We start from the raw sequence: 57,671 nt of genomic DNA, 5'->3' as shown, positions 1-57,671 counted from the left end.
ACACAAAGAACTACAACGCACCATCGAACGCTTTGTGGAGAATGAAATTAATCCACACGTGGCCACCTGGGAGAAGGAACAAATGTTTCCCGCCCACGAACTGTTCAAAAAGATGGGTAATCTTGGCTTGCTGGGACTGACCAAACCAGAAGAGTTTGGCGGCATGGGTTTGGACTACAGCTATTCCGTGGTGGCGGCGCAAGCTTTGGGAAAAATCCATTGTGGCGGTGTGCCCATGGCAATCGGCGTTCAGACCGACATGGCCACGCCTGCTTTGGCGCGGTTCGGCAGCGACGAGCTGCGCCGTGAATTTCTGGCCCCCGCCGTTGCTGGCGACATGGTGGCCTGTATTGGTGTTTCAGAGCCCGGTGCTGGCTCGGACGTGGCTGGTGTGAAAACTACCGCGCGCAAGGATGGCAGCGACTACATCATCAACGGCAGCAAAATGTGGATTACCAACAGTTTGCAAGCCGACTGGATCTGCCTCTTGGCCAACACCAGCGAAGGCAAGCCCCATCAGAACAAATCACTGATCATCGTGCCGATGAAAACACCGGGCATTACGATTGAGAAGAAGATTCACAAAATTGGCATGTGGGCATCCGACACGGGTCTTATTCACTTTGACAATGTGCGTGTGCCACAGCGCAACTTGATTGGTATGGAAGGCGCAGGCTTCATGTACCAAATGATTCAGTTTCAGGAGGAGCGCCTGTGGGGTGCCGCCAACAGCATCGAAGGCATGATGCATGTGCTGAACGAAACCATCAACTACACCCGCCAGCGCAACTTGTTCGGCAGCACCGTGCTCGATCAACAAGTGGTGCATTTCACATTGGCTGAATTGAAAACTGAAATTGAGGCCTTGCGTGCCTTGGTGTGGCAGGCCACTGAAGAATATGTGGCTGGTGGCGAAGTCACTGAGCTGGCCAGCATGTGCAAACTGAAAAGTGGTCGCCTGGTGCGCGAAGTCGCCGACAAGTGTTTGCAATTCTGGGGCGGCATGGGTTTTACCTGGGAAAACCCGGCTTCGCAACTGTATCGTGATGGCCGACTGATCTCGATTGGTGGCGGTGCAGACGAAGTCATGCTGGGCATCATCTGCAAATTCATGGGTATTTTGCCGGGCAAGAAAAAGAATGCCTAGGATCAAAAAACTGCTCATTGCCAATCGCAATGAAATTGCGCGCAGAATATTGCGCGCAGCCAAGCCCATGGGTATCGCAACAGTCGCCGTCTATTCCGAGGCCGATGAAAAAGCCATGCATGTTCAAGAGGCCGACGAAGCCTACTGCATTGGCCCAGCACCCTCACTTGAATCGTATTTGCGTATCGACAAACTGATAGAAACCGCGCTGAAAGCCGGTGCAGATGCCATTCACCCCGGCTATGGTTTTGTATCGGAAAGCCCTGCCTTTGCAAAAGCCTGTGTGGACGCAGGAATTACCCTAGTAGGCCCCACGCCACAGGCGATTGCTGACATGGCCGACAAGGCCCGTGCGAAAGAAATTGCCCAACAGGCTGGTTTGCCTTGTATTCCCGGCTTTAGCGAGCCCAACGCAAGCGTAACCGACCTGATGGCTGCGGCGCAGCGGATTGGCTACCCAGTGATGATCAAAGCGTTGGCAGGCGGTGGCGGGCGTGGCATGCGTTTGGTGATGACTGAATCCGAATTTGCATCGCAACTTCACTCGGCCCAACTTGAGGCGAAGAATGCATTCAACGACGACCGGGTCATGCTTGAAAAAGCCATCATCAACCCGCGCCACATTGAAATTCAGGTGCTGGCCGATACCCACGGTCACGCAGTGCATTTGGGCGAGCGCGATTGCTCCGTTCAACGCCGCCACCAAAAAATTGTTGAAGAAGCCCCCAGCCCAGCAGTGGACGCGGAGCTGCGTGCACGCATGGGTGAAGCCGCATTAAAACTGGTGCATGCCACCCACTATGTGGGTGCGGGCACAGTTGAATTTTTGCTTGATTCAAACGGTGATTTTTACTTCATTGAAATGAACACCCGTTTGCAGGTTGAGCATGGCGTTACGGAAGCCATCACCGGCGTTGATCTGGTGCAATGGCAATTGAGAATTGCGTCAGGCGAACACCTCACCTTGCAACAAGAACAAATTGTGTTCAACGGCCATGCCATTCAAGGCCGTCTGTGTGCCGAAGACCCGGCCCGCGACTTCATGCCGCAAACGGGGCCAGTGTTGACCTGGAGTCCTGATGCGAACAGCCGCTGCGACCACGCCCTGCAAAGAGGCGGTGAGGTAAGTCCTTGGTACGACAGCCTTTTGGCGAAGGTCATTGTGCACGGCGATCACCGCCTTGCCGCCTGCGAAAAGCTGGCTGATTCACTCAAAAGAACCGTGCTCATCGGCTTTGAGCACAACGCACTCTACTTGCAACGAATCGCCAGTCACCCTGTTTTTCAGGGTGGTGATTTCGGCACAGGCTTTTTGGCCCAGCATGCTGATGAATTGCTCAAACCTCAACATTTCCAGGCAGAGTGCGCTGTCGCCGCAGTGTTCCTTGCCTATGCACCACAGTACGAAAAACTCGCATGGCCTTTACCGTTGAGTGGTTTTTCGAGTACACGTGCGCTGCCACGACCACTCAAACTCAAATCACAGGGCAACACCCTGAATTTGAAGGTTGACTGCAGCGCCCAAGGTTACATGATTGACGGGCTGGGTGATGAAACAGTGCTCATCGAGCACTGGGATTGTACCGACACGGCAAAAGGCAGTTTCACCATCAAGGCAATGGTGCAAGGGCAATCCGCGCAATACACAGTCACCCAATCAAACACTGGCGTGTGGGTTCAACAGTGGCTAAACCCTCAGGCGTTGCATGTGGATGAAGAAACTTTGCTGAGCGCTTCGGCCTTGGCGGAAGGTGTATTTCAGCCACTTGTCAGCAGCCCGATGAATGGCAAAGTGACGCAGGTACTGGTTCAACCAGGCCAACAGGTGGAGGCCGGTGCAGTGCTGGTGTGTCTGGAAGCCATGAAAATGGAACACCGCATCACCGCCAAAACCGCTGCAATTGTGGAACAGGTGCACATCAAGGTGGGTGACCAAATGAAGCAGAAACAAGCCATGGTCCAGCTTGGTCAGATTCAATAAATAAAACACAGCCCGGCTGGAGGAGACACAAACCGTGGAAGACTTTTTCCGCTCGGTGGAGCGATTTGTCAATGAGCAGATCAAGCCAAATATCAATGACTGGGACGAGGCTGGGGAATTCCCGCGCGAGCTTTACCGTCAGGCGGGTGAGCTCGGCTTGCTTGGCTTGGGTTACCCGGAAGAAGTGGGAGGATTCGAATGCTCGCTGGCCGATCGCTTGAGGCTGTCTAACCTGGTGTGTTCCGCAGGCAGTGGAGGCCTGTTGGCAGGTTTATTCAGCCACAACATCGGTTTACCTCCATTGTTGAATCATGGCAGTGAAGCACTGGTCCAACTGATTGCTCCCGCTGTGTTGAAAGGTGAAGCCATCAGCGCGCTAGCCATTACCGAACCCTCGGGTGGGTCTGACGTGGCCAACCTGAAAACCAAAGCCGATCTGTTTCAAAAAGATGGCGTGCCTCATTACCGTATCAACGGAGAAAAGGTATTCATCACCAGCGGCGTGCGTGCCGATTGGCTCACCGTAGCAGTGCGTACTGGCGAACCCGGTGCACGCGGTATTTCCGTGCTCATGGTGCCCGGCAACGCCAAAGGCTTGACACGCAGCCCGCTTAAAAAAACTGGTTGGTGGATGAGCGACACCGCCAGCATTTACTTCGACAATGTGGAAGTACCTGCTGACTATCTGGTTGGCAAAGAGGGAAAAGGTTTTCGCATCATCATGGAGAACTTCAACACGGAACGCCTCATGTTGGCAGGTGCCTGTGTGGGCTTTTCGAAGGTGTGTTTGAACGAAGCGCTGGACTGGGCACAGAACCGCCAGACTTTTGGCAAACGCCTGATTGAACATCAGGTGATCGCCCACAAGTTGGCCGACATGCGCATGAAAATTCGCGCAACGGAAGCCTGGTTCGATGAAACAATTGCGTGCATCGACAAAGGCGATATCAACGAAGAACTGGTGGCCGATATTTGTTTGCTGAAGAACCAGGCCACTCAAACTTTGCAGCATTGCGCCAACGAGGCTGTGCAAATTTTGGGGGGCATGGGTTTTATGCGCGGAAGCTCGACCGAGCGCATCTATCGCGAAGTAAAAGTAATGTGCATCGGTGGTGGTGCAGAAGAAATCATGAAAGAACTGGCCATTCGACAACTGGCTTGGTGAGCAAATTACCCCCCGAAAGAGTTACACTAATTGGCTGAATTAAAAACAATTAGATTCGATCGGCGTTCCCTCTAGAGTGCTTTACATGCGGCAAATCAGGATTTGTAAGCATAACACTTACAAAAAATGTTAAAGATTGTTAACTATTAGGAAATATTCACATCCGTTTCCTGATTACGGCCAGTAAAACTCTCACAAGGCGAAACTTTTGCCGAATTTTCAAATGAACACACCATTGTCGGAGAATGCACTGTGGCTAATATCACTGGAGTTATCAAAAGCGTGTTGGGAGAGGTTTCTGTAACCCGTCCTGACGGTGAACAAGTCCTTCTGAAAGAAGGCGACATTATTTCTGCTGGTGACACCGTCACCACCAGTGCGGAAGGTTCTGCATACATTGAATTTCCTGGCGCTGAAGGTCAAAAAGCCACTGAAGGTATTCTTCAATCCAACGCAGTAGCTACACTAAAAGAAGGCGAAAACGGTGCTGAATTTGAAGTAGCCGAGGGCGAATTCGAATTGCTGACTGAAGGCGAAACAGTCGCAGTAACCGGCGCAGGCGGCATGTTTGGTTTGTTCGGTGCAGGTTTGGCTGCCGGCGGTTTGGCCGGTCCACTGGCTGCAGCAGCCGGTGCTGCATTCGTATTGGGAAGTGATGACAGCGACGGCGGATCCGGCGGCGGTTCTTCTGGTGGTGGTTCTGGCGGCGCAACCGCAGGTGCACTGGAGCCAGTCACCGATGCGGCCGGCCCCGCCTCCCCTGCGGTGGATCAAACCGTGGACGCGTTAGCCCCAGTGACTACCGTAGTAGACGCACCAGTTGGTGCATTGGCACCTGTTACAGAGGCACTTGACCCAGTGCTGGATGAAACAGCGCCGGTAACAACTGCGTTGGAGCCAGCTCTGACACCGGTGAACAATACCGTGACTGGCGCACTGGATGGATTGAGCCCTGTAACCGATTCACTTGATCAGAACGTCACACCGATTACCGAATCCGTAGAAACAGCACTCTCTCCCTTGGTCGACGTAATCGCGGGCAATGAAGATGGTATGGTCACCGCCGCTGCCGACACTCTTCCAGTAAACCTTCGGGTTGTTGCTGAGCAACTGGGTGGTGGGCTCAGCATGGCTACTCCTCAGATCGCCGATGGTTTGTCACAGGTGGTGGGCGGACTGGAGCCGGTTTTGAGCCCCCTGAACGATGGTTTGACCCAGATTTTTGACGCAGCTGCACCGTTGTTTGATGGCTTGGCCACTGCAACTGACGCACTGCCGATGGTTTCACAACCCTTGGCTGATGGTTTAAATCAAGCATTTGATGCACTAACCCCAGTGACAGATCCGCTAATCGCAGCACTCTCTGGCGGCCTGCCTTTGCCCGGTGGCGATGAGGGCGGTGGCAGCACAGAAGGCCCCACGGGCACACCATTGGATGCGGTATTGGGGCCTGTAGCTGATGCACTGGCAGGTGGTGGCGGTGGCGGATCAGAAGAAGGTCCTACCGGCACACCATTGGATGCAGTGCTGGGGCCAGTGACCGATGCCCTGAGTGGCGGTGGTTCAGGTATCCCCGAAACCGGTACACCTCTGGACATGGTGACATCCCTGCTGGACCCCAGCGTACTGACTGACCTGGCAGCAGGCGGTGGCGCAGGTGGTGAGTTGCCAAGCTTCCCCTCCACTGGCACGCCCCTGGATACACTGACCAGCATGCTGGACCCCTCCAGCCTGCCAATCTCCTCTGGCGCAAGTCCACTGGACGCATTGACCAGCGCACTGCCCACAGACAGCCTGCCCATCTAAGCTTTGTAGTATTGCATGGGGCTCCGACCCCCATGCAAAGTGAAAAGGCACCCTTCGGGGTGCCTTTTTGCGTTTCCATGCTCATCAAATCTGGAACCAATCACCTGTGATTGCAACTCAAAACTTGCAGTCAGGTAACCACCCCTGTTCGACAATCCGAATCGATCCTCAAGGAAGACACGGTGAGCACAACCACAACCAATCTTATCCAGCTAATTCCACCCGCCGCAGTGATGGTGCTCTTGTGCTTGTCCTGCTTCAATTTCTACAAACAATATGTACTTAAGTCCAAAGAGCTGGCTGATCTCATCTCCAAAATTGGCAGTACCGTGCGCTCAATGTCTGAGGGTGATGACTTCATGCGCAAAGACGGTGTTGCCCGAATTTTTCAGGGAACCATGCTTGAAAAAGCCTGGAAAGATTTCGCCAAAACCCTGCACCCACAAACCGGCATGATCAACGGCGTTAAACGAAACCGGAAATTTCGCCTGACTGTGCCTGTGTCTACCCACTTCTCAGCCTCCACCGTCATAGACCGTCCCTTGGGCGTCGAGTACTTCAAACATCTCCCGGGTATTCTTACCGGCATTGGCATCATTGGCACATTTTCGGGTCTTTTGTTTGGTTTGAGCAGTTTTGATGCCTCCAGTGTCGAAAACATGAATGAAAGTATCACCTTGTTGATCGGGGGGGTTCGCGATGCGTTTTACGCTTCCGCTGCCGCCATCTGTGCCGCCATGGTCATCACACACTGGGAAAAATCGCTTTACCGCAAAAATCTGGCAGCACTTGATGACTTGGTTGATGCCATGAACGGATTGTTTGAGCCAGGTGTCGGCGAAGAATACTTGGCAACGCTCGTACAACACTCGTCCAGCGCCAGCAACTTGACCCGAGACCTGAAAGACGACTTGCTGCAAGCCATGCTGCCGGTAATCAAACAACTTGAATCAGTTCAAGGCCAAAGAGACGACGGTTTAAGTCAAGCCCTAGAGAAAGCGCTCAACGAATCCAACAAACGGTTAGTTAATCAACTTGAAACTGCATTGGCACGGCAGGTCAAGCAACCCATCGAAGACATGGGTGCGCGTCTGGACAATCGACTAAGTCACATTAAAAGCACACCTCAGGATTTGGCCATGAAAGTAATTCGCGCCAGACAACAAGAAAGCCACGACGACACCGCCTCATCCTCGGTGCAATCATGAGTTTGATGACGTCTTACACGCCTGCGCACCGAAGTGATGAAGGCGAGAAACCTTTTTGGATTTCTTACGCAGATTTGATGACAGCCTTGATGATTCTGTTCTTGGTCATCATGGTTGCCGCATTGTCAGCAATTTCCAGGCAAGCCCAGGAACTGGTTGAGAAAGCTCAAAAAGGAGATCTTGAAAAACCAGAAGTGATCATACGCACCAAAGATCCTGAACTAACTCAGACTGAACTTCGGTTTCAAGAAATTAATGCAATCTGCGAGACCCTCTCCCAAAAGGCCGAACAGGTCAACCCCGATTTGAATGTAGATTGCAAGCTAAACCGGATCAATTTCGGTGCACAGGGACAATTCGACACTGATGAATACAAGTTAGGCGAGGCTGGTCAAGCTACGCTGGCCGATGTGGTGCCAGTCATTCTTGAAACGGCCAACACGCCGATGGGTCAGAAGTGGCTCAAACAAGTAGTTATTGAAGGGTATACCGACACCGACGGCTCTTACCTGTACAACCTGAATCTCAGTCTAAAACGCTCAGAATGGGTCATGTGCACCTTGCTGCAATCCAGCAACAATAGCCCAATCCAGTTCAACTCAGATCAACGAATCCAGATTAAAAAGCTCTTTCTTGCCGGCGGCGTGGCTTTCAACAATCTCCAACAATCCAAAGACGCGAGCCGACGAATCGAGCTACGCCTCCAGTTTTACGGGCATGAATCCGAGAAATCGAACTCCTCGGAATATGAACTTAAATTTCATGACAACAACCAGGAACGTTGCATGTTATAGGCGAAGAGGCCCTTCGTGGAACTTTATCAGCGGGGGCAATACTCAGAATGCGCAGGACAAGAGAGGTACACAATGCAGAAGATCGACATCAATCCAGTATTAAACTTCACGCAATTAAAACCTGCCCAACTCATCGCGCCTGCGCAAAACGTTGAACACTTTCAACAATTGCTTACCGGCTTAAAAGAAACTTTTAAGACTTCATCCAGCGCGCTTGATACCAAAATTACTTCACCCAGCTCAGACCAAGCAGCACCATCGCTTCTTGCCAAGTCAGCAGTTGAACTAAATAAAGCAGAGTTTTATATCAGCCGCCTGCAACGTCACCTAATGGGTGGCATTCAACAGCTAGAAGGCGGACACACCACGGATGGTAACTTTGCCAAAGCTGTCATCCAACAGCAATTTTCCTCAGCCTACTACTTTCTAGGTGTCAGCCGGGTAGGCAACACTGCCGAAGACGTCTCCGAAGAAGTCGCCTCTGTTACTCGGAGAAGATAAATTGAGCAAGCCACTCCGCTTCATTCAGCGATACCTTGGCGCCTTCACCTTGGCGCTGATTCTCACTGGCTGTTCTGACAGAGCCATGCTCTTTAATGGATTGTCCGAGCCAGAAGCCAATGAAATTTACTCACACCTTTTGGCTGCAGGAATACCGGCAGAGAAAACAAGAACAAAAGAGGGTTCTGCGATTTCTGTACCCGAAAATCTCTCGGCCAACGCGTTGAGTATTACCCAAGCCAATGGCTTACCCCGTGACAAAAAATCTTCAATCGGACAGGTGTTCAAAAAAGAGAACATGATCAGTTCGCCGCTGGAAGAACGGGCCCGCTATCTATATGCCTTGTCGCAAGAACTCGAAGATACACTTATGCGTATCGATGGCGTGCTCTCCGCCAAAGTACACATCGTCTTGCCCGAACGTGCCAATCCAGGAGAACCGCTTAGCCCATCGTCTGCCGCTGTATTCGTCAAGTACAGTGAACAAGCCCAGTTCCCAGCGTACATTCCAAAGGTACGTGAAATGGTCTTTAAAAGCATTCCCGGTATCGCTGGCGATGCTCAATCCAATGTCACCGTTACTGCCATACCGTCAGAACTAAAAATCGACGAGTGCGTACCGTTGGTGTGGTACGGCCCGATTGCGCTGAGTGCTGCAGACAAAGGCTACTTCCTCGCAATCGTGTACATCATTCTTTTCATGTGGATGCTTTCAATCGGCCTGACTTGGCTGCAAGCCAAGGGTATCGATCAGTGGCCAGCCGTGTTGCAATCAATTCGCTCGAGATTCTTCAAATGAGTCTGCCCAAAACACTTCAAGTTGAATGGTGGCGTTGGTGGAGTAATCCACTGATCGGTCTCAATAGCGATCACCAGCACCGCATGCCATATGCACTGGGTACAGCGGGTAAATCATCGGTTGATTACTTCCAGCTTTTGCAAACACGAAGTGTGCTGGAACTTGACGACCATCCCGATCAAGATCTACTGCATTATCCAGAACTGATTTCCATCTCCTTGTCGACGCAGAAACAACTCGAAATACACTTGATAAAAGTGGCGTCACTCACCCTGGATTCCAGCATCATCCATGCGCGCCCCCAAGAATGGGATCAAAAGTTCAATGTCAAATCAGCAGATGAAATTCGAAAAATCATTGAATTTTATCGAAGCATACCGGTTCGTCTGAACCGGTGGCAGTATCAATGTGCCAACGCGATCAATCAGGATGATCGCCTCGTGATCTCGATTCAGACGCGCATAGAAATAGGACTAGGTGTGGTTCTAAAAAGCTATTTTCCATCGTTTTTCAAACGGTGGGCGCTGAAGGTACCGCATCAAGTCGTTCGTCTTGTGGACACAATCGATCCAATAGAGCAAGGCTTGTGGAAAGAGGTGCATGAATGGCTAGCTACGGAAGTCCAGGCGTTGTTTGACGAAATCAATCAACAACATCAAGAACCAAAACTGGAAATTGAAAATGATTTGCTTCTGGATGACGACTACACAACTGTAGATGTCGATCAGCTATACGGAGGAGCGAATGCTTAATCTCCTGCGCAAAATACGCTTTCCAGCTGATGTTCAGATTCATGATCATCTCATTCCTGCCCGCACATTAAAGTTCGCACAAAACCACCATGACATCGTTGCGTACGCGCGCGATGAAGCTGAGTCGATCATTCGCGCAGCCAATCAAGAGGCTAACCGGATTCGAGAGCAAGCCAGACAGGAAATTGCCGAATCCATGCAACAGGATCTCAAATCAATTCGAAGAACCATGCGTCAGAGGGTGAAAGCACTTGCCGACAATTCTGCACGAATTTGTATTGATATCAGCGTGGCCGCATTGAGCGAATTTTTAAACACAGTGCCCGATCAGATCAAAATCGAAAAATTGGTGAAAGCCTTGCTTGAGCATTCCTTAAGCAACCAAGAGCTGGTCCTTGAATGCACAACTTGTCAAATCAACTTGGTTCAGGAATCACTAGGCAAAGTGATCTCGAATCAAGCCATGCTTCGCAAGTGGGAAGTACAAATAGCCGACGACCTTCAACCCTTTGAACTAAGAATCAAGGCAGCGAAAGGCTCTGAGATTCAGGTGTCAATTGAAAATCTGATGGCTTTATACAAACGAGAGATTGAAAACCTGCAAAAAGAAATCAAGGATTCAATCGCTACCAAAGGTAATCAATATGAAGAAGTGGATTAAAGCAATAACGCTGGCCTCCCTGATCATGGTTCAGGGTGCATGGTTGCAAGCAGCACCTGCGGCGAAAGCAGAAATGAGAATCTACATGGCCCAGGAAGAGTCCTCCAAGAGGGCTCTTGAAACCATGCTGGACATGCTTGGACTGCGCTTGAATACAAACGCGATTAATACTCGCCCAATCAGCGGAAAGTTTGAATTCTCCAACGTCGAAGAGTTGATGGCTTACTTCCGCAGCTCCTTTCGCATCAACTGGTTCCAGAACGGCACACAAGTCTATGTTTATCGGTCTGATGACTGGCGAACCCAAAAAATATTCGTTGGCGGTGCTCGCAGCAACGACGACTGGAAAGATTTGCTGACATCTGCTGGGCTTTTCTACAAAGAATTCCCATTCGCAATTAATTCCGACACCAAGGAACTGATTGTTTCTGGACCCAGAAGCTACCTGAACCTATTGCGTGAAGCCTTTGAACAGGCCCCACCGGACCCTTCTGAAATTGCGAAGCACGGCATTGAGTTGATGGTTTTTCCGCTTCAATACGCATCCGTCGAAGATCGCCAAACAACACTGAGGGGTGCCACACTAACCACGCCTGGTGCCTTGTCGGTATTGCTCAATCTGTTGGGTTTACCAAACCAGCGCATGACAGCTTCACCTGAAAATAAAAAGGCAGGCATGATTGTGGATGGTGCCGGGCAACAAACAGCGGGTATGGGTTTGCTGCAAGGTAACAACTACCGTGCCCAAGTCATGTCACCAACCACTCTTACCCCACCAAAAGAAGCACCCCAAACAGAAAAAAAAGAAGAAGCCCCGGTCAGTGTTACTGCAGACCCGCGCACAAACTCAATCCTGGTTCGTGATGCGAAAAGTAAATTTGACTACTACAAACAACTGATTGATAAACTGGATCGTCCGCTGCCCATGATCGAAGTGGAAGCGATGTTGGTGGAAGTCGATCAGCGCGGCTTGAATGAACTGGGTCTTGAATTTGGATTTCAATCCAGTCATTTACTTTACGATTTCCCGGGTTCTGGCGTGAACTCCCCCAGCCTTACCATTCCGGGTGCCAGCACCATTGTGGACCCAGTACGCTTTCTAGCCCGCCTAAAAGCCTTGTCCGCCGATGAAAATGCAAAAGTATTGGCTCGCCCAACCATTGTCACCCAGGACAACGTATCGGCTTATATAGATTTGAGTCAAACCCTGTACCTGCAGGTATTGGGTGAACGAGTGGCAGATGTAGTACCTGTGACGGCAGGCAGCTTGCTTCAAGTGACGCCCAGGCTGGTAAAAGAAGGAGGCGACGACCGCATCTTCCTGCGCATTGAAATTCAGGATGGCAACATCACTCAGAATATGCAAAGCGCACAAAGCATATCTGCTCCCAGTATTCAAAATACATCTCTCAGTACGCAGGCATTGATTCAACGCGAGAAAGCCATATTGATTGGTGGTTACAATCGCGAATCTGAAGGCGACAAAGATTACCGAGTCCCGGTTCTTGGCTCACTGCCATTCATTGGAGCTGCATTCTCCAGCAAGCAGAAACAACGCCAGAATGTAGCTCGCCTGTTTTTGATTACGCCAAGGCTGATCGAAGACCCACCGCACAACTCCGAGTCCACTCGCGCAGCCATCAACTCGCTTCAAAAGTCATTCAAACTCACAGGTGAAAATCTGCAACCAACGCCCACATTGCGATTGGATAACCGACTGGAGGGTGTTCGATGAATACAGCAATTCCGGTCAAACCGAGCGGCCATCAGGAGGTCACAACAACCGAAGCGCTTCACGGGAGTCTTGCAAATCGCCGCCCGCTTGAAGGAGAAGGAAAAAAGCGTGTAGAACGCTTCATTGCAGCACACACCCAGAGCGGCCAAACCAGAAACGATGCATCAGTTCATCCACAAGGCCTGGCAGGTTCAAGTAGCGAACCACAGGTCAGTGCTTCGGAACAACAGCATGCGGCATTACAACGAGGTCTGGCTGAAGCAGACCCCAATAAAAAGGGTCGAGGTAGTAAATATGCAGACATCTACAAAACACTGTTCACAGGCAGCGAAAGTTTTCGCCACAAAGACCAGATGTCCATGCTTCATTCGATCCGAAGCAAAGGGAAAAGCCTGGTTGATTTAGCGGGCGATCTAAACCCTGCCGAAAAAGCATTGAGAAAATTTCTGTTGCTCAAGTCACTGGAGCAAGACCACGGTGGCCTGCTCAGTGCAGGCGACAGAACTGAATTGCTGTTGGTTCGAAAAAAACTGGAAAGCGAGTTTGGTGATTTCATTCAGGGCACAGTGGGCGCCTACGACATTGGCAAAGCCAAGGCATTCAAAGGCCCCTCTCTGCGCGAATTTATCAAAGCCTACCAAATTATTGAAATTCAGCCCAACACAATATCGGTTCCAGATCTTCACGTACTGTACAAGTTAATCAAGAAAGACCTCGAAGCTGGCGCGCCGCGAAGCAAGTTGATCGCCATGCAAGAAGGTTTTGTACAAATTCTAAGTCGCGAAAAAACGCAAGAACCCAGCAGGGTTACCAGCCCCAGGCACCACATTATTCTGAGTCGCATTAAGCAGTTCGGCCTGCTCATCAACCTGCATGCCCTGCACGGTAAATTTCTTGATTGGGGGCGCACTGCCAATCTTCAGGGCTTACCAAGCATGGCCCAGTTGACCGAGTCATGTCTTCAAGCCGTGCTAACCAACGAAACCCTGGCCGGCGCGAATGCTCTCATTGCAATTGCGTCGGCAGTTCGATCCGACAAGTTACCTGCCCGCAACGCTTTCATCACGAATTATTGTCGCTGGGTTCTACTCCATGATCTCTTGATTGGCATGTACAAAAATTCAAATCAACGAAAAATCCTCGTTGAAAATATTGAACGCAACACCCAGCTGTCTGCAATTTTGTCGCCCTCATCGTAAATCAACTGAATGGGACAACTGATGATGCTGCCTCCACCAGAATTTCCTGATCCTTTGTGTATCCACAACGATTGGACACTATTGCCAAGCCACACAGATTCAAATGATGAAAACGGCAAGCAGTTTTTTCTGGTCTGGATCGGAGATTCTCCACTTACGCCCCGCTTTATTGCTGCAGCTGAATCTCTGAATCAAGAAAAAAATGCATCTGCTTTCCCAGGTTTCAAAGTCAAATTCCACGCAGAACCAACCCCTGGATTTGTAGTTCATGCCAAACCCGATTGGAACATTCAGTCCGAAACCCAAGCACGCACGGCACTTGAGCAAATCCTTTGGGAAATCAACCGACAAATGAATTGAGGTTTAAAACACCCACCTTAATTCCGGAGCTTATCAAATGACGATCAATACACAGTATGACCCTTTGAAGATTTCTGAAATTACCAATCGAAAACTGGATGCGAAAAATCGCCGAACTGTACCCGAGGTGAGCGTCCCTGCGTCGAACGGTCAGAGCATCAGAGCATTCCATCATACCAGCCGAAATTCAAGCCACACAAAATCAGGTCAGGACTTTCTGGGCATGTTGTTACAAGCAGATCAAACCTGCAATCCATCTGATACGCAATTTCAGCTGGATGAAAAAAAAGAACTCAACTCATTGACAGGAACTAATCATTTTTTTTCACCACAAAAGAACTGTGAGGAAAAGAAACTTCAAACCGAAAACAGCAAGTTTGACTTTTGTATAGAAAACACGCTGGCTGGCGAAGTGAATATTCGAGGCGAGTTTGATGGTCACAAGTGCATTGTGTATTTGAATTTGAAAAGTAAATTGTCTACCCAGGAACAGGCTGCGCTTGAAAAGATCCTTCGCTCGGGTCTCAGCAAAAATCTGGGTGTTGAACTGGAGATAAAAATTGATTGAATCAATCGCAGCAATTCAAACAAATAGTCCACTCACAGGCAGCGCAAGCGCAAAAGCGATTCCTGAAGACGCCTCACGATTCTCGCAACTACTTTCCGAACCCAACCCAGTGAACGAGTCTGTGAAGAATTTTGTGGAAAAAGCGCAAACACAACTGGATCAAAGCAAAGTAAGTATGGACAAAAAACTTCGGGACTTTGATTCACGCGACAGCGTATTCAGCCTGATTGATGCCATGCATGTGAGCTCGATGAAATCGGTCTCAGTTCAATTGACTGGAAAAATTGGCAGCAAAGTATCCGAAAGTTTTGAGCAGTTGGTTAAGCAACAGTAAACCCAAGGGAGGTTGTATGGAAGTTCTAGATGTAGGTTCAAGGGTGTTCGGTTTTGCTGACCGTCATGCCAAACGTGTCGATAGCTATTTGACCCAACCTGATTTTGGCTCATCCCCCGCTGATGTAGTGGTTATGAGCTATGAAATGCAAATGATGGGCTCGCTGTGGCAACTTGCCGCCAGCCTTGTGAAAGACATGACTGAACCGCTCAAAAGCATCGTCAACAAATAAAGGAAAAACATGGGAACCACAGGACCAGTGACTATGCCCACATCCCCACTTTCCATCGTTGGTGAAGGTGAAGAAATTCCAGCAGGAGCGGGGGCAGAGGGTTACACCGAAGACCAATTGAACACCATTGTTGAATTGGCAACCACTCGATTGATCAACCCAGCCCTCGAGCGCCTCGAGGAATATTGGCAGGAGGAGCGACAAAAAGAAGGAGGATGAAATTCTTTTATTTTGAAGTGAAACTAGTCAACTTATTTCAAGGAGTTAAATCATGGCAGTAAATTTCCCCACCCATTCATCAGTCACCCCACAAATTGATCTGTTCGCCCAGTTCGGCGATGAAGTTCAACAAGGTGCCTTGGACTCGTTCTATCAGCTCTTGCAAGGCAACCCAACACCTGGCCAAGTGGCAGCGGCTGTAGCACAGCTCGGTATTTCGCTTGAAACAGCAGCAAAAATCATGTCCGCCTGCGGCAAAACAAAAGACTTCATCGAGAACGTCTACCAAGCAGCACGTATGTAATTTTTAGCACAACCCACCACTCAGGAGCATCGCATGAGCCAGTCCACACCCCCTACAGCTGCAGGCACAACCGCCTGGCAGGAACCCGCACCCTACGAACCCGACGAAGAGAAAATAGATGAAATGTGGGAAGCGGCGGGCGATGGTGACTGGATGCGGGTAACCATTCTCATGGGTGATCTTGAGTTGGGTTGGGTTGGTTCTGAAATGAAAAGAATCGCTCAGTTAGGCGAACATTATGGCCGCCTTGAAAAGGGTGCAGATTCTCTCATGTCAGTACTAAACGCTCACACCAAAGACGGCACCGTCAAGGTTAGCCAAGGCATGAAAGATTTCCTGGATGTGGCAATCGCAGAAATGACGGCCGCAGGAAAACCGCCTTCAGACAAAGTGATGGAAATCATCAACAAACTGAAAAATGGTGAATCCCTTAGTCAAGCAGAAGCACAAGAATTGTACGCATGGGTCGCGGACGCCAAACTGGAGGTAGTTCCTCCCGAATATTCCAGCGAGGTCCTGGCGGCGCAAGCGAAAAGCGCACGGGAGCGTTATGACCAGTATGTCGCCAGCAGCAAGTCCCGCATTGGTATCTGGTCGAGCAGCTAATCAGTAGGCTCAATCCAATTCGCCTACACCTAGCAAAAAAATCGAAACAATCGCTTACGAACATCCAAAGCAAGGAACACACTATGAGCAGCTCTGTACCCGCCGCCGCTATACCCTGGACTACGTCTGCTGTGGACAGCACCGCCCCGGTAACCACAGATACATTGATTCGCGGTTGGTTGAACGAGAACGGATTCGATGATCTCACTGATCTGTCGCTGACCGATCTGCAAGCGCTTATTGCATTTCTCTCGCAACACACAGGTGTAGCTGGCGTCAGTGCACTGTTGAATCAGCTTAAACAACTTGAAGCCGGCTGGAGAGCTTCCGGCAACGGCGAAGATGAACTCAGCAACCAGATTGATAATCTGAAGTTTCAGATCAAGTTCTTGGATATTCTCGCCAAGAACACGTCTGGTGTGGATGCGCTGGACGAGGCGAAACAAACAAGCACAGGCAACCTTCAAAAACTTGAAGATGCGAAGAAAGCCATACTCGAGGGTTCTCTGCCATGGGAAGAGGACAACGGTGTAGCCTCTCGAGAATCAGCGGCAAGCTTACTGGCCAAACTTGATGAACTAAAGGCACTGGGGTTTGACCTGGAGGCACTTGGCTTGCAGGATTTGTACAACGGCTTGGCTACAGCTATTTCTGCGTACGACAGTGCAGTAGCTGCCGCGGGTGGTGATACGACGAAAGTTCAGCTGGCCGGCTCACAGTTGCGTAAAACCATGGCGGGTGAGTTCAAAAATTATTATCTGAATTCGGGATATTCAGACCTTCACGGTTTGGTGATGCGCGAGCAAGACATTATTGAAGGTGAAAACACCTATCAAGATTACTTGGCAGTGCCAATGGATGAAAACTGGCGTCCAGATTCAGTTGGCTCATCACGCGAAGACATTCAAAAATCCTATGAAGAAGCTTACCGAATGTACAAAGATGCCGAAACGCGTGGCGATGTCGATGCAATGAGTTACTTCCGCGACCGCATGAAGACTCTGCGTAAAGCAGGAGAAAAACTGGATGCTGGGGAAACGAACCCCCTGATTGTAATCATCGAAATGTACATCGGTCTGCTGGAGGCGGACAGAATCCGTTTGACAACTCTGCGCCAAGAGGCATTAAACGCTGACAACCAGGAACTTGCAGACGAAATTACAACCCGTATCGACTCAATTGGTCAGTTAATCCAGGAGATCTTCAAGGGCGAGGTCAAGTTGCTCGAGAACGAGCAGAACTTGATGGCTTCTATTCCGACCCGTTAAACCGATACTCGGAGACATTCCATGAGCACCTCAGGCCCAAGCCTTTTGTCCCCCACTGCAAACGGTGAAGCAGCACCACTTTCTGAAGACACATTTTTTGAGAGCCTGGCGCTGTTCACGTTGGAAAACCTGACCAAGGCCAGAGAGACTCTCACCTACATGATGGAGGGCCTTGAGGGCACAGAACGGGCAAAAGTCGCGTACATTCGCGACCAGGTTGACAAGTTCATTGAGCAACTCAAGAAGTCCAAAGCTGGTGGTATTTTGGGGAAAATTTTCAAGGCCCTTGGAATTATTGGTCTGATTTTAGCGGCATTGGTGGCATGCCTGGTGCCCACCCCCATGACGGTGGCTGTATTTGCCGTGGCCCTGGTAATGGTAATGGAACCCTTGCTGGCAGAAGCTGGGGGGTATGACTCCCTGATTCAAAAAGGCATGGGCGCCATGATGAAAGGCCTGACCGATGTGTTCGGGCCGATCGGTGGCGCAATTGTCGGAGCCATTATTCTTGTTGTACTTATCGTATTGGTCACAGCGGCTGCAGCAAGTGGTCTTTCCATGGCTGGCTCTGCGCTATCGACCTCTACATCGACAGCCGCTCAAATGCTTCGCCAGTTACCTACATTCCTGCAAGGAATAATTACCGGGGAACTGACTACCGCGCAACAGGCAGCGCTTCTGCGCTTTCTCGAAGCCACAGAGGCTTGCATCACCGCCGCCCAGGGTGGCCTTCAAGTGGGTATGGGCGTACTTCAATACGAAGTGTCCAAATTGATGCACGCCTTCAATATAGACCAAGCCTTCATTGATTTGATTAATCAGCTGCTGGAATCTGTTGGTCAGGATATCGCCTCTTATCAAGAGGCAATTAATCGCCTGGTTCAAATGATGCCCCAGCTTTTTGCCCCTCTTCAAGCCTGACACAGGCAACCCAAACCGGAGCACACCATGAGCGTAAGCGACGTTCCAGTCACCACAACCACCACCACAACTGCGACATCAGGGAGCACTAATACTGCTCCACTGACACCTGACGAAAAAGGTCTGATCATCAACGAGTTGATGTCAACATTTGCGCTAACCGAAGAGCAGGCCGAGGCAATGCTGAATAAGCTTGAGCCTGCACAAGTGCGTACCTATCTGGATTTGGCCAGTGGCAAATCCAATATCACGCGAGAACAAGCCAAGGAAATGTGGGGCTTGTCGGAAGAAGAACTGGACATGATGTTCGGCGACAAAAGACAGATTGGTGTTTTTGACAATCCGTTTGGCGACCTCTTCCTTCGATTCTTGATGCTGAGTTATGCGCTTGGATTGGATATCAAGAAATTAATGATGGACGTTAGCGGTTTGCGATTTGATCAAGCCGTGCAGGCCGCACAAAAGCGACTCGATGGGGCCACCACCGAATTTGCATGCGCCATGGCAGCAGCAGCCATTTTTGTTGCTTTCTCTGGTGCCAGTTTCTACAAAGTTGCAAAAATGCGCAACGATAAAACTGTCAATCCGCATGACCCCAAGTGGCAATGGTACAGCCCAATGACAGCCAACCTACTGACCCAGCCAGTAACGTCGGGCGGTCAATTTGGCAAGGCGCTAGAGGAGTTTGAAGCGTCGGTTCTGGATGGTCACAACCAATTGCTGGACAACGTGTACCAGCAGTTAACCACATCCTGGCAGGGCTCCAACGACGCCCAACGCACTTACCTTTCCGGTCTTTGATTTTTTTATCAGGAGCAGATTATGGCTACAAGCACAGTCAACACCGGCTATGTCCCTGGTGAAGGAACTACACCAGATGAAACCCCAGCGCCGGCCGGAACCGGAAACATGGGAACCATGGAGGTAGAGGGTCAAACGTACCACTATATCAAAGTAGGCACGCGCTATTACATGTTTGACAGCGAGGCCTCGCGACAGCAGTTTCTGGAATGGGCCAGCGCAGTCAGCGGTGTGGAAATTGACGACCTGAACTCGGGTAATCTGTTCGATATTGTCAAACGATATGATTTCTCAGGCGACTGGGAGAACGGCATTGGACAGGTGACGGAAAATGGGAGGCCGCAAACGGTCTGGATGGTTTTTGTCAAAGCGCCCCTGCACACAAAAATTGATGAACAAGCCTCCAAAGACTTTTTCGGAGGTGATATTCCCTACTTCCCGGACGGCTCCTTGCCTTACCTCAACCATCGTACGTTTACCTTCACTGGTGACCCAGTGGTAGACGGCGGTCAACTTGCGGGCCTGGCAGGCAGCGCAAGGTTTCTGTTCGAAAAAAATTATGGGAACAAAGAGACAACACCAGTTGACCTTGCTGCCTTGCCAGATCCAATCGAAGAGTTATGCAAAGCCATTTTTGGCAGCAATGTAACCATTACCCAAGAACATCTGAACATACTCAAACTGATGGGTTTGGTTACGGGCGATGCAACTCAGGGAGTGGGCGCATGGGCGCTTTCAAATGAGGGAACCGAGTGCTTGAGCCGGTTTCAAGACCCAGCCATGAAAGATTTTTTGCCCTCCATGGCAATGATCAGTATGACTCAAGAAGATTTACTGCAAGCGGCTGGTGCTTCAGTGTATTTCAGTGGCGAGGGCTATGCTGCCGTGCCCGATGCCAATCCACCAAGGAATTACAACGCTGCTGATGTTGAGAAACTGGCCGGTACAGTTTACGGAAGAATGAAAGACGTTGAAGAGCCCCTTCCTGAGGGTTTGGGTGCAAAAGACGGTCAACAAGACATGATCTTGAAACTGATTGTCAGCCTACTGGGTTTGCCAGCCAACACCACCTGGGATCAACTCACCCCAGCGCAAATCAACACCGCGGTGGCCATGGGTTTAATTGGTTACGACCAAGCCACCAACACCCTGTTCATGACTGGAAATGGCGCAACTTACCTAAGCAGCAAAGCGACCGCCCCAGGCACTGCGCCTCCTGAAGGTACACCCGCAGCAAATCAAGACAGCAGGCTGAAAACCTTCTGGGATGCTTTATACATCTTCTACACAATGGGCGGACCCCAGGCTGCAGACCGAGCTGAAGTCAATTCTTCTGGAACGCAACAAAATGATCGGTTCGGTACGATGGGTATTGGCATCATCGCCAACTCTGATCCAAATGATCAAGGTTTCTGGGACAGCATCGGCTTGGGCCATTTGAGTGTAGAACAACGCACACAGCTCAAGAATGCATGCATCACCATGTTGGCACCCGAAAATAGCGGGTATTTACTCGAAATTTCCCGCTCTAAGGGTGGTAGTGGCTTAGGTGATTGGGTGTTCCGAACTCACCAGATGCATACCTGGCTAATCGACAACCACGGAGACTGGCAAGGCGATGGCGGACAAGGCAGTGACGTGCGTGCGCGGGATAATTTCAACAATCCATCGTTTGCAGTGCCAGCCGAGTTTGTGTTTGACCCCAATCACTTGTCGATGAGTGCAGAGACTCAAGCCAACCTGGATTCGGTGTGTCAGCAACTGTTCGGCAAAACATTCTCATCCATGACACCGGATGAGAAACGCAAGGCAATGTACATTTTAACTACCTCGTTCAATCTCTTCGTATACACACCGCCACAGTACGCCGATGTAACAGGCGCAGACGGACAAACTACTCGTCGCGTGGTTACTCCAGGCATGCTGTATACACGCCCTGGCTTCACTGTGCCGGGTAACATCACAGCCGATGAACATGTACCCCCTGAGAGGGAAGAAGAAGAGGAAGAAGATGACGATACTGATTACTGGTATGGAAACTCGTAACTAAAAAGGTGAACTTCAAAATGGCAAAGGTTGCTTGGGTCAATATCGCAGAAAAAGCAGCTTTTGCCTACCCAGCACCTCAAAAGTTCATTCCGCCCAAAGATCGGAATGGACTGTCAAAGGGTTTTTTGTCGTGCCCAGCGTTACGACACTTTTTCGACAACACCTACATGGTGTGTAGTGCGTTCGCATTGCGCCTCCGCAGGGTTGACGAAGAGGGTGGATTCACCATCCGACCCGTTTATCCCTTTACGAGTATCGCTCCAAATCGAATTTCAAAATTTGTCAAAATTCAACCAAGAAATACCTGGCGAAAACCAGAACGGGTAGTTCTGCAGATTCCTACCCCTTACCTGTTTTTTGCGGATGAGCCTATTGAAGTGGAGCAAATGCACCCCAGTCTGGGGGAAAGCGATTCCCTGAACTGGAACCTGATCCCTGGCCGATTTGATATTTACGCATGGCAAAGAGCACTGAACTTTGCGTTGGAATGGGACAGCCTAAAAGGCGATCTGGTACTTCGTGTAGGCGACCCAATGTACTTCCTCAGATTTCATGGCGAACGGCAAGAGAAACATGATTTGATTGAACAGGCCATGAACAATCAATTGCGAGAAAGGCTGCGGCTTTTTAGAGGCATTGCTTCTGTGAGAAGAGGCAGTTTCGGTTTAATTGCCGATGCATCGAAAGCGCGGGAACACATTAAACTCATGGAGTAAAAGATGAGCGGAATTTTTGTCAATGAGGTACTTGAAGTACGTGAGCACGATGACTGCGCCACGCTGTCTTTAAGGTTGAACACTGGCACCCAAAGCTGTGAACCCATTCATGTTGTCATGCCGATCCAACAACTTCAAACTCTTCTGGGTATGTGCAGCAAAATCTCGGGTATTGAAGTCAATGAAAAGGCCGAAGTCATAAAAACTGGTGGCTGCCCGATTAATCAACTCAGTCCGGTTGAATCACTGGGCGATCCCTTGTCAATTGCTGACGACACGTTCTGACTTTGAGCGGACAACTGAAAGACCGCACGAAAGACTTCAGCGGCTAACTCCAAATGTTCTCGCTGAATGTACTCATCCTCTAGGCAGTCGTTGTAAATCATCCGCGCCAGCCTCACATTCACAATGATTGGAATTCCCAGCTCTTTAGCACGCTTGCGAATTTCGAGTGCATCCGTATCTTCACCCATGGCAACGATAAAAGGTACATCATGTATGCCAGGTTCATAATCCAGTGCAACTGAAATATGGGTTGGGTTAGCCACAACCACTTTAGAACGATCAATTCGACTTAACGAGGAATTAAGAAGATTACGATGTTCACGCTTGCGATGCTGAATAATTTCTGGATTACCGTACAACTGCTTCTGCTCTTCTTTCAAATCGCTATGACTCATTTTCAGATTTTTCAGGAAATTGCTTCTCTCGATGAACCAGTCAATGAGCGCCACTACAATGAACGTGGCCAAAGTCATGAAAATTACTTTTTTTAGAACTCCCCCCAAAATGAACAACAACTGTTCCATACCGGCCCGGTAGCTATACACCATGTCATTCAACATGCCGGCAAACACCAAAAAAACTACCCAAGCCACAATGGCCACTTTGCACAGCGATAACAGCAGTTGAAGTATCGATTTCTTTGAAAAGATATTTTTGAAATTCTGGACAAAATCAAGTTTTTTGAATGAAGGTTGAGCCGCTTCAGGAGCCACCAGAAAACCAATTTGAGCCCAAGTCAGTAAGGTTGCTGTGATAGCACACACAGCAACCAGTGGGAATGTGATCAATAGAAATACCTGAAAAGCGGCTGAAATGACATCTGCGGAGAAATGGTGATTGGATTCAAACCCTGAAGTCACAATCACATCAATCAATTCCGAGAAGTATTTTCGATAACCTGGTATGAGCCAAAAAATGACCGCGTAGACAACCATCAATTTGGACACAATCATGATGTCTTTACTAACCGACACCTGACCTTTCTTGCGTGCGTCGTCTATTTTCTTTTTTGTTGCTGGAAGGGTTTTTTCTCCACTCATTGTGTATTCTCCAGCAAGGTATTCAATGATTCACTGTATTCGCGGAATAACCAGAAAATATCCTCCTCCGCAAAGTGCAGCAATCCCACCAAAGCCAGAATGCCGAACAAACTTTTCAGACTGTATTCCATGCTGTAAACCTGAAGTTGCTGCGCGAACGCAGAAATAATCTGGACTGCAATTTCAACTGCAAGAATGGCGACCAAGACAGGACCACTTAGAAGTACAGCGAATGACAAAAAATCGGCGGTGAGACGCAACAAGGTTTGTAACCAGAGCTCTGCACCCATCAGACTAAAAGTTCCTGGGGGCATCAATAGATAACTTTTCAGCAGATGCACAGTGACCGCATGTAAGCCTGGGCCAGCGAGAATAAGTGCCGTAAAGAAATAACCGAAAAGGGTTTCGATCGGCAGTTCTTCGCCGGAATCGTTTCCGGTAACCTGGCCTGAAAAGGTAGCTCCACGGTACACATCTACCAAGGCACCAAATCCTTTGAATGCATAGTAGGGAAAGGCGATGATGAGACCCAACAGGGCTCCAATCACCACTTCACCAAGAAAAGTCAGTACAGTGAATGCTGGGGCAGTTTGAGGTGAGGTGAAATATTCTGTTGAAGCAAGCGCAGGATAAAGAACCAAAACACTACCAACCGACATTTTAATTAGTGTGCTGCTATAGCCCTTTGACAACATTGGAAAGAACATCATGAAGGCAATGGTTCGGGGCAGATAATAAGAAAGTACCGAGACGAACTCGCGAAGTGGATCCCCCGTGCCAATGAAAAGCTCTTCCACTTGATTACCCCGGTAAGGCAATCAGATTAAGAATGGCCTCGGTGAATTGCATCAGCGTGCCTGCCATCCAGGGCCCAAGTAACACCAGCACCAAAGTGACACACAACAGTTTGATGCCAAAAGGCAATGCCTGGTCTTGCAACTGAAAAATTGCCTGGATAAAACCCAGTACAAAACCGATCACCATGGTGACAATGACCACAGGTGCAGCCACCAGAAAAGACAACCAAAGCGCTTGGTTTACATAGTAGCTAAGCATCAATTATCCCAGATAAGAATTGACCAGACCCTGTAGGATTTTGGCCCATCCTTCGATGGCAACAAACAGGACAATCTTCAGTGGAACCGTAAGTGACATGGGTGATACCATCATCATTCCCAGCGCCATCAGTGCACTTGATACGGCAAGATCAATAATCACAAAAGGAAGATAGAGGTAAAGACCGATTCTGAACGCCTCTGCCAATTCCGATGCCACGAATGCGGGCATGACTACAAACAGATCTGATTTAGTGACTGGTGCCGCGTCGTACTTTTTTTGAAATTGTTGAGCTGTGCTGTAAAACTTTTCCAGATAATCAGGATTCACGTTGTTCATCATGAACTGCTTGAAAGGTGGTACAGCCTCGTTGATAGATGTCAGTACCTCTACACCAGTCACTGGCATTTTTCCCTCGGGTGCAAAGCGCTGGCCGGCATCGGTCAGTACAGGCCCCATGATGAGAAGACTCATCACCATGGAAATACCATATAACACCATGTTGGAGGGTACCTGCTGTACCCCGATTGCATTTCGCAATATCAGGAGCACTGCGGAAATTTTCAAAAATGAGGTCGCTGTTACTGCAACCAGCGGCAGAACTGACAGTGAGGCAATGGTGACTACCAGACCTATTGGATTAATCGACTCTTGCATGGCGAGCTCAATCCAATCGCTTGGTCACTTGAATCATGACTTGATCTTGAAAATTCACGAGTTCTCCTTCGAGTATGGGTGACCCCATCACGCACAAGCGAACAAATGGCAACGAGTGCTCACGAAGCTCAATCAAAGTACCCGCCTGGACGTTGCACAGATCGTTAAACAACACAGTTGTTTTGCCCGCGTGAATTTCAAGTTCAATCTCCTCAAGTGGCGCAATCTGATTGTCATTGAAATTATCGTCATGACCAGCAGAAGCGTTGATGTCATCAGAGCCGAAATACAGTCTTGTGTCTTCTTCATTCATTTGAATAAATACCTCAAATTGTTTCCTCAGATTTTTGTGATTTTTGAATCGAATACCACCCCGAATTCGAATACCCTGATTCCGAACATAAAAGTTTTGCAAGGCAAGAAGATCGCCAGGTTCCAGTAAAGCCAATTCGTGAGCACCCCACAAGCTCCGTGTGGGGTAGAGCAAAATGGTTGTAGGTATGCGAATTGCACACCCCATCCTTTGATGGTTTTTCCAGAAATCAGTACTGTAAGTTCTTATTTTTCGATCCAGACTTTGTAACGTAGGGGCGTCGGTGGCCATCACGACCTTGCACTCACGACGATGATCCAGAGCAAGGTATGTTGCGGGTGCCTGATCGGGCCATTCCTCAAGGCTTAGAAAACGGTGGACCTGTAAATTGAGCATCAGTGCGAGCTCACTAATCGCGCTGGAGACTATGTCGAACATGGACACAAGGCCCGCTGAATCCCAATGGACCAAACGTGGTGAAACCATGCAACCAGTGCGTTGGTAGACATAAGCTGGATCAACGGCCAGATCAATCTGGTTTCCGTCTTCAGTGAAGGCAAGCAACCACACGCTGGTATTGAGCCCACTGGTGTAAGGAAAGTTCTGTGTGTAGCGAAGCGAAAGCCCTTCGACTGTTGGCGACTCAAAGGGGTAGCTATACTGAACTTGATTGCTGCTGCGAGAATAGATTTGAGTGGATACCATGTCGTAACCAATCTTTCGTAATTCCGAGATTGGCCAGGATTGAGGTCTCTCGCCAAATGAATTCTCAATAATTTCTACATCGGAGTTCAGTTCTTGCGCCATTCGATAACCTCTTGAATCGCGATTTTTCTCTTTTCAGCAGCCCTGGATTTTTGAAGACTTTCTTCAAGCATTTCCTTGGAGACCTCCAAGTGCTTCTGGGCTAGATCAATCTCACGATTCGCATCCATGATTCGTTTCGCACCTTGCAATTGCATTTTGGAAAATGCCTCCACTCGATCAATTTTCACAAAGTGACCATTCACCAACTCGGTCAAGCACTCGTGTTGTATTTGACGAACGTGAGTCTCGGTTGTGGTTAAACCACTTACCTTGTCTTCTACGTCTTTCGCCGCGAAGTTTCGTTCCATTTCACGCATGCGTGCAGCTCTACTCAATGAATCTGAGCGCATCTGACGAATTCGAAGAAGTGCTTTTAAATCCTTGTCGATTGAATCCATCTTCACTATGCTTGTTCTGCAATGGTCAAAAATCTGGAGACCAGCTCCTCAAGCTCAACAATTGCGGCATTTGGCGAAACAGCTTGCATTCTGCCTTGGCGGCACCATTCATCGAGCAGGGGTTTGACACGCACGGCCTCATCGATAAGGGGATCAGTACCCTGCTTGTACTCATTCAACCGCACCAGCAGCTCCACTTCTTGATACAAGGAATAAATTCTGCGAAGCCCGGCAGCAGCATTTTTGGTTCGGTTGTCCGCGACAGAGTGCATCACGCGGGAAAGGCTACGCAGTGGATCAATGGCAGGAAAATGGTTGCGCTCAACCAGCTTGGGGCTCAGCACAATATGACCATCGAGCAAGCTTTTTGCCTCGCTTGCAATGGGATCGTCTTCGATGCGATCGCCTTCCATCAATACAGTAAAAATTGCAGTGATGGAGCCAGTTTCCGTGCGGCCAGCACGCTCGACCAAAGCAGGAAGAATGGAATACACGGAAGGAGTAAAACCCGCCTGGGTCGCGGGCTCGCCTGCCATCAAGCCGATTTCCCGCTGCGCTCGGGCAAGTCGGGTGATGGAATCAATCAACAACAAAACCGATTTGCCTTGATCACGAAGATGTTCAGCAATTGACATGGCTGTGAATGCTGCTCGAACACGTTCAATCGGAGATTTATCAGAGGTTGCGCACACAAAGAAGCTGCGTTGGCGAATCGTGGTATCGATTTCATTCTCGATAAATTCGCGCAGCTCACGGCCACGTTCGCCAACGAGACCGAACACCACCGCATCCACTTTTGCACCGCGCACAATCTGGGCCATCAAGGTACTTTTTCCGCAACCAGGCGGGGCGAATATACCCACCCGTTGCCCCACACCCAGACTCAATACATTGTCGATCAACCGGACCTGTGTTGTTAATGCCTGACTGACTGGCGGGCGACTTGTTGCCGGTGGTGCCGGACGAATGACCGGGCTTGCATCTGGATCGACCGACAGCACACTATCAAATGGATTGACAGGATCGGCAAGATTGCGGCCCATACCATCAAGAATAAGTGACAATTGACGTTGATGCGGCTTGACACAGTGAGGACGGCCCATGGGCCGGACTGTCGCACCCAGTGCAATACCAACCACGGATTGTAGACAGGAAATGGTTGCAAGATTTTCAGTGAAGGCGATCACCTCACCGAGTACAACTCGACCGTCATTGGCCTCAATTTCACAAAGTTCGCCCAGTAACACATTGGGCAAATGAGCCTTGACCACAGAGACAACAATTTCGGAAACATAGCCAATTCGACGAACCGGGTTGAGGTTAACAAGCCGCTCCCGAAGTAGATCGAGAACTCCAGGGTCGAGTTCGGCGTTTGTATGAGCTTGCATCACAGTGGCACCTCATAGGTTGCAACACCCTTGAAAACAACCTTGTTCATGCCGATGCTGGAAATAGTCAGGCCGTTGTAACTACCACCTTCAAACAGCATCGCTCCGTCACGCAACACCACTGCAGGAGCACGGCCCAGCACAATTTGCTCCACCTCAATAGAATCTACTTTGATCTGTTCATCAGTGAAGTTCATGGTTGCAGCAAGCTCTACGAACTGGCCATAGTCACGCGCGTAAGCTGATAGTTGTTGCTCCAGCGCCATGCCTTGAACACGGGAAAGCTCGGCAGTGATTTTTACGCGATTCTCTTCGCGTTGAACGGAAATCCCTTTGGTGTTGAGTTGCTGTGCGAACTGTTCAAGATCACGAATCACGTTAATAGCCATCGTGACGCCAATCGGTACATCTTCTGCCTTCTCAATTTCGGGCCCTTTTCTATCCAGCATGCTGGCTTGTGTTTTCGCCACACCTGCCGTCCCGAAAAACAGAATCATTGACGTTAACAAAAGACCTACAATGAACAAAAAAGCGACGATTGCACGTGCGCCCAAACCCTGTAAAAACCGCAGGAATGTATGGAGCAATCGAAAAGACCCATCTCCCATTCTGGCTGCAAGACCTTGCCCGGCCGTGACCAAGGTAAAATCCAACTGAATGTGACGATAGTCCAGCGTGACAGTTTGAGAGGGAAACAAGGTGTTTTCTACCTTGCTATTGTCAGGCGACAGGAGTTTGGCCCCAGGGTCGATACCCTCGATGACATAGCGTCGACCATAACGGCTGAGGGTAATCAAAGAATCGGGGATCTCTGGATCACAAAGAAAAATATCTGCCCTTGCTGAACCACCCAGTGTGACAAATGATTTGCTCAGGTTCCAGACCGCCCCAGCATGCAGACCCGATTTGGCTTTGACTTGTAGTTGCATCATATTCCTTCGTGTCCCATTCAGCGATTAAAGGACTGTGATTCGGTGATTGCGATATTTCCCAAAACCTGGATTTCAAGATTCGACGAAACCTCTTGATGGGATAACACGGGTACACAAAACAATGTCGGTTCAATTATTTGTCGGACATGGGTTCGACAGTCCATTGAACAAACGATTGCGGGAGGGTATTCCTCATGTAGATAAGGACTGATTTGTTTTTCAACCATGGTGACCATCGCATTGATCGAGCTTGAATCAATATCCAGATAGCTATTGCTCCCCTGGCTTCGAACCGACTCCCGAATAACCTGTTCGAACTCAACATCCAGAAGTACGATTCGCATGGTTTTGGACTGTGAGTACTGGTGGCAGATTTGTTCATGCAGTGCGCGACGTACTTGCTCTGTAATTACATCCACATCCCTTTCTCGTTGCCCCCATTCAATCAAGGAATTAAATATCGTTCGCAGGTTCTTGATGGAAACCCGTTCACGCATTAATTTTTGAAGTACTTCGACTACCTTGGTGGTGGGTAAAACGCGTTCCAGTTCTTTAAGTTGCTCAGCAAAACGATCACCCAACGACGACAGGTGTCGCTGATACTCATTGAGAGTAAACATTTGGTGAATCTTGTTCACCAGCAATGTTTCGATTTGCTCAAGCAGACGGGACTCGTAGGTTTTGTAGGTCAAGCCGTGCTGATCCAGTTTGGGTTTGAAGGTTGGCTCACAAAGATGGTGATAGCGCCCAGTCGTTTTATCTTTCTCGGTGATAAATTCGAGTTCAATTCCCAAAGCTTGAATTTTCTCGATTGGCTCAAGAATACTGATTCGCTTTTCAGACAAATTCAGGCTAAGTGCCGGCACACCAAACACATAGATTTCCGCATAGTCTTCGTGGTGTTGTGTCAAATCGAACAAGGGCAATACGACACCAAGGTGTTCCACCTGACGGTTTCTGGCGATCCTGCAAATATTCTGGATTTGATTGGTACTGGTAGGCTCCGCGGTGGCGGGAACTCGAATTTGCAAAGGAGCATAGGTATCCGTAGTGGTTACATCTTCCAGAGATTTTTTATGGTCTGGCCCTAGCAAATCAGAGAATTGCCTTTCGATATTAATTGGCTCCGGTTTATCGTTTTTCGCGGTCATGAAGTACCATGCTGCAAACAGCACCCCTGCTGTGACAACAAATACCGGGGCAGGCATCCCCGGTACGAATGCAAACATCAAGCAAAACACGCCACTGATTTGCAAGGCATTTGAGTTACGTGAAAGATCTTTAAACATATCGGCCGCTGTACTGGAGCCATCACCCTCACCTTTGGTAACCCGTGTAACGATCAAGCCTGCTGCGACCGATATCAACAGAGAAGGAATAATGGCCACCAGGCCGTCACCGACAGACAGAATTGAATAAATACTGGCCGCTTGAGAAAAGCTCATGTCCTTTTGCAACATGCCTACAGCCAAACCGCCTAACAAATTGACCGCAGTGATCACCAAACCAGCGATAGCATCGTTTTTCACAAACTTGATGGCACCGTCCATGGCGCCAAATAACTGAGATTCTTTTTCTAGCGTTGCACGCCTTTGCTTGGCAGTACTTTGATTGATAAGACCAGCGCGAAGATCACTGTCGATCGACATTTGTTTGCCGGGCATGCCATCGAGAGAAAAACGGGCGGCTACTTCTGCCACGCGCTCAGAGCCTTTGGTGACCACCAGAAAATTGACGACCGAAATGATGATGAAAATGGTTAGGCCCACAGCAATATTGCCGCCCACCACAAACTCACCAAAAGTTTGAACAATATGCCCAGCATCCGCTTCGAGCAAAATTTGGCGCGTGGTGGAAATGGTGAGTGACAACCGGAAAAGGGTAGTCATCAATAAAATAGCGGGAAATGAAGAAAATGCCAGAGGCGTTTCAATGAGTACTGCGCTGATGGCCAGCAAGATTGAAACCGAGATGTTGATCGCCAAAAGTACATCCAGCATCATCGGTGATAGAGGCATCACCATCATCACAACCATCAGTATGACGAGAGAGGCACCAACCACTTCAGAGCGCGCGGAGGCAAGTCGCGCAAATTTGTTTAATGTTTCTATCACACTGACACCTTTGGTTTTTATAAAACTACTGGTGTTACTTGTGTGACAAAGAATTCGCTTTAGTTCATTGTAAGGAATGCTTTTGAAGAAGAATTAGAGTGAAACTCGCCCATAGTTAACTTGGGATTGATTTTGGTCATTCGAATGAGGTCATCGGGTACAAGAACTTCATGCTCTGCAAAACCCATGTTCAGGTATAGGCGATGCGCCACACGGTTATTGGAAACACAAAATAACGTGACGATCAAAGAACTTGTGTAGGCCCGCTCACAAGCCCAATCAACCAGTTGGCGGCCAATACCATGACCGCGATATTGGGGGTGACACAACACCCGGGCAATTACCCTGCCGAATGAGTTGAAATGAAGTTCGGTATACCCAACCGCAGCACCGTTGAGCCAAGCGACATAAACTTCTTCCGGTTTCTTGCCAAGATGGAATTCTGAAATGGATTGACCAAAACGATATTCGGCTCCACTCCAAAGGATGAACTCCTCTTCGCTTTGAACCCACGTGGCCGCGTTGGCCAGGGTCATTAGCATGTGATCAGAATCAGTGATAGTTTGAATTTCAAGCATGAAAAGGATCCTCCCGTTAGTGAGTACCCTTTTCACACTCAATGGTTCAAACACCGTTCCTCTTGCTCAACCCAGAATGGGAACCAAGGCTCGTTTCAAATCGTCTTCACTCCGACCTGAGTATTCCAGCAAAGCTTTGAACTGGTCTTGCCCAATCGTACCTACATTGAAGTAGTCGCTTTCAGGGTTGGCGAAGTAGAAGCCTGACACACTGGCTGCTGGGTTCATGGCCAGGCTTTCGGTCAAGGTCATGCCGATTTCTTCGCACTGCATTACTTCGAACATATTGCGCTTGATGGTGTGTTCCGGGCAGGCGGGGTAACCCGGTGCGGGACGAATGCCCTGATACTTCTCCGCAATCAGTTCTTCATTGCTCAGAGTTTCATCGGCCACATAGCCCCACAGGTCTTTGCGAACGCGCTGGTGCAGGCATTCTGCAAAGGCCTCTGCCATGCGGTCTGCAATCGCCTTGAACATGATGCTGCTGTAGTCATCGTGCGCCGCCTGGAATTCCTTTTCTTTCCTTTCTACACCCAAACCGGCGGTAACCGCGAACATGCCAATGTAGTCAGCACCCTCACCTTTGGGTGCGATGAAGTCGGCCAATGATTTGTTCGGAATACCTTCGCGTTTTTCACCCTGTTGCCGCAAGGGACTGTACGTGAACAGCACTTGGCTGCGGCTATCGTCGGCATACACTTCGATGTGGTCGTCACCCACCGTGTTGGCCGGGTAAAACGCCACCGCCGCATTGGCTTGTAACCAGCGGCCTTCGATGCATTTTTTCAGCATGGCCTGGCCGTCTTCGAACACCTTGCGGGCTGCTTCGCCCACCAGTTCATCTTCAAGCACGCGGGGGTAACCGCCGTGCAAGTCCCAGGTTTGGAAGAACGGCGTCCAGTCGATGTACTGGGCAATGTCGGCCAAATCATAATTTTTGAAGTAACGCTTGCCAATGAATTTCGGTTTGGGCGGTGTGTAGTTCGACCAGTCGATTTTCTGTTTGTTGGCCCGTGCAGCCTCAATACTGATGAGCGGTTGGGCCTTTTTGTTGGCGTGCTGTTCACGTACGCGTTCGTATTCGGTTTTCAGCTCGGCTTTGAACGTGTCGGCCGATTCATCGGACAACAAGTTGGAGGCCACGCCCACCGAACGGCTTGCATCGGAAACGTACACGGTTGGTCCATCGTAATGCGGTGCAATTTTCACGGCAGTGTGAACGCGGCTGGTGGTGGCGCCACCGATGAGCAAGGGAATACCACGGTCGCGGAAATAGGGGTCGCGTTGCATCTCGCTAGCAACGTAAGCCATTTCTTCCAGCGAAGGTGTAATTAAACCCGACAGCCCAATGATGTCGGCATTGATTTCTTTGGCCTTGGCGAGAATTTGCTCGGCCGGCACCATCACGCCCATGTTCTCGACTTCAAAGTTGTTGCACTGAAGAACAACGGTCACGATGTTTTTGCCGATGTCGTGCACATCGCCTTTCACAGTGGCAATCAAAATTTTGCCCTTGGCCTTGGCGTCGCCACCGGCGGCCACCAATTGCTTTTTCTCTTCCTCGATGTAAGGAATCAGGTGCGCCACCGCCTGCTTCATGACGCGGGCGCTTTTCACGACTTGGGGCAAGAACATTTTGCCGGCGCCAAACAAATCGCCGACCACGTTCATGCCGTCCATCAGCGGACCTTCAATCACATTGATGGGGCGACCGCCATTGGCCGCGATTTCAGCACGACATTCTTCGGTGTCTTCCACAATGAAGTTGGTGATGCCGTGCACCAGCGCATGGGCCAAGCGCTTTTGCACTGGTTGGTTGCGCCACTCCAGATTTTCTTCCAGCTTTTTGCCACCCGCCTTCAAAGTGCCTGCGAATTCGATCATTCGCTCGGTGGCTGATTTGCCAAAGTCGGGATCATTGGCTGGCAGGTTGGGCTGACGATTCAGCACAATGTCTTCCACGCGGGCTTTCAGCTCAGGTTCCAGTTCATCGTAAACGCCCATCATGCCGGCGTTCACAATGCCCATGGTCATGCCGTTTTTAATGGCGTGGTACAGGAACACGGTGTGAATGGCCTCGCGGGCAGGTTCATTGCCGCGGAAACTGAATGACACGTTGGACACGCCGCCGGAAATTTTGGCGTGCGGCAGGTTTTTCTTGATCCAGCCTGTGGCTTCAATGAAGTCGTTGCCGTAGTTGTCATGCTCTTCAATGCCGGTTGCAATGGCGAAGATGTTCGGGTCGAAAATAATGTCTTCGGCCGGGAAGCCCACTTCATTCACCAGGATGTTATAGGCTCGCTCGCAAATTTCAATTTTGCGGGCGTAGGTGTCGGCCTGACCTTTTTCATCAAAGGCCATCACGATGACCGCAGCACCGTAGCGCTTGCACAACTTGGCCTGGCGTTTGAATTCGTCAACGCCCTCTTTCATGGAAATGGAGTTAACCACCGCCTTGCCCTGCACGCATTTCAAGCCTGCTTCGATCACTTCCCACTTCGAGGAGTCGATCATTACAGGCACGCGTGAAATATCAGGTTCGGAAGCCATCAAATTCAGAAATTTCACCATGGCCGCTTTGGAATCCAACATGGCTTCATCCATGTTCACATCCACGATTTGCGCACCGTTTTCAACCTGCTGACGGGCCACGCTGAGCGCCTCGTCGTATTGCTCGTTCAAAATCATTCGGGCAAAAGCCTTGGAACCGGTGACGTTGGTTCGTTCGCCCACGTTGATGAACAGGCTGCTGTCGTCGATGTTCAGCGGCTCCAAACCAGACAAGCGGCACTTGGGCTCGACTGTGGGAATGGTGCGCGGCTTTTGGTTTTCCAGTGCTTTGGCAATTGCAGCAATGTGGTCGGGCGTGGTACCACAGCAACCACCGGCCACGTTCAAAAAGCCCGCCTGCGCAAATTCCTTCACGAGGCTGGAAGTGATTTCCGGTGTTTCATCAAAGCCGGTGTCGCTCATCGGGTTGGGCAAACCGGCGTTGGGGTACACGCAAATGGGCACGTCGCAAATCTTGGAAAGTTCAGCCACATAGGGGCGCATCAGCGAGGCACCCAGCGCACAGTTCAAGCCGATGGTAATCGGCTTGGCATGCCGCACAGAATTCCAGAACGCTTCCACGGTTTGGCCAGACAACACTCGACCAGAAGCATCGGTTACCGTGCCGGAAATCATGATGGGCAATTTGTTGCCCGAATCTTCGAAATACTGATCGATTGCAAACAACGCGGCTTTGGCATTCAGCGTGTCGAAAATGGTTTCAACCAGCAACAGGTCAACGCCGCCTTCTACCAGGCCTTTGGTTTGCTGGTAGTAGGTTTCAACAAGTTGGTCGAATGTGATGTTGCGCGCGCCGGGGTCGTTGACATCGGGGCTGATCGACGCGGTTTTGGGTGTGGGGCCTAAGGCGCCCGCTGCAAAACGGGGTTTATCCGGTGTGGAATATTTCACACAGGCTGCTTTGCATAGGCGGGCGGCCTCGCGGTTCATTTCGTCCACGAGGTGTTCCATCTCGTAGTCCGCCTGCGCCACAGTGGTGGCACCAAAAGTGTTGGTTTCCAGAATGTCAGCGCCAGCAGCCAGGTACTTCTCATGAATCTCGGTCATGATGGCTGGCTGGGTAAGCACCAACAATTCGTTGTTGCCCTTGATGTCGCGGTGAAAATCAGCGAAACGCTCGCCCCGGTACTGGGCTTCCGTGAGCTTGTATTGCTGAATCATGGTGCCGGTTGCACCGTCCAGAATCAAGATGCGTTTTTGAAGGAGTTCACGGAGTTGGGCTTCGACTGCAGCGCCGTTGACAACAAGGCTGTTGTGCTCGGCAGGCGAAGAAGCGGGGCGCGTGTTCATCGCGGGGCCTCTATATGATGCAAGGGTTTGAAAACAGGCTGCATTTTAGCAGGGAAATGCAGGGAAACGGGGCAAATCAGATTAGAGGCAAGTTCAGTGTGCTGCGTGGTCTGGCCGGCTTTGCAAGGCTTCCCGGCGGATTCGCAGCGCGGGGCGGTTCCGACAGGAACCGATGCGAAGACGCCAAAGCGTTTCGCATGCCCCAAGCCAGAAGCATCAAGCCGGTTCAGAAGCATTGCTTAGGCAAGAACACGCAGCACACTGAACTTGCCTAGAATATTGATTCCAAAAGCTGTTTCCATGTCAAGGCACCGAAGCGGCTCCCCGCAAACGATACAAACCGTACAGGTTGGCCACAGTGATCACGATCATAGTCAAACACAGTTCCCAGGAATCAAACAGGTAACCATGCACCGCCCACAGGGCGTTGGTGACCAATGTGGCTTTGCGCATGCCCACGTTGCCCATCATGAACAAGGCCCAGGTACCCAGCAAAGTGGCAAACAGCGGCAAAGAGCTGGCCAGCCACCCTTGCCAGGTGAATACAGCAATGGCAATGGCCATGCCACTGAAACCCAACACCAATACCAAGCGCAAACGTTGACCCATGATGTTGGAGTAAATGGTGACCGCCTGCCGCACCCCTGTGAGAAGCATAATCAAAAAACCGGTATGCACGCCCAACAGATAGTACTGAAGCCCCCAAGCCATCGACGACAGTGCAAACAACAGCTTGGTTCCACGTTCTGAAATGACGCAGAACCCTGCAATGCTCAAGCCAAAAGCCACTATACCCACTGCCCGGGTTAACAAGTCCGTTGAGTCCAATTCCAATGAGTCCAATCGTGATGAAACATTGATCGCAATACTACCTTTGAATTGTTGATTGCTGAGTGCGTGGGACAATCCGTATGAAATTGATTCAATCCCTTGAAAAACCAGATAAATTAGACCCGTTTAACGATTGAGCCTTACCGCTGCCTGAGTTACAGTGAGCCATCCGCAATTTCTTTACATTCCGCTTCATGCTTAATTTAAATATTCGCTCAAGCTTCACGACCCGCTTGATCGTGGGCAGCTTGATTGCGCTGTTTTTGCTGTCCATTCCCGTGGCCATTACAGCGCACTGGATATTGCGCAACAACACGATCAATCAGGCAGGTGTGAATGCGTTGGCACAAACCGAGCAAATTGCCCAATCGGTGGACCGCCATTTGAAAGCGCACTTGCGAGACCTGCTCTACACCAGCCGTATTGAGCAGTCCTTTGGAAATTACACAGCTGAAGAACAAACCAAGCTGTTGCAGATTATGCGTGAGCACACGCCGGGCTATTTGTGGATTGGGGTGGCCGCCCCGGACGGTACTGTGTTGGCTGCACTCGATGATTTGTTGGTTGGGAAAAGCGTAGCCGCGCGCCCGTGGTTCAAACAGGGCTTGATCGCGCCCGCAATTATGGATGTGCATGAGGCAGCGTTGCTGGCTGCATTGCTACCCGCTCGAGCTCAAGAAAAGTATCAGTTCATTGATTTCACAACCCCACTGAAAAACCAACAAGATGAAATCATCGGTGTGATCGGCATTCACTTGGACTGGAAATACTTTATTGCTGAAATCGAGAAAGACGTGTTCAACACCATCAATCCGTCTGCACCCACAGTGATTTTGGCCAAAGACGGCAGCTTGAGAATGGGCAACCGGCTGGATTCGGCCGACTTTCAGGACAGCACGGCGTGGACGGCGATGGCAGGCTTCCAGAAAGCTGTGGCGGGAGAAAACAACTGGTCGATAGAAACCTTGAGCGATGGTGAAAGCTATCTGGTCGCTTTTGCCCCCAACAACAGCCCTGAAACCAGCAGTTTGGGCTGGATCTCAGCCACAGTAACGCCCTTGAACGCAGTGGCTTCGCCGATTTCCAAAGCATTGATTGGTGCCATTGTAGCCTTGATCATCGGTACAGTGGCCACCCTGCTGCTGGTGCTTGCTTTGGGCCGAAGCCTTTCTGCCAAGGCCAGTGCTTATCTTGACCTGGTGCGCAAAAATGACCCCAAAGCGCTCGAGGCCTCCATGAAAGAGCTGCCCACCGAGCTGCAACCCATTTCCCGAGACATTCTGGATTTAACCCGTGGGCTGACCCAAAAAAGCCAATCCCTTGAAAATGCGCTGAAATCGGCCAAAGAAAGCTATTGGGTGGTTGAAGCCCTGATTGTGCAAGCGCCCATTCCAATCGCCATGTTTGACACAGAAATGAACTATGTGGCGGCCTCCTCGCGCTGGTTGCAAACCTTTGCAAACGGCCACAAAGGCAGCCTGGTGGGCAAAAACCACTACGACGTAGTGCCCAACCTGCACGAGCGCTGGCGCCAGGCGCACAGGGCAGGCCTGGCGGGTGAGAGTATCTCCGCCACCTCTGACCCATGGACAAGCCCTGATGGACGCACCATTTGGCTGGACTGGGCCATTGAGCCATGGCTGAAACCCGATGGGCACCGGGGTGGCATCATTTTGATGTGCAAGGATGTGACCGAGGAACGTCTGATCCGGGACAGCCTGGCCGAAAGTGAAGAACGATTCAAGCTGGCCATGGAAGGGTCACACGACGGCCTGTGGGATTGGCATGTGGGGACCGACAAGGTTTATTTTTCACCCAGTTGGAAACGGCTGCTGGGCTACGAAGATCATGAACTGAGCAATGACTTTGGTACTTGGGAGCGCCTGACTGCACCCGACGACCTAGAATTGGCCAAAAAGGCACTTGCCGACGCCTTAGACAATCCAGAAAAGGATTCTTACGAGGCCGAATTTTGCATGGCGCACAAAAACGGCCATTGGGTGCATATTTTGGCCAAAGCACTGATTGTGCGCGATGAACATGGCAAGCCAATCCGGGTTGTAGGAACTCACCTGGACCGGACCGTTCAGCGGGAACTGGAAAGCAGGCTTCGTGAAACAGCGATTGCAGCCAAGGCCGAGAAGGATTCCAACGCAGAGAAAAGCCGTTTTTTGGCCACCATGAGCCATGAAATTCGCACACCTTTGAACGGCATCGTGGGTTTTGCACGGTTACTGGAGATGGATTTGCCACCCGGTGAGCTGAAGGAACAAGCAGGTTATCTTGTGCAGTCCTCCGAAACACTGTCGGCGATTCTCAATGATATTCTTGACTTCTCGAAACTGGAGTCGGGCATGGTCAAGCTGGTGGATTCGCCATTTTTGATGGAGCAACTGCTCAAAGGCAGCACAGAATTGCCTCGCCTGACCTGCGAATCCAAAGGTGTGAAGTTTGAACTAAACAACAAGCTTGGCGAGCATCAAATTTACTCCGGCGACATGGGCCGCCTGCGCCAAATACTTCAAAACCTCTTATCCAACGCGATCAAGTTTACTTCTCACGGCAAAGTTAGCTTAACTGTTAGCAACACACAATTAAATCCAAACGAAGACCTGATTACTTTTGAGGTCACTGACACCGGTCTTGGCATTCCAAAAGAGAAACAATCATTGTTGTTCAAACCCTTTTCGCAGGTACATACGGACCGTGAAAACAGGTTTGGCGGTACGGGGCTGGGCTTGTCGATCGTGAAAAGCCTGATCAATGCCATGGACGGGGAAATCCAGCTGGAGTCAGAGCCAGGCCAAGGCACGCAAGTGATGTTCTCGGTCACCTTGAAGCGCGAGCATCAATTAGACAGCCAGGGCCAGGAGCGAATTTTACCCGTCCGGCCTTTGCGTGTGCTGGTGGCCGATGACACACCACTGAATATCAAGTTAATTCAGACTTTCCTGCAAAAAGACGATCATTGGGTCGACGTGGCCAAAGATGGCAAAGAAGCTCTGAGCAAAGCGATGACTGGACCCTATGACTTTATTTTGCTGGACATCGACATGCCCAAGCTGTCTGGTTATGAGGTGGTCGAGAAAATTCGATCCACAACTGGTCCGAACCAGCAATGCGAAATTGCCGCATTGACAGGCTACGCTTTCGACAGTGATATTGAGCGGGCTGTGGCTGCGGGCTTTAACTACCATTTCGCAAAACCGATTCAGTTCAATTTGTTGTTAAATCGCTTGGCGATTAGCAGTCAGAATACGAAATGATCACCCACCATGCGAAATGTGGTGCAAAATAGCGGGCTGTTGAAATTGACTAAAAAACGGGGTGTTTTATGGAATTATTAATGGATCCAAACGTTTGGATCGCTTTTGCGATTTTGACGGCCTTGGAAATCGTGCTGGGTATCGACAACATTGTGTTCATTACAGTGCTGGTGTCGAAACTGCCCGCAGACATTCGCGACCGCGTGCGTCAGTTCGGTTTGATGTTTGCAATGGCGACCCGAGTGGGCCTGCTGTTTTCGCTCTCCTGGATTATTGGTTTGACCGAACCCTTGTTTGAAGTGGCTGGCAAAGCAATCACTGGGCGAGACTTGGTACTCTTCTTCGGGGGTTTGTTCCTGTTGTGGAAGGCCTCAAAGGAAATTTACCTCGAGGTGGAAGCACCACACCAGGTTGAAGAAGAACTGGAAGCAGGTGCCGCCATTCAGAAAACCGGTGCCAAGCTGTTTTGGTACTCCATCATTCAGATCGGTATTTTGGATATCGTGTTCAGCCTGGATTCCGTGATTACTGCGGTGGGCATGGCTGACGACATCGAGGTGATGATTGCTGCCGTGATGGTGGCTGTGGGTGTGATGATGCTGTTTGCCAAATCAATTGGCGAGTTTGTTGAGGCTCACACTTCCATTAAAGTATTGGCGCTGGCCTTCTTGATGATGGTGGGTATGTTGCTGATCGCAGAAAGCTTTGGCCAACACGTGCCCAAAGCCTACCTGTACAGCGCCATGGGCTTCTCGCTATTGGTTGAATTGCTCAACCTGCGATCAAAAGCCAAGCGTCAGCGGCTTGAAGAAATGGCACGTGCCAAAACCAACGCTGCCTGATAAAACCCAGTAGTAAATAGCAAAAAAGCCAGTGTAAACTGGCTTTTTTGTTTTGTGGGCCTGGCCAACAGCCCCACAGCGTCAAACCCAGAGGGTGAATTCATGCAGCACCGAATTGCTCAGTTTCTTGTTCTTTTCCCGCTCATTTTGTTTTCCACTTCGGGGCGTACCGAACCCGATGCCTGGAACCTTTGGAAGCAGCCTGGGGTTCATGCAATTATGCGCCACGCCAGTGCGCCCGGTTTTGGCGACCCGGAAGGTTTCACCTTGAGCGACTGTAAAACACAACGCAACTTGAGTACGGCAGGGCGAGAAGAAGCCCGGGTATTGGGTAAGGCCATTCAAAGCAAGGGAATCAAGTTAACTGCGATTTATTCCAGTCAATGGTGCCGCTGTTTGCACACCGCAGAGGAATTAAAATTGGGCAAGGTGCAAGCTTTGCCTGCCTTGAATTCATTTTTCCAGGGGCGGGGCAACAGCACTGAGCAAACCACGGCCTTGAAGAAACATCTGGCCACGCTTAAACCCACCGACAAGGTGCTGTATGTCACCCATCAGGTCAATACCACTGCCCTGACAGGTATTTATCCAGACTCCGGTGAAGTGGTGTTGTTCAAGTTCAGCCCAGAGGGCGAAATTACGGTACTTGGCCGAGTACAGACCCCATGACACCGCCTTGCGAACCTTAACAAAACTTAACCCGCAAACGCTGAACTTTGCGGTTGTAACTGCCTCGAACAGTTAACGATTTCGGTTCAACAGCCGGGACGTTTGGAAAATCTTGTAGCTTGAAATTCCAACTGGAGGTAGTAAACATGTTGAAATCAAAACTCACGACAGCAAGCCTGATTGGTTCTATCGCCGTTTCAGCAGCAGCTTTCAGCTTGCCTGCTCATGCCGAAATCATGGTGGGTGGCGCGCCCATGTTGCCAAGCAAAGACATAGTCGACAATGCCGTCAATTCAAAAGACCACACCACATTGGTTGCTGCCGTACAAGCCGCAGGTCTGGTGGATACGTTAAAAGGCAAAGGTCCTTTCACTGTATTTGCGCCAACCAATGATGCATTTGCAGCGCTGCCGAGCGGCACCGTGGACACTCTTCTGAAACCAGAAAATAAATCGGCCCTGCAAGGTGTGCTGACCTACCACGTGGTGCCTGGGAAAATTACAGCCGCTGATTTGAGCAACAAGATTGTTCAAGCTGGTGGCATGGCCACCCTGAAAACAGCATCGGGTGCTTCGCTTGGAGCAAAGCTGCAGGGCGATAAGGTGGTGCTGGTTGACGAAAAAGGTGGTACAGCCGAGGTCACCATTGCCAACGTTACCCAATCCAACGGCGTGATTCATGTGGTAGACAGCGTATTGCTACCCAACTCCTGATTCCAGTTTTCCCCTGACGGACGCTCAGCAAGCCTGTCGTCATCTCCGACCTGAAATTGCTGTTTTGGCGAGCCCACGCGGTTCGCCTTTTTTTGTGCGGCTTTCTAACGCGCCCGGGTCACCAACACAATGCCCAACACCACGGGAACAATGCCAATGAAATCGATCCAGTTCAAGGGCTCGTTCAGTAGCCATGCGCCTGCCAGCAAGCCCAAGGGTGGTGTCAAGAAAAACCATACACTGGCTGCGCTGGCACTGCCACGCTCCAACAGGTTAAACCACAACTGATAACCGGTAATCGACACCACCAGCACCAGCCAGGCAAATGCACCGGCAAAAGAAGGTGTCCAGACGATTGTGGACCAGTCTTCCATGAACAAGGCAACGGGCAACAACAAAAGGCCACTGAGGATGATCTGAAAACCAGTCCCGGTCACGATGTCTGTGCGCACAGGCCATTTTTTGTACAGCACAGTGCCAAAGGCCAGGGTTAGTAAAGCCGCCAGTACCAGCAGGAAGCCCTCAAGGGTGTCTGTGGTGGAACCTATGCGGTTGCGAACAATAAATGCCACGCCCAGGAAACCCAATGCCAAACCAAGTACTTTTTGCCGCGTGAGGGGTTCGCGCAACAAAAACGACGACAGCACCGCAACCACAATAGGGTTTGCACTAATAAGAATGGTGGACAAACCCGAAGACAAGCTGCCCATACCAGTCCAGCTCAAACCCAAATAAAGCGCATGGTTCAACAATCCCAAGACGCTGAACACGCCCAACTCTTGAAAGGTTAATTTGCGAAGTGTTCCCCGCCAATGCGCCCACGCCAGCATCAAGGCCCCAGCCATGAGAAAACGCAAAGTTAAAAACAACAGGGGCGGGCTGTCGATTAACCCAATTTTCGCAGCAGGAAATGCGCTGGTCCAGATCAGGACGAATGGGAACGCCAATGAAGCGTTTCTCAAAAGGGGGGATTGATTCATTCAAGGAAATCCAGTAATTGTGGAACATTGTAATCACCGAATCTGCTAAACCTAGCCGACGACCGGAGTTTTAGATGCTCGAGCAGTTCCGATTAATCGTCGTGGATGATGAAAAACCCCAACTTGAAGCGCTGTGCACATTGCTTCAGGACGCGGGATTTGAAGTCAAAGGATTTCCTGAACCAGCCCAAGCGCTGGAACACTTGAAGCGCCAGAGCTTTGATGTGCTGCTCACCGACCTGCGACTTCCCGGCATGGACGGCATCGAATTGGTGCAACGTGCACGCCAACTGGACCCCGATTTAAGCGCTGTGCTGATGACCGGACATGGCAGCATTAAAACGGCGGTAGACGCCATGAAGCTTGGGGTGCTGGATTACATCCTCAAACCCTTCAAGGTCAGCGAATTAATGCCTGTGGTGAACCGGGCCATCGAAGTGCGTAAATTAAAGCTGCAAAACTCGCAGCTGATCCGCGACCTTTCCAGCAGCAATTCACGCTTGCTGGAAATGAACAATGAACTAGACCACTTTGCCGGGCGCGTTGCTCACGACCTGAATTCGCTTTGCCACATTATTCAGGGATTTGCAGGCAGCCTGACACGCCGGGCCCAAAGCAAACTGGACGAGCAGGAGCAGCGCTACTTGCTGCGTATCAATGAAGCCAGTGCACGCGGCGGGCAATTGGTATCTGATCTGCTGGCTTTTGCGCGGCTTGGCTCAGGCGAATTGAAGTTCAACCAGGTGGTGTTGAATGAAGTGGTGGAAAAAGCCAGAGCCATGGTGGAATCGACCGAAGGCCTGCGACAGGCTGATTGGAGCATTGCCAAACTGCCCGACATTGAAGGTGATGAATCGCTGTTGGAGCAGGTGTTTGTCAACCTGTTTTCGAATGCTTTGAAATTCAGCCAGATCCGGGAACTGCCGACGATTGTGGTTGAAGCCAATGTTCTGAACGATGCTGTCGAAATCAAGGTTATCGACAACGGTGCAGGCTTCGACCCTGACCGGGCTGATGGTCTTTTCAAGCCCTTTCATCGCCTGCACAATGCCCACGATTTTGAAGGCCACGGCATGGGCCTGGCCAATGTAAAAAGAATCATTGAACGGCATGGCGGTCAAATCACCGCCGTGTCTGCTCCCGACAAGGGAGCTGTGTTTACCCTGATTTTACCGACACACCAACACAGCAGCAGCACACGACAGGCAAACGTTGTAGCAGAGACCCCAAGCCTTGAGTTGACCAGCACAATCGAAGAGAAAATTGACCCGCAACACTCAGAATTATTGAGCGCGTGTGTAGAACGGCTCAACGACATCGTGATGATTACCGAGGCCTCACCAATCGACGCGCCTGGCCCACGCATCATTTACGTGAACTCGGCATTTGAAAGGGTAACAGGTTACGGCAGAAATGAAGTAATCGGCAAAAGCCCACGCCTGTTGCAAGGCCCTGAAACAGACAAAACCGAACTGCAGAAAGTTCGGGCTGCCCTTGTAAACAAAGAATCTGTGCATGTCGAGCTGGTGAATTACGGCAAAAGTGGCAAACCCCACTGGCTTGAAATGGACATCGTGCCGGTGTTGGGCGCGAACGGGGAGATACCCTATTTTGCATCCATTCAACGCGATGTAACCGAGCGCCGCCGGGCGGAGGACAAACTCAAACGCAATGAAGCGCTGCAGCGAATTGGCGGGCGTCTTGCCAAATTGGGTGCCTGGGCCATTGAACTGGGCCCGGTGCCCCGGCTTTACTGGTCAGAAGAAGTATTCGACATACTGGAGATTACCAAAGGTCAACTGCCCAACAGTTATGACGATGCCTTGCGCTACTACCATGGCAAGTGGAAAAAGATGGTTGAGGCTGCGCTGGCCCGCTGTTCAAAGGAAGGACTACCCTTTGAACTGGAGCCTGAAATGCGCTCCAGCAATGGCCGGCGAATATGGGCTCGCGTGGTGGGTGAGGCTGTGCGCAACGAGAAAGGCGAGATTATTCGAGTGCAAGGTGCTTTTCAAGAGATCACCGATTCCAAGCTAGCGGTGCTTACGCTGATGCATATGAATCGACTGCTGGAAGCCCAGCAACGCGTGAATGACATTACCAACAACCTGGACAAGCCTGAAAAACTGCTGCAAGAGGTATGCAGCGTTTTCTGTTCACTGGGTGGCTTGCCTTTGGCTTGGGTTTGCGAGTTTGGCAAAGACTTAAGCGATTTGAAAGTAACTGCTGCCGATGGTTCTCAGCAGGCGTTTGTTTCGCAAATCATGAAGACCACCACCTTGCCTCGTGATCATGAATTGGTGAACCGTCTGCGAGCCGGAAAACTGCATATTTGTCAGAATGTTGCAGAGGAACCGCAAGCCAAAATGTGGCATAAACAGGCCATTGAAGAGGGTCTTGAGTCTTTTGCCATTCTGCCCATTCACGCGCATGGCAAACTGCGTGCAAGCCTGGTGTTGTTTGGGGCGGGCATTCACTTCTTCACCAACGAAGTGAGCCAGCTGTTGAAAACTGTGGCGAAAAATTTGTCTTTCGCATTTGAAAACCTGCTGTTTGCCGAGGAGCGAAGCCGCAATGCAGAGCGCCTCAAGTTGCTGGAAACATGCGTGGAACGTCTGAACGACATTGTGCTGATTACCGAGGCCGAACCCATCAGTGGAGATGGCCCAAAAATACTCTATGTGAATGATGCGTTTGTACGACGCACCGGCTACACACGGGAAGAGGCCATTGGACAAACACCCCGAATTTTGCAGGGCGAACGGACACAGCGCGATGCATTGGACCGCATTCGTAGCGCTTTAAAGGACTGGAAGCCAGTTCGTGAAGAGCTGATCAACTACACCAAGAGTGGCGAAATGTTTTGGCTGGAACTCGAGATCGTTCCCGTGGCCGACGAGACTGGATGGTACACCCACTGGGTAGCGATTGAACGCGACATCACCGAGAGAAAACAAGCTGAAGCGGCTTTAAAAGAAGGATCTGAGCGGTTCCGTCTTTTGGCTAGCGCTTCGAGAGATTGTATCTGGGACTGGAATCTGATCACCGATGAAATTTGGTGGAATGAAGGATTTGAAAAACTGTTCGGATTTGATCGCAGCAAGATTGAACCCAATAACGACTCGTGGATTAACCGCTTACACCCTGATGATCGTGAGCGGGCAGTCAACAGCATATTTGCAGCGATTAATTCAGACATTGAGAATTGGCAGGAAGAATATCGATTCGCGCATGCGGATGGACATTGGCTGGATGTTCTAGACCGAGGTTATGTGATTCGGGATGAACAGGGAAAAGGCATTCGCATGATAGGCGGGATGACCGATATGACCCATATCCGACAATCTGAACGTCGCAGTCAAGCGCAATTGATACGGATGAACCTGCTCAACGAAATTACGCGCGCCATTGGCAATCGACATGATCTGGACAGTATTTATCAGGTGGTGACCAACAGCATTGAACACGAACTTCCTGCAGACTTTTGCCTTACCGCCTCTTACTCGGAACTCGAGAAAACCATTACATTCAGGTCATTGGGCAATGTGACAGAAGTTTCTGCAAACCGCATTGGGTTTTACCTGCATGCGTCCATTCCGGCAAAAGGTGTTCACCTGGACAGGGCACTTCAAGGCGAATTTGTGTATCAACCCAACCTCGGGGGCAGCATGTGCCTGACAGGCGAGGGCATGCACGAACTGGCGGGGCTGGACAGCATGGTGATTGCCCCCCTGATGCATGAGAGCAAAGTACTGGGCATTATTACCACTGCACGAAAAGGGCTGGATGCCTTCTCGCCCGATGAGCTTGAATTTCTTCGTCAGTTGGCCGAACACGTGGGATTGGCCCTTGCACAAACCGAACTGCTTCGGGAATTGCAGGAGGCCTATCAGAACCTTCAACGCACACAGCAACTGGTGTTGCAACAAGAACGCCTGCGAGCATTGGCGGAAATGGCAGGAGGCATTGCACACGACATCAACAACGCAATTTCGCCAGTGGCTTTGTACACGGATGCCCTGCTGAGCTCTGAAAGTAACTTGAGTGAACGCGGCCGCAAGCAGTTGCAGACCATTCAACTGGCGATTGACGATGTGGCCAGAACTGTAGACCGCATGGGGCAGTTTTCCAGACGACAAGAGGAAGGCGTAGAGCTGACCAACGTGAACCTGGCCAAAGTGTGTGAACAATCCATGGAATTGACCAAGGCCCGCTGGCACGATATTCCCCTGCGCAGTGGTATTTCAATTGAATTCAACTTGAAACTTGATCAGGATGTACCCGAGATTGATGCATCGGAACCCGAGTTACGAGAAGCGCTCACCAATCTGGTTTTCAATGCAGTAGATGCCATGCCCAGAGGCGGCACCATAACGCTGTCGACCCGACTGGAGAAGAAAAGCGACCATGACCAGGTGGTGATTGAAATAAGCGACACCGGCCTGGGTATGAACGAAGAAACACTGAAGCGATGCCTGGAGCCCTTTTACACGACCAAAGGTGAACGTGGCACAGGTCTGGGCCTGGCCATGGTGTATGGCATTGTGAAACGGATGCATGGTCAGATTGAAATTGACAGTCAGGAGAGTAAGGGGTGCACCGTTCGAATTTTGCTACCCACAGGTTGTCGGCAAAACAAATTAAAGGCCCGCGAGACAGGGAATCAAAAACCCCAACCTTCATTCCACATTTTGTTGATTGATGATGACACCAAAGTTCTGGGGGCACTGAAGGACGGATTAAGCGCAGGCGGCCACAGGGTTCAAATTGCCAGCTCAGGACCGCACGGCATTGAATTGTTTACCAAAGCGATCGCTGAGGGAAATCCGTTTGATGCGGTAATTACGGATTTGGGCATGCCTGGAATGGATGGGCGGCAAGTGGCGGAGGCTTTGAAAAACATCAACAAGCAATGCCCGGTGACCCTACTGACTGGCTGGGGCAAACAACTGGACGCCCAAACCACAGTGATACCGTACATTGATGCTGTGTTGGCCAAGCCACCCAAAATTTCTGAAATTCAGGATTTATTGGGTGTACTACTGCTTTCAACCAAGCGCGGTTGATCGTCTCTGGGCCACTCAAAGCTGTAAAAACCCTGTTTACCGTTGATGGTGTAATCAAACTGGCCACTGATAGCACGGGGCTTCATTTCCAGATTGAACACGCACTGGTTTGGGGCTTCACAACCGTGCTGGCTCACCAGGGTGCTGACTTCGGGATCGATCAACGGCGCAGTGTGCAAGCCCTGTGGCGTCATGAAATACACTCCGGCACTGTTGCCGCAGTGATTTTCGATCAGGGTGTGGCCGACGCCCTCAAACCGGAATTCGCAATTGTTTTTCGATGTGTACGACAGTACCTGCTGGGCCGCCGCTTTTTCCTGACAGGAAGACACACCAAACAAAGTGAGTGCGGTGACGACCATCAAACTGAACAACACAAAAAGAAATTTACTGACTTTGCCCAGAAACGAGCCCTGCCGTCGATTTGAATCGAACGACAGGGAGCGCGACCTGCTGCGTTGGTTGAACATGGCGGACACCTTTTGAAGTAAGGTTAGGATAATGGTTGTCGAGCTGCACCTTATTCAACGTCAAACTTTGATCTGCGTTTACACATGAACAAATCAAAAGAAGAATTTCTCAGAGAGCTCGAATTGGCCGGCTTTTCAGAGGTGGTCACAGTTACTCGGGAGGGCAACACTGGATTGGGTGATCACCGCCACCCATTCGAGGCAAAAGCTTTGATTCTTGAAGGTACTATTTCAATTGAATGTGCTGGTCGTATCACCCACTATGAAGCAGGCGATGTGTTCCATCTTGCGCTGAACGAACTGCACAGTGAATCTTACGGCCCACAAGGCGTTGTGTACCTGGTGGGCCGAAAAAGTTAATCGGGCTTTTGGGTTTGACTGCGCCGCATCAGCAAAAACACCGCAGGCACCACGAACATTGACAACAACGGTGCACTGACCATACCACCTACCATGGGTGCGGCAATCCGTTGCATTACCTCACTTCCCGTACCTGTACCCCACATAATAGGTATCAGGCCCGCAAGAATGGTAAGCACAGTCATTGCTTTGGGTCGAACACGCAGCACTGCACCTTCGCGAATTGCATCCAGTAGATCATCCTCGCCTATCAGGCCACGCTTCACCCGACTTGCCCAGCTTTGATTCAGGTACAGCAGCATGATGACGCCAAATTCTGCAGCCACCCCCGCCAGTGCAATGAAGCCCACAGCTCCCGCCACTGACAAATTGAACTCAAGAAGCCACAACAGCCATGCGCCGCCAACCAATGCAAATGGCAGCGTTGCCATAATCAGCAAAGCTTCATCCACTACTTTGAATGTCATGTACAACAACACGAAAATAATCAGCAGGGTAAATGGCACCACCAGCTTCAATTTAGCCGTTGCACGCTCCAGATATTCAAACTGCCCTGACCATGAAATGGAATAGCCCGCAGGCAGTTCCACCTGCTCGGCGACCACACGCTGCATATCAAGCACAGCCGATTGAAGGTCGCGCCCGCGAATGTCGATGTACACATAGCCCGCCAATCGGGAGTTTTCACTGCGTAACATGGGTGGCCCATCGGTGATGCTGATTTTGGCAACATCGCCCAACACAATGCGCTGGCCTGAACCGGTGTAAATTGGCAAGGCACGCAGGCGGGTCAGTGAATCGCGCAATTCACGCGGGTAACGCACATTGATTGGAAAACGCTGCAAACCTTCCACCGTTTCACCAATGTTCATGCCACCCACTGCGCTTGAAATAATCGATTGAATATCGGATATGTTCATGCCGTAGCGCGCAGCCAGGTCACGGTCAATATCAACATCCACATAACGCCCGCCAGTGAGGCGTTCAGCGAATGCGCTACTCACTCCCTCTATATTTTTTACGGCCTTTTCAATGTCCACGGCCACCTTGTTGATGGTACCCAAGTCTGCACCCGTCACCTTCACACCCACCGGGCTTTTAATGCCAGTGGCCAACATGTCGATGCGGTTGCGAATAGGGGGCACCCAAATGTTGGTTAGGCCAGGTACGCGTACAATTTTGTCCAGCTCGTCTACCAACATATCGGCTGTCATACCATCTCGCCATTCACTTTTGGGCTTGAACTGAATGGTGGTTTCAAACATCTCCATGGGTGCGGGGTCTGTTGCTGATTCAGCACGTCCTGCTTTGCCGTAAACCGATTCGACTTCTGGTAGCGTGGCGATCAAGCGATCTGTTTGTTGCAACAACTCGGCAGCCTTACCTGCCGACAAACCAGGCAAAGCGGTGGGCATGTACAACAAATCCCCTTCGTCCAATGGCGGCATGAATTCACTGCCCAACTGGCTAAGCGGGTAGAAGCTGATTCCCAATAGTACCAAGGCTACCGCGACGGTCGTTTTTGGAAATTTCAACACGGCATCGAGTGCGGGGCGATACGCTGCAATCAAACCTCGATTGATTGGGTTCGAATTTTCATTGGGAATTTTTCCCCGAATCAGATACCCCATCAACACCGGGATCAGGGTAATGGCTAAACCCGCCGAGGCCGCCATCGCATAGGTTTTTGTAAACGCCAAGGGAGAGAATAAACGCCCCTCCTGTGCCTCTAGCGTGAAAACAGGGATAAAACTAAGCGTGATGATCAACAAGGAAGAAAAAAGCGCGGGCCCCACTTCAGTGGATGCGTCACCAATCACGCGCCAGCGCTCTGTGCCTGTTAATTCCTTGCCGGGGTTGTCATGCGCCCACTGTTCGAGATGCTTGTGCGCGTTTTCAATCATGACCAGCGCGGCGTCCACCATGGCCCCCACGGCAATCGCAATGCCACCCAGCGACATCACATTGGCATTCACACCTTGCTGCTCCATCACGATAAACGACACCAACACACCCAAGGGCAGGGAAACAATCGCCACAAACGCAGATCGAAAGTGCAACAGGAAAACCAGGCACACAAGCGCAACCACGATGAACTCTTCAAGCAATTTGAAGCTGAGGTTGTCGATGGCGTTGTTGATCAGGGTAGACCGGTCATACACAGGCACGATTTCAACCCCTTTGGGCAAACCAGCTTTCAGGCTTTCCAGTTTGACCTTGACCGCGTCGATGGTTTGGAGGGCATTTTTACCGGATCGCATCACAATGACGCCACCCACTGATTCGCCCTCGCCATTCAACTCACCAATGCCTCGGCGCATTTCCGGACCAATCTGGATGCGTGCAACGTCGCCGAGTTGAACAGGAATACCGGTTGCACCGCTTTTCAGGGGAACCGAACGAAAATCGTCCAGATTCTCCAGGTACCCGGTGGCGCGCACCATGTACTCGGCTTCACCCAGTTCAATCACCGAGCCACCCGCTTCCTGATTGGCCTCGTTGATGGCCTTGATTACTTCATCCAGTGTAATGCCGTAGCCCGCCAGCTTTTGAGGGTCGAGCACCACCTGGTACTGCTTCACAAAACCGCCAACCGAAGCCACCTCTGCCACATTCTCGACTGTTTTTAACTCATAACGCAAAAACCAGTCTTGCAGTGCCCGCAGTTGCGACACATCCATGCTGCCGGTGGTGTCTTGCAGAGCGTATTGGTAAATCCAGCCCACGCCTGTGGCATCTGGCCCCAAGGCGCTTTTGGCACCCGCTGGAAGGCTGCTTTGCGCCTGATTTAAATACTCCAGTACCCGCGAACGCGCCCAGTACAAGTCCACACCATCTTCAAAAATAATGTAAACAAAACTGTCGCCAAAAAACGAGAAGCCGCGCACGTCTTTCGCGCCGGGCACAGAAAGCATGGTGGTGGTGAGCGGGTAGGTCACCTGATTTTCAACAATTTGAGGGGCCTGCCCAGGAAAGCTGGTGCGCACAATCACTTGCACGTCAGATAAATCGGGCAAAGCATCCAGTGGAGTTTTGTACAATGACACCACACCCCACGCACTGATCATGACCGTGGCAATCAACACCAGCAAGCGGTTAGCAATCGACCAGCGAATAATGAAGGCAATCATGGTTGCTCTCCGGTATTCAAACGCGCTTCAAGCCCTCGCAAACTGGCTTCAGAGTCAATCAGGAACTGACCAGAAAGCACCACCTCCTGGCCGGGTTGCAGGCCTTCCAGCACCTCGGTTTTCCCATCGAACTCAATGCCTGTTTTAATTTCAACCGGTGTGAACCGACCCTCGTCGTTGGCCAGCATCACCACAGCGCGGCGGCCGGTTTGAATGACTGCTTCCGAGGGAACAATCAATGTTTCTGGTCGGCTTGAATCCATGAAGCGGGTTTGAACAAACATACCGGGCAACAGCCTTTGCTGTGAATTCTTCAACACGATACGGGCCAGTACAGTGCGGGAGTTGCTATTGATCTGGGGAAGTACTGCCTGCACCGTGCCTTCAAAGGTTTGGCCAGGTATGGCCTGAGCCTTGGCCACCACATTGACACCTGGCCGCACGTATACGGCCTGCCCTTCCGGTACCTCGGCCTGCACCCACACCGTGGACAGCCCATTGATTTCCATCAGGGTCATGCCGGGTTGGACGGTCATTCCCTCGCGCACCATCAATTCGGTCACCACGCCGCTGCGGGGTGCAACAATGGCCACACGGGGTTGTGTTCGCCCACTTTGCTCAACCTGCCGAATTTGCGCATGGCTCATGCCCACTTGCAACATGCGTTGCCGCGCAGCATCGACCAAGGGCTGCAAGTTCTCACCTTTCATTTTTCGAAGTGAAAGGAATTCCTCCTGCGCTGCAATCCAGTCGGGCACATACACGGTTAACAGGGTTTGACCCTGCTTTACGGCATCCAGTGTGGCTGTCACATTGAGGTTTTCCACGTAACCCATGGCACGGGATTGAATCACCACCCGCTCACGCTCGTTCCACTGCACAGAACCACTGGCGCTGATTTCTGGAGCCAACATGCCCATGGACACCGCCGCTGTGCGTATGCCCAGGTTTTGCTGAATGCGCGGACTTACCTTTACACTGCTACTGTCGGCTGAATCTGCGCCCGAATAGGCTGGTACCAGCATCATGTCCATGAAGGGGCTTTTGCCCGGGGAATCGAATTTGCGGCCAGGCACCATGGGGTCGTGGTAATACTGCACGGCCAACCCGGTTTCAGGATCGATATCGCCGGCCTTGATGCCGCTTTCCATGTGGCGGCGCGTGGCGGCTTCACCTTGCGGAATATTCCAGGTGGAGGGGTCCTGTCCACCCACTGTGTTAGCCTCTCCCTCAGCAGCGCCTTCAGCAGCACCAATGGGTGCCGACATCATTTCCATGCCCTGGCTCATTCCCAGTGCCCACAAACCATAACCCCCGCTTGCCAGCGCAGCCATTGCGAATACCCCAACTGCAATATGCGTCTTTTTCATTGTTGTACCTCTACAGGAATCAGGTATTCCAGTTGTGCCCAAAGTTGGGCAGTGTCCATTTGAATGCGCAGTTTTTCCATGCGCATGTCGATTTCCATTCGGCGCGCAGCCAGCACCTCGGCCAGGGTACCCGTGGCCCCTTGGTAAGCTGCGAGCGCGGCTTGCGTGCGCTGTTGGGTCAGCGGAATCAGGCTGCGATCAAAATCGCTGATTCGCTTCAAGTTACTTTTCCAGGTCTGTTGCCAGCGTTGTGTTTGCACCAAGTGTTCGCGGTGCAGTTCAATGCGCTCAGCCTTGGCCTTTGCGGCCATGGCATTGGCTGAGACCAGTGCCTGATTCTGCCGGTTGTCTTGGTCCACAAACAGTGGGCGTGATGCGCCAAAAGAAAGCATCTCAGAGAACGCGGGCCCACGCCCGGCATACATTACCGACAAGGTCCAGTCTGCGGACTTTTCCTGTTGCTTCACTTGAACCTCGGCAAGTGCAGTGGCCTCGACTTTTTCAAGGGCCAACACCTCCGGGTGGCGGTGAAGCTTTTCAAACAGGTCTGATGCCTGCAAGCGGGATTGCGTCAAGTCCACCGGGCCAGCGAGGGGTGCATCAGCTTGCTCACCCACCCAGCGCAGCAGTTCCGCTTGTGCATTATCCAGCAGGGTTTGTGTATCCTGAATTTTCAGGTCCATCAAACCCAGTTCTGTACGTGCTGCAAACACATCGGTTTGAGCTGTCTTGCCAGACCGGTACAGGGCATTGGCAGCTTCAATTTGCAATTCAAGTTCGGCGCGTTGCGATTGCAGCAATGCCAGAATTTCCTGCAAGTAAAACCGATCCAGATACGCCTGCGCTGTGGCGGTGCGCAATTTGCTCAACGCCTGAAACTTTCCGGCTTGAGCAAACTCGGCGCTTTTGTTGAACACATTGGCCTGAGCGTTGCGCTTGTCCTTCCGGGTAAATGTTTGAGAAACACCCACACCACGCATGGTCATGAAGTCAGCCGCCAGGCTGAACTGGTCGGGCCCGTTGGCAGGGATGTTGATCACTTCCAGGTTCAGCATGGGGTCGGGCAGCTCGCCCGCTGCGGTGGCCTGGCTTTGCGCGGCTTGCGTGGCGGCGTCTTGCGCACGCAGTGCCTCGGATCGCTGCTCGGCCAGGGCAAGGGCTTGCGACAGGCTCAACACCCCTCGCTCTTGCTGAGTCAATGCCTGCGCCAAGGTGTACTCGGTGGAGGCTGTATCTTGGGCAATCACTTTGCCCATGAAAAATACTGCCACCAAAGCCACTGCAACCAGCGCCAATTTAATAAAGGTTGTTTTGCCCAACATGGGGGCCTCCTGCATGGTGTTCAAACCATGAGATAAACGATGGAAACCGCGAGCAGTCAAGCATCGCGGCAGTTCAGGGGTTTCAACAGAAGTCAGGCCCGGGGCGGGCGATCAAGAGGAATTTGAAGCTGGGAGAGCAACAGTGTTTTCACTGTTGGCACGTGCACGGGTGAAACACTCTGAGGGTCGAGAATTACTGCTTCATAAGCCAGCGAAGGCACCACACAACATACCGGGGAACCTGCAAAACAACCTTCCTCCACATGTTGCGCCATCTCGTCCATTGTGGCTACTGGCGTGTTGTCCGATTGCAATGCATCCATCTCGGCGCAGCATGGCAACGCGTGCGCCAGGCTTTGAAAAAGCAGCGCAAACAACAATGCAGCGTGAATCAGCAATCGGTGGATCATGTGGCTTTCAATGGTAATTGCCTTGAAAAGGTAGCACACAGTCGATAAGCACAACAAGAAATTTACGTTCATTGTCCATTACAAATTTGTAATGCAATTGAGAGGATCTGGTCATTTGCCCCTACGTAAAGTGTGAGTCATGCCAACGCTTGATGGAAAGCAAAGGCAAAACCCAAACTAATACACTCAAGGAGATTTACCATGAAAACACGTCAATTGATCGCATCCACAGTGTTTGCCATTTCCGCAACGCTTCCAGCTTTTGCCTTGGCCAGTGGCCCTACAGATCACGGCGATGGCACTGACCACGTGACACTGATCAGCCAAGGTAAATCGGCCTCCCAAGCGACCGTGCTAAATGAGTATCAACAAGCTGTAAAAGCAGATCGGTTCAACCCTCTGGCCGGAGACTCGACATTGTTGGTACACGAATTTGAATCATCCAAGTCACGGGCTGAGGTACTGAGTGCGATTAAAAGCGTTGACCTTACCGAAGGCGATGCAAGCTAATGAAAGGGGAGAGGGTTGGCGTGAAATTCACGCCAACCCTGCACTTATTTGACACATCATTTCAGCAGTTTTTCAGAATTTCGAAGTTTTTCTTTGGCTTCTAGATAACCGGCGTTGAATACCCAATGACGGTCATTCAGACCCAGTTGACCCACATTGCTTAGTTGCGGCGCGATGATCATTGTTGCCATTGGCATCTCAAGCTCTTTGATCCGGAAACTGGATATCAAGAAGGTTTGAAACATCACATCGGTCAGCGTAGAAACCTCTGCAAGTTCGGGTGGATACACCACATCCACGGCAAGAATGGGTAGTTTGCTCAAACGCTGCGCCGGGCCAATGGGTAGTGGTGAACTGGCTTGGCCATCGATGTAAAGACGTCCATTGATCGAAGGTGGTGTGAAGATACCCGGAATTGTTGAAGACGCACGCACAGCCTGAGTAACATCACCCGAATTGAAAACTACGGGACGACCGGTTTCCAGATCAGTGGCCACGATGGCAACTGGTTTTAAGAGATCTTCAAATGTTTGAACGCCAAAATCACGACGCAATTGTCGCTCGAGAAACTGGCCAGAGAACACCCCTGCCTCGCCCTTCAAAACTGGCTGCCCCAGGTTGGGCAACACAGGTACAAACAGATCCCGGCTACTTAGTGAATCAGCACGTTGCATCATTTGATCGGCTGTATAACCCAACCCCCAGTAAGCGGCCACCACAGCGCCAGCGCTGGTACCAATCACCATTTTGGGCTCAAGCCCCTGTTCCTCAAGGGCCTTTAGAACTCCGATGTGCGCAAAACCCCGAACCCCTCCACCGGACAGAACCAAAATAAAGCCCTTCTCCATTTTCTGTGTGCGAGTAGCACGCTCGGCGCTAAACCAAGGCTCTCTCTTCACCGCAACAGTTGGTTTGTGACTTTCCGGCTGAATAAAATTTCCGATTGTTTGACAGGCGCAAAGCACCATTGCTGAACCAAGCAAACTCAGCATTAAACCCACTTTGCCCGCGATAACGGACCCAGCGGGAAATCCAGATTTGTTTTGCAATGGTGCTTCTCCCGTTTACTGTTTCTTCTCGATGTGGGTGATGTTCATGTTTTGATCCACAGCAAACAAAACGTTATCGCCCTTGTTCAGGCCTTCCAGTTGCGCCGCCTCTTTGGCCGAGAAAACCATGGTCATAGGTGGCATTTGAAGGTTTTTGATTTCGCCATGCTTCAACGTGACCTTACCAGTCTTCGGATCAATTTTTTTCACCTCGCCCTGTGTCATTTCCATGGTTTCAGACTGCTTCATTTGCATGCCTTCCATGGACTTTTGCTCACCGGCTTTACTTGAATGGCCGCCGTGACCTCCCCCGGCAAAAACCGAAGTCGAAATTGACAATGCAAAGATAGAAGCGATTTTGATTAATTGGGTTTTCATGATTTTTCCTTTTCAGTGTTAACAACAATTGTTGGCTTATTTGCCTACCCGCAACGGCCCACGCATGCCAGCGTCAAAGTGGCCAGCAATCAGGCAGGCAAACTCAAATTCGCCACTTCGGTTAAATGTCCATACCATCTCAGTGGTTTTCCCCGGGGCCACATGCGCCATATAGGGTTCGTCATGCGCCATGCCTGGAAACTTTTTCATTAAGCCTGCGTGCTCCAGGTTCTTGTCTTTCGTCCCCAGAACAAACTCATGCATCAGCTTTCCTTCGTTTTTCACAACAAATTTCACTGTTTCACCTTCCTTGAACTGCATTGAAGAAGGCTCAAAGCGCATGCTGTCGGACATCACCACTTTGACCGTTCGGCTTGCCTTGGTCGGAGTGCCGGCAATGCCCCAAGCGGTTTGCTCAAAAACAGTCTGTACATTGGTATCTGGCTTTTTGTGCTCCTGGGTGCCGTGCGCCATTACAGACACAGGCAATAAAAGCCCCGCGCCAAGCAACAGGGACAAAGAATGATTTGCGAATGTTTTTTTCATGCCTAACTCCTTAGTGGCCCGAATGGCCTTGAGGTTTTCTAACCTTCAACTCGATTGTTTCCTGAGGTCGATTGCTGGATTTCATGGCGGGTTTTCCTGCCTTATCAGACGTAACTGGCTTGGGCATGTCCGGGCCTTCATATTCAAAGGCTACGGTTCTGGCCGGGTGCTTGTACCAACCTGGGTCTGAATAATCCCCAGGC

The 57,671-nt window shown here is 50.6% G+C and carries 53 protein-coding genes and 1 pseudogene (1 of these 54 running past the window's edge); 32 read left to right on the top strand and 22 right to left on the bottom strand.

Going from position 1 to position 57,671, the window contains the following annotated elements:
• From PY990_RS07625 to PY990_RS07505, 25 genes are all read left to right on the top strand, one after another.
• Window positions 1–1,147: the 3' portion of an acyl-CoA dehydrogenase family protein gene (locus tag PY990_RS07625; RefSeq protein WP_275271100.1), read on the top strand. Its footprint begins 17 nt before the window's first position; only the last 1,147 of its 1,164 coding nucleotides appear in the window; its start codon lies off the left edge, out of view; the stop codon is at window positions 1,145–1,147.
• Entirely contained in the window at window positions 1,140–3,128 is a 1,989-nt protein-coding gene (locus tag PY990_RS07620; protein WP_275271099.1) for an acetyl/propionyl/methylcrotonyl-CoA carboxylase subunit alpha, read from the top strand. Before PY990_RS07625 ends, PY990_RS07620 begins: the two co-directional genes overlap by 8 nt.
• Before the next feature lie 34 nt (window positions 3,129–3,162).
• A complete protein-coding gene (locus PY990_RS07615; RefSeq protein ID WP_275271098.1) occupies window positions 3,163–4,293 on the top strand; it encodes an acyl-CoA dehydrogenase family protein in 1,131 nt (376 codons plus the stop codon).
• A 252-nt stretch (window positions 4,294–4,545) separates the two neighbouring features.
• Window positions 4,546–6,099: a hypothetical protein gene (locus tag PY990_RS07610; RefSeq protein WP_275271097.1), complete on the top strand. Its 1,554-nt coding sequence runs from the start codon at window positions 4,546–4,548 to the stop codon at window positions 6,097–6,099.
• Window positions 6,100–6,281: 182 nt separating this feature from the next.
• On the top strand, window positions 6,282–7,307 hold the full coding sequence (locus PY990_RS07605; RefSeq protein ID WP_171097141.1) for a hypothetical protein: 1,026 nt from the start codon (window positions 6,282–6,284) through the stop codon (window positions 7,305–7,307).
• Window positions 7,304–8,101 carry an OmpA family protein gene (locus PY990_RS07600; RefSeq protein ID WP_275271096.1) on the top strand — a complete coding sequence of 266 codons (798 nt, stop codon included), beginning with the start codon at window positions 7,304–7,306 and terminating at the stop codon, window positions 8,099–8,101. Before PY990_RS07605 ends, PY990_RS07600 begins: the two co-directional genes overlap by 4 nt.
• A 72-nt stretch (window positions 8,102–8,173) precedes the next feature.
• Window positions 8,174–8,602 carry a hypothetical protein gene (locus tag PY990_RS07595; RefSeq protein WP_275271095.1) on the top strand — a complete coding sequence of 143 codons (429 nt, stop codon included), beginning with the start codon at window positions 8,174–8,176 and terminating at the stop codon, window positions 8,600–8,602.
• 1 nt (window position 8,603) lies between these two features.
• The gene (gene sctJ / locus PY990_RS07590) at window positions 8,604–9,401 is read left to right on the top strand and encodes a type III secretion system inner membrane ring lipoprotein SctJ (protein WP_275271094.1); all 798 of its coding nucleotides are present in this window, start codon (window positions 8,604–8,606) and stop codon (window positions 9,399–9,401) included.
• Window positions 9,398–10,153 carry a hypothetical protein gene (locus PY990_RS07585; protein WP_275271093.1) on the top strand — a complete coding sequence of 252 codons (756 nt, stop codon included), beginning with the start codon at window positions 9,398–9,400 and terminating at the stop codon, window positions 10,151–10,153. Before sctJ ends, PY990_RS07585 begins: the two co-directional genes overlap by 4 nt.
• Window positions 10,146–10,814 (top strand): HrpE/YscL family type III secretion apparatus protein, encoded by a 669-nt coding sequence (locus PY990_RS07580; protein ID WP_275271092.1) that lies wholly within the window; start codon window positions 10,146–10,148, stop codon window positions 10,812–10,814. Before PY990_RS07585 ends, PY990_RS07580 begins: the two co-directional genes overlap by 8 nt.
• Window positions 10,798–12,549 carry a type III secretion system outer membrane ring subunit SctC gene (sctC, locus tag PY990_RS07575; RefSeq protein WP_275271091.1) on the top strand — a complete coding sequence of 584 codons (1,752 nt, stop codon included), beginning with the start codon at window positions 10,798–10,800 and terminating at the stop codon, window positions 12,547–12,549. The genes PY990_RS07580 and sctC overlap by 17 nt, the downstream gene beginning before the upstream one ends.
• Window positions 12,546–13,748, top strand: coding sequence for a hypothetical protein (locus PY990_RS07570; protein WP_275271090.1), 1,203 nt, complete (start codon window positions 12,546–12,548; stop codon window positions 13,746–13,748). The genes sctC and PY990_RS07570 overlap by 4 nt, the downstream gene beginning before the upstream one ends.
• Window positions 13,749–13,757: 9 nt before the next feature.
• Window positions 13,758–14,108, top strand: a complete 351-nt coding sequence (locus PY990_RS07565) for a hypothetical protein (protein WP_275271089.1) — start codon at window positions 13,758–13,760, stop codon at window positions 14,106–14,108.
• A gap of 37 nt (window positions 14,109–14,145) precedes the next feature.
• The gene (locus PY990_RS07560) at window positions 14,146–14,676 is read left to right on the top strand and encodes a hypothetical protein (RefSeq protein ID WP_275271088.1); all 531 of its coding nucleotides are present in this window, start codon (window positions 14,146–14,148) and stop codon (window positions 14,674–14,676) included.
• Window positions 14,669–15,010, top strand: a complete 342-nt coding sequence (locus tag PY990_RS07555; protein ID WP_275271087.1) for a hypothetical protein — start codon at window positions 14,669–14,671, stop codon at window positions 15,008–15,010. The genes PY990_RS07560 and PY990_RS07555 overlap by 8 nt, the downstream gene beginning before the upstream one ends.
• 16 nt (window positions 15,011–15,026) lie before the next feature.
• The gene (locus tag PY990_RS07550; protein ID WP_171097120.1) at window positions 15,027–15,242 is read left to right on the top strand and encodes a hypothetical protein; all 216 of its coding nucleotides are present in this window, start codon (window positions 15,027–15,029) and stop codon (window positions 15,240–15,242) included.
• Window positions 15,243–15,275: 33 nt separating this feature from the next.
• A complete protein-coding gene (locus tag PY990_RS07545) occupies window positions 15,276–15,461 on the top strand; it encodes a hypothetical protein (protein WP_275271086.1) in 186 nt (61 codons plus the stop codon).
• Between the two features lie 52 nt (window positions 15,462–15,513).
• Window positions 15,514–15,765: a hypothetical protein gene (locus PY990_RS07540; RefSeq protein WP_275271085.1), complete on the top strand. Its 252-nt coding sequence runs from the start codon at window positions 15,514–15,516 to the stop codon at window positions 15,763–15,765.
• 33 nt (window positions 15,766–15,798) lie between these two features.
• A complete protein-coding gene (locus tag PY990_RS07535) occupies window positions 15,799–16,371 on the top strand; it encodes a hypothetical protein (protein ID WP_275271084.1) in 573 nt (190 codons plus the stop codon).
• 83 nt (window positions 16,372–16,454) lie between these two features.
• A complete protein-coding gene (locus PY990_RS07530) occupies window positions 16,455–17,639 on the top strand; it encodes a hypothetical protein (protein ID WP_275271083.1) in 1,185 nt (394 codons plus the stop codon).
• 21 nt (window positions 17,640–17,660) lie between these two features.
• On the top strand, window positions 17,661–18,560 hold the full coding sequence (gene sctE, locus PY990_RS07525; protein WP_275271082.1) for a type III secretion system translocon subunit SctE: 900 nt from the start codon (window positions 17,661–17,663) through the stop codon (window positions 18,558–18,560).
• A gap of 27 nt (window positions 18,561–18,587) precedes the next feature.
• Entirely contained in the window at window positions 18,588–19,361 is a 774-nt protein-coding gene (locus PY990_RS07520) for a hypothetical protein (RefSeq protein WP_275271081.1), read from the top strand.
• Window positions 19,362–19,382: 21 nt separating this feature from the next.
• Entirely contained in the window at window positions 19,383–21,407 is a 2,025-nt protein-coding gene (locus tag PY990_RS07515; protein ID WP_275271080.1) for a hypothetical protein, read from the top strand.
• 8 nt (window positions 21,408–21,415) lie between these two features.
• On the top strand, window positions 21,416–22,126 hold the full coding sequence (locus PY990_RS07510) for a hypothetical protein (protein ID WP_275271079.1): 711 nt from the start codon (window positions 21,416–21,418) through the stop codon (window positions 22,124–22,126).
• A 3-nt stretch (window positions 22,127–22,129) separates the two neighbouring features.
• On the top strand, window positions 22,130–22,411 hold the full coding sequence (locus PY990_RS07505; RefSeq protein WP_275271078.1) for a hypothetical protein: 282 nt from the start codon (window positions 22,130–22,132) through the stop codon (window positions 22,409–22,411).
• On the opposite strand, the gene PY990_RS07500 is transcribed toward PY990_RS07505, so the two are convergent.
• The 12 genes from PY990_RS07500 to PY990_RS07445 form a co-directional block, all read right to left on the bottom strand.
• Window positions 22,351–23,451 carry an EscU/YscU/HrcU family type III secretion system export apparatus switch protein gene (locus PY990_RS07500; protein ID WP_275271077.1) on the bottom strand — a complete coding sequence of 367 codons (1,101 nt, stop codon included), beginning with the start codon at window positions 23,449–23,451 and terminating at the stop codon, window positions 22,351–22,353. The two genes, PY990_RS07505 and PY990_RS07500, sit on opposite strands and share 61 nt — an antisense overlap.
• Complete coding sequence (locus PY990_RS07495; RefSeq protein ID WP_275271076.1) at window positions 23,448–24,248, bottom strand: EscT/YscT/HrcT family type III secretion system export apparatus protein; 801 nt, start codon at window positions 24,246–24,248, stop codon at window positions 23,448–23,450. Before PY990_RS07495 ends, PY990_RS07500 begins: the two co-directional genes overlap by 4 nt.
• A 4-nt stretch (window positions 24,249–24,252) precedes the next feature.
• Window positions 24,253–24,507: a type III secretion system export apparatus subunit SctS gene (gene sctS, locus PY990_RS07490; protein WP_275271075.1), complete on the bottom strand. Its 255-nt coding sequence runs from the start codon at window positions 24,505–24,507 to the stop codon at window positions 24,253–24,255.
• A gap of 3 nt (window positions 24,508–24,510) precedes the next feature.
• Window positions 24,511–25,164, bottom strand: a complete 654-nt coding sequence (sctR, locus tag PY990_RS07485; RefSeq protein WP_275271074.1) for a type III secretion system export apparatus subunit SctR — start codon at window positions 25,162–25,164, stop codon at window positions 24,511–24,513.
• A gap of 7 nt (window positions 25,165–25,171) precedes the next feature.
• Entirely contained in the window at window positions 25,172–26,284 is a 1,113-nt protein-coding gene (locus PY990_RS07480) for a FliM/FliN family flagellar motor switch protein (protein ID WP_275271073.1), read from the bottom strand.
• On the bottom strand, window positions 26,269–26,682 hold the full coding sequence (locus PY990_RS07475; RefSeq protein WP_275271072.1) for a hypothetical protein: 414 nt from the start codon (window positions 26,680–26,682) through the stop codon (window positions 26,269–26,271). The genes PY990_RS07480 and PY990_RS07475 overlap by 16 nt, the downstream gene beginning before the upstream one ends.
• Window positions 26,683–26,687: 5 nt before the next feature.
• Window positions 26,688–28,070: a FliI/YscN family ATPase gene (locus PY990_RS07470; RefSeq protein WP_275271071.1), complete on the bottom strand. Its 1,383-nt coding sequence runs from the start codon at window positions 28,068–28,070 to the stop codon at window positions 26,688–26,690.
• Window positions 28,070–29,002 carry an FHA domain-containing protein gene (locus PY990_RS07465; protein ID WP_275271070.1) on the bottom strand — a complete coding sequence of 311 codons (933 nt, stop codon included), beginning with the start codon at window positions 29,000–29,002 and terminating at the stop codon, window positions 28,070–28,072. Before PY990_RS07465 ends, PY990_RS07470 begins: the two co-directional genes overlap by 1 nt.
• 17 nt (window positions 29,003–29,019) lie before the next feature.
• Window positions 29,020–31,116 (bottom strand): type III secretion system export apparatus subunit SctV, encoded by a 2,097-nt coding sequence (gene sctV, locus PY990_RS07460; RefSeq protein WP_275271069.1) that lies wholly within the window; start codon window positions 31,114–31,116, stop codon window positions 29,020–29,022.
• Window positions 31,117–31,175: 59 nt separating this feature from the next.
• Window positions 31,176–31,694 carry a GNAT family N-acetyltransferase gene (locus PY990_RS07455; protein ID WP_275271068.1) on the bottom strand — a complete coding sequence of 173 codons (519 nt, stop codon included), beginning with the start codon at window positions 31,692–31,694 and terminating at the stop codon, window positions 31,176–31,178.
• A 66-nt stretch (window positions 31,695–31,760) separates the two neighbouring features.
• Complete coding sequence (gene metH, locus PY990_RS07450; protein ID WP_275271067.1) at window positions 31,761–35,555, bottom strand: methionine synthase; 3,795 nt, start codon at window positions 35,553–35,555, stop codon at window positions 31,761–31,763.
• 303 nt (window positions 35,556–35,858) lie between these two features.
• Window positions 35,859–36,383, bottom strand: a complete 525-nt coding sequence (locus PY990_RS07445; protein ID WP_275271066.1) for a YgjV family protein — start codon at window positions 36,381–36,383, stop codon at window positions 35,859–35,861.
• A 197-nt stretch (window positions 36,384–36,580) separates the two neighbouring features.
• On the opposite strand from PY990_RS07445, the gene PY990_RS07440 reads away from it, so the two are divergent.
• The 4 genes from PY990_RS07440 to PY990_RS07425 all read left to right on the top strand — a co-directional run bounded on the left by PY990_RS07440 (window position 36,581) and on the right by PY990_RS07425 (window position 41,876).
• Window positions 36,581–39,652 carry an ATP-binding protein gene (locus tag PY990_RS07440; RefSeq protein WP_275271065.1) on the top strand — a complete coding sequence of 1,024 codons (3,072 nt, stop codon included), beginning with the start codon at window positions 36,581–36,583 and terminating at the stop codon, window positions 39,650–39,652.
• A gap of 80 nt (window positions 39,653–39,732) precedes the next feature.
• Window positions 39,733–40,494 (top strand): TerC family protein, encoded by a 762-nt coding sequence (locus PY990_RS07435; RefSeq protein WP_275271064.1) that lies wholly within the window; start codon window positions 39,733–39,735, stop codon window positions 40,492–40,494.
• Between the two features lie 102 nt (window positions 40,495–40,596).
• A complete protein-coding gene (locus PY990_RS07430) occupies window positions 40,597–41,163 on the top strand; it encodes a histidine phosphatase family protein (protein WP_275271063.1) in 567 nt (188 codons plus the stop codon).
• Window positions 41,164–41,309: 146 nt separating this feature from the next.
• Window positions 41,310–41,876 (top strand): fasciclin domain-containing protein, encoded by a 567-nt coding sequence (locus PY990_RS07425; protein ID WP_275271062.1) that lies wholly within the window; start codon window positions 41,310–41,312, stop codon window positions 41,874–41,876.
• 104 nt (window positions 41,877–41,980) lie between these two features.
• Here PY990_RS07425 and PY990_RS07420 read toward each other — a convergent pair whose 3' ends face one another.
• Entirely contained in the window at window positions 41,981–42,856 is an 876-nt protein-coding gene (locus PY990_RS07420; RefSeq protein ID WP_275271061.1) for a DMT family transporter, read from the bottom strand.
• 74 nt (window positions 42,857–42,930) lie between these two features.
• Between PY990_RS07420 and PY990_RS07415 the strand changes: the two genes are divergently transcribed.
• Window positions 42,931–47,922: a PAS domain-containing protein gene (locus PY990_RS07415; RefSeq protein WP_275271060.1), complete on the top strand. Its 4,992-nt coding sequence runs from the start codon at window positions 42,931–42,933 to the stop codon at window positions 47,920–47,922.
• On the opposite strand, the gene PY990_RS07410 is transcribed toward PY990_RS07415, so the two are convergent.
• Window positions 47,877–48,392 carry a hypothetical protein gene (locus tag PY990_RS07410; RefSeq protein WP_275271059.1) on the bottom strand — a complete coding sequence of 172 codons (516 nt, stop codon included), beginning with the start codon at window positions 48,390–48,392 and terminating at the stop codon, window positions 47,877–47,879. The two genes, PY990_RS07415 and PY990_RS07410, sit on opposite strands and share 46 nt — an antisense overlap.
• An 84-nt stretch (window positions 48,393–48,476) precedes the next feature.
• Here PY990_RS07410 and PY990_RS07405 point away from each other — a divergent pair, with 84 nt between their 5' ends.
• Entirely contained in the window at window positions 48,477–48,752 is a 276-nt protein-coding gene (locus tag PY990_RS07405; RefSeq protein WP_275271058.1) for a cupin domain-containing protein, read from the top strand.
• Here PY990_RS07405 and PY990_RS07400 read toward each other — a convergent pair.
• The 4 genes from PY990_RS07400 to PY990_RS07385 all read right to left on the bottom strand — a co-directional run bounded on the left by PY990_RS07400 (window position 48,749) and on the right by PY990_RS07385 (window position 55,057).
• Complete coding sequence (locus PY990_RS07400; RefSeq protein WP_275271057.1) at window positions 48,749–51,883, bottom strand: efflux RND transporter permease subunit; 3,135 nt, start codon at window positions 51,881–51,883, stop codon at window positions 48,749–48,751. The two genes, PY990_RS07405 and PY990_RS07400, sit on opposite strands and share 4 nt — an antisense overlap.
• Window positions 51,880–53,253, bottom strand: coding sequence for an efflux RND transporter periplasmic adaptor subunit (locus tag PY990_RS07395; RefSeq protein ID WP_275271056.1), 1,374 nt, complete (start codon window positions 53,251–53,253; stop codon window positions 51,880–51,882). Before PY990_RS07395 ends, PY990_RS07400 begins: the two co-directional genes overlap by 4 nt.
• Window positions 53,250–54,575 (bottom strand): TolC family protein, encoded by a 1,326-nt coding sequence (locus tag PY990_RS07390; protein ID WP_275271055.1) that lies wholly within the window; start codon window positions 54,573–54,575, stop codon window positions 53,250–53,252. The genes PY990_RS07395 and PY990_RS07390 overlap by 4 nt, the downstream gene beginning before the upstream one ends.
• A 92-nt stretch (window positions 54,576–54,667) precedes the next feature.
• Complete coding sequence (locus PY990_RS07385) at window positions 54,668–55,057, bottom strand: hypothetical protein (RefSeq protein WP_275271054.1); 390 nt, start codon at window positions 55,055–55,057, stop codon at window positions 54,668–54,670.
• A 129-nt stretch (window positions 55,058–55,186) separates the two neighbouring features.
• Between PY990_RS07385 and PY990_RS07380 the strand changes: the two genes are divergently transcribed.
• Window positions 55,187–55,495, top strand: a complete 309-nt coding sequence (locus PY990_RS07380) for a hypothetical protein (protein ID WP_275271053.1) — start codon at window positions 55,187–55,189, stop codon at window positions 55,493–55,495.
• Between the two features lie 56 nt (window positions 55,496–55,551).
• Here PY990_RS07380 and PY990_RS07375 read toward each other — a convergent pair whose 3' ends face one another.
• From PY990_RS07375 to PY990_RS07360, 4 genes and pseudogenes are all read right to left on the bottom strand, one after another.
• Window positions 55,552–56,343: a patatin-like phospholipase family protein gene (locus tag PY990_RS07375; RefSeq protein WP_275271052.1), complete on the bottom strand. Its 792-nt coding sequence runs from the start codon at window positions 56,341–56,343 to the stop codon at window positions 55,552–55,554.
• A gap of 216 nt (window positions 56,344–56,559) precedes the next feature.
• On the bottom strand, window positions 56,560–56,922 hold the full coding sequence (locus PY990_RS07370) for a copper-binding protein (RefSeq protein WP_275271051.1): 363 nt from the start codon (window positions 56,920–56,922) through the stop codon (window positions 56,560–56,562).
• A 36-nt stretch (window positions 56,923–56,958) separates the two neighbouring features.
• A complete protein-coding gene (locus tag PY990_RS07365) occupies window positions 56,959–57,468 on the bottom strand; it encodes a cupredoxin domain-containing protein (protein ID WP_275271050.1) in 510 nt (169 codons plus the stop codon).
• A 10-nt stretch (window positions 57,469–57,478) separates the two neighbouring features.
• Window positions 57,479–57,671: pseudogene (locus PY990_RS07360) on the bottom strand (copper oxidase); the annotation flags it as partial.

It is taken from the genome of Limnobacter olei, from assembly GCF_029087225.1.
In the GTDB taxonomy this organism is placed as follows: domain Bacteria; phylum Pseudomonadota; class Gammaproteobacteria; order Burkholderiales; family Burkholderiaceae_B; genus Limnobacter; species Limnobacter olei.
The sequence above is the reverse complement of the archived record's forward strand: the minus strand, read 5'-3'. Positions and strand labels throughout refer to the sequence as shown.

Bases quoted from the DNA above. Each gene is read 5' to 3' on its own strand.
- PY990_RS07465 (WP_275271070.1), bottom strand. From the start codon at position 29,002: ATGATGCAACTACAAGTCAAAGCCAAATCGGGTCTGCATGCTGGGGCG.
- PY990_RS07500 (WP_275271077.1), bottom strand. From the start codon at position 23,451: ATGAGTGGAGAAAAAACCCTTCCAGCAACAAAAAAGAAAATAGACGAC.
- PY990_RS07570 (WP_275271090.1), top strand. From the start codon at position 12,546: ATGAATACAGCAATTCCGGTCAAACCGAGCGGCCATCAGGAGGTCACA.
- PY990_RS07540 (WP_275271085.1), top strand. From the start codon at position 15,514: ATGGCAGTAAATTTCCCCACCCATTCATCAGTCACCCCACAAATTGAT.
- sctR (WP_275271074.1), bottom strand. From the start codon at position 25,164: ATGCAAGAGTCGATTAATCCAATAGGTCTGGTAGTCACCATTGCCTCA.
- PY990_RS07550 (WP_171097120.1), top strand. From the start codon at position 15,027: ATGGAAGTTCTAGATGTAGGTTCAAGGGTGTTCGGTTTTGCTGACCGT.
- PY990_RS07435 (WP_275271064.1), top strand. From the start codon at position 39,733: ATGGATCCAAACGTTTGGATCGCTTTTGCGATTTTGACGGCCTTGGAA.
- sctE (WP_275271082.1), top strand. From the start codon at position 17,661: ATGAGCACCTCAGGCCCAAGCCTTTTGTCCCCCACTGCAAACGGTGAA.
- PY990_RS07380 (WP_275271053.1), top strand. From the start codon at position 55,187: ATGAAAACACGTCAATTGATCGCATCCACAGTGTTTGCCATTTCCGCA.
- sctC (WP_275271091.1), top strand. From the start codon at position 10,798: ATGAAGAAGTGGATTAAAGCAATAACGCTGGCCTCCCTGATCATGGTT.
- PY990_RS07595 (WP_275271095.1), top strand. From the start codon at position 8,174: ATGCAGAAGATCGACATCAATCCAGTATTAAACTTCACGCAATTAAAA.
- PY990_RS07375 (WP_275271052.1), bottom strand. From the start codon at position 56,343: ATGGAGAAGGGCTTTATTTTGGTTCTGTCCGGTGGAGGGGTTCGGGGT.
- PY990_RS07560 (WP_275271088.1), top strand. From the start codon at position 14,146: ATGACGATCAATACACAGTATGACCCTTTGAAGATTTCTGAAATTACC.
- PY990_RS07600 (WP_275271096.1), top strand. From the start codon at position 7,304: ATGAGTTTGATGACGTCTTACACGCCTGCGCACCGAAGTGATGAAGGC.
- PY990_RS07390 (WP_275271055.1), bottom strand. From the start codon at position 54,575: ATGTTGGGCAAAACAACCTTTATTAAATTGGCGCTGGTTGCAGTGGCT.
- PY990_RS07505 (WP_275271078.1), top strand. From the start codon at position 22,130: ATGAGCGGAATTTTTGTCAATGAGGTACTTGAAGTACGTGAGCACGAT.
- PY990_RS07425 (WP_275271062.1), top strand. From the start codon at position 41,310: ATGTTGAAATCAAAACTCACGACAGCAAGCCTGATTGGTTCTATCGCC.
- PY990_RS07415 (WP_275271060.1), top strand. From the start codon at position 42,931: ATGCTCGAGCAGTTCCGATTAATCGTCGTGGATGATGAAAAACCCCAA.
- PY990_RS07520 (WP_275271081.1), top strand. From the start codon at position 18,588: ATGAGCGTAAGCGACGTTCCAGTCACCACAACCACCACCACAACTGCG.
- PY990_RS07400 (WP_275271057.1), bottom strand. From the start codon at position 51,883: ATGATTGCCTTCATTATTCGCTGGTCGATTGCTAACCGCTTGCTGGTG.
- PY990_RS07410 (WP_275271059.1), bottom strand. From the start codon at position 48,392: ATGTTCAACCAACGCAGCAGGTCGCGCTCCCTGTCGTTCGATTCAAAT.
- PY990_RS07515 (WP_275271080.1), top strand. From the start codon at position 19,383: ATGGCTACAAGCACAGTCAACACCGGCTATGTCCCTGGTGAAGGAACT.
- PY990_RS07480 (WP_275271073.1), bottom strand. From the start codon at position 26,284: ATGGCGCAAGAACTGAACTCCGATGTAGAAATTATTGAGAATTCATTT.
- PY990_RS07530 (WP_275271083.1), top strand. From the start codon at position 16,455: ATGAGCAGCTCTGTACCCGCCGCCGCTATACCCTGGACTACGTCTGCT.
- PY990_RS07385 (WP_275271054.1), bottom strand. From the start codon at position 55,057: ATGAACGTAAATTTCTTGTTGTGCTTATCGACTGTGTGCTACCTTTTC.
- PY990_RS07565 (WP_275271089.1), top strand. From the start codon at position 13,758: ATGGGACAACTGATGATGCTGCCTCCACCAGAATTTCCTGATCCTTTG.
- PY990_RS07545 (WP_275271086.1), top strand. From the start codon at position 15,276: ATGCCCACATCCCCACTTTCCATCGTTGGTGAAGGTGAAGAAATTCCA.
- PY990_RS07585 (WP_275271093.1), top strand. From the start codon at position 9,398: ATGAGTCTGCCCAAAACACTTCAAGTTGAATGGTGGCGTTGGTGGAGT.
- PY990_RS07455 (WP_275271068.1), bottom strand. From the start codon at position 31,694: ATGCTTGAAATTCAAACTATCACTGATTCTGATCACATGCTAATGACC.
- PY990_RS07620 (WP_275271099.1), top strand. From the start codon at position 1,140: ATGCCTAGGATCAAAAAACTGCTCATTGCCAATCGCAATGAAATTGCG.
- PY990_RS07370 (WP_275271051.1), bottom strand. From the start codon at position 56,922: ATGAAAACCCAATTAATCAAAATCGCTTCTATCTTTGCATTGTCAATT.
- PY990_RS07405 (WP_275271058.1), top strand. From the start codon at position 48,477: ATGAACAAATCAAAAGAAGAATTTCTCAGAGAGCTCGAATTGGCCGGC.
- PY990_RS07430 (WP_275271063.1), top strand. From the start codon at position 40,597: ATGCAGCACCGAATTGCTCAGTTTCTTGTTCTTTTCCCGCTCATTTTG.
- PY990_RS07535 (WP_275271084.1), top strand. From the start codon at position 15,799: ATGAGCCAGTCCACACCCCCTACAGCTGCAGGCACAACCGCCTGGCAG.
- PY990_RS07395 (WP_275271056.1), bottom strand. From the start codon at position 53,253: ATGAAAAAGACGCATATTGCAGTTGGGGTATTCGCAATGGCTGCGCTG.
- PY990_RS07365 (WP_275271050.1), bottom strand. From the start codon at position 57,468: ATGAAAAAAACATTCGCAAATCATTCTTTGTCCCTGTTGCTTGGCGCG.
- PY990_RS07475 (WP_275271072.1), bottom strand. From the start codon at position 26,682: ATGGATTCAATCGACAAGGATTTAAAAGCACTTCTTCGAATTCGTCAG.
- sctS (WP_275271075.1), bottom strand. From the start codon at position 24,507: ATGCTTAGCTACTATGTAAACCAAGCGCTTTGGTTGTCTTTTCTGGTG.
- metH (WP_275271067.1), bottom strand. From the start codon at position 35,555: ATGAACACGCGCCCCGCTTCTTCGCCTGCCGAGCACAACAGCCTTGTT.
- PY990_RS07470 (WP_275271071.1), bottom strand. From the start codon at position 28,070: ATGCAAGCTCATACAAACGCCGAACTCGACCCTGGAGTTCTCGATCTA.
- PY990_RS07420 (WP_275271061.1), bottom strand. From the start codon at position 42,856: ATGAATCAATCCCCCCTTTTGAGAAACGCTTCATTGGCGTTCCCATTC.
- PY990_RS07580 (WP_275271092.1), top strand. From the start codon at position 10,146: ATGCTTAATCTCCTGCGCAAAATACGCTTTCCAGCTGATGTTCAGATT.
- PY990_RS07440 (WP_275271065.1), top strand. From the start codon at position 36,581: ATGCTTAATTTAAATATTCGCTCAAGCTTCACGACCCGCTTGATCGTG.